This window comes from Pseudogracilibacillus sp. SE30717A, assembly GCF_037071985.1.
In the GTDB taxonomy this organism is placed as follows: domain Bacteria; phylum Bacillota; class Bacilli; order Bacillales; family Amphibacillaceae; genus Pseudogracilibacillus.
In genome coordinates this window covers 57672-115342 of sequence record NZ_JAXHDF010000004.1, presented here as the reverse complement: position 1 = coordinate 115342, position 57671 = coordinate 57672, and the positions used below count along the sequence as shown (strand labels likewise).

General features: G+C 35.3%; 50 protein-coding genes and 2 riboswitches (2 of these 52 cut by a window edge). Of the genes, 40 read left to right on the top strand and 10 right to left on the bottom strand.

Features of this window, described 5'->3' with window-relative positions:
• From SPD48_RS07570 to SPD48_RS07550, 5 genes are all read left to right on the top strand, one after another.
• Positions 1–129, top strand: partial view of a MarR family winged helix-turn-helix transcriptional regulator gene (locus SPD48_RS07570; protein WP_336257484.1) — the final stretch only. Its footprint begins 270 nt before the window's first position; only the last 129 of its 399 coding nucleotides appear in the window; its start codon lies beyond the left edge, outside the window; the stop codon is at positions 127–129.
• On the top strand, positions 130–471 hold the full coding sequence (locus SPD48_RS07565; RefSeq protein WP_336257483.1) for a DUF3147 family protein: 342 nt from the start codon (positions 130–132) through the stop codon (positions 469–471). It abuts the gene before it with no gap.
• Between the two features lie 181 nt (positions 472–652).
• The gene (locus tag SPD48_RS07560) at positions 653–1249 is read left to right on the top strand and encodes a hypothetical protein (RefSeq protein ID WP_336257482.1); all 597 of its coding nucleotides are present in this window, start codon (positions 653–655) and stop codon (positions 1247–1249) included.
• A gap of 384 nt (positions 1250–1633) precedes the next feature.
• Positions 1634–2404: a class I SAM-dependent methyltransferase gene (locus SPD48_RS07555; protein ID WP_336257481.1), complete on the top strand. Its 771-nt coding sequence runs from the start codon at positions 1634–1636 to the stop codon at positions 2402–2404.
• A 343-nt stretch (positions 2405–2747) separates the two neighbouring features.
• On the top strand, positions 2748–4460 hold the full coding sequence (locus SPD48_RS07550) for a sensor domain-containing protein (protein WP_336257480.1): 1713 nt from the start codon (positions 2748–2750) through the stop codon (positions 4458–4460).
• A gap of 51 nt (positions 4461–4511) precedes the next feature.
• Here SPD48_RS07550 and SPD48_RS07545 read toward each other — a convergent pair whose 3' ends face one another.
• Complete coding sequence (locus tag SPD48_RS07545; protein ID WP_336257479.1) at positions 4512–5402, bottom strand: LysR family transcriptional regulator; 891 nt, start codon at positions 5400–5402, stop codon at positions 4512–4514.
• A gap of 148 nt (positions 5403–5550) precedes the next feature.
• Between SPD48_RS07545 and SPD48_RS07540 the strand changes: the two genes are divergently transcribed.
• From SPD48_RS07540 to SPD48_RS07490, 10 genes are all read left to right on the top strand, one after another.
• The gene (locus tag SPD48_RS07540; protein ID WP_336257478.1) at positions 5551–7734 is read left to right on the top strand and encodes a malate synthase G; all 2184 of its coding nucleotides are present in this window, start codon (positions 5551–5553) and stop codon (positions 7732–7734) included.
• 823 nt (positions 7735–8557) lie between these two features.
• Positions 8558–9829: an isocitrate lyase gene (gene aceA, locus SPD48_RS07530; protein WP_336257477.1), complete on the top strand. Its 1272-nt coding sequence runs from the start codon at positions 8558–8560 to the stop codon at positions 9827–9829.
• A 298-nt stretch (positions 9830–10127) separates the two neighbouring features.
• The gene (locus SPD48_RS07525; RefSeq protein WP_336257476.1) at positions 10128–11321 is read left to right on the top strand and encodes a C40 family peptidase; all 1194 of its coding nucleotides are present in this window, start codon (positions 10128–10130) and stop codon (positions 11319–11321) included.
• Positions 11322–11614: 293 nt separating this feature from the next.
• Complete coding sequence (locus SPD48_RS07520; protein ID WP_336257475.1) at positions 11615–12727, top strand: murein hydrolase activator EnvC family protein; 1113 nt, start codon at positions 11615–11617, stop codon at positions 12725–12727.
• 166 nt (positions 12728–12893) lie between these two features.
• A riboswitch (cobalamin riboswitch) is annotated at positions 12894–13083 on the top strand.
• Between the two features lie 176 nt (positions 13084–13259).
• Positions 13260–17702 (top strand): DUF4430 domain-containing protein, encoded by a 4443-nt coding sequence (locus SPD48_RS07515; RefSeq protein ID WP_336257474.1) that lies wholly within the window; start codon positions 13260–13262, stop codon positions 17700–17702.
• 73 nt (positions 17703–17775) lie between these two features.
• Positions 17776–18612 (top strand): DUF4430 domain-containing protein, encoded by an 837-nt coding sequence (locus SPD48_RS07510; RefSeq protein WP_336257473.1) that lies wholly within the window; start codon positions 17776–17778, stop codon positions 18610–18612.
• Positions 18613–18692: 80 nt separating this feature from the next.
• A complete protein-coding gene (locus tag SPD48_RS07505; protein WP_336257472.1) occupies positions 18693–19571 on the top strand; it encodes an energy-coupling factor transporter transmembrane component T in 879 nt (292 codons plus the stop codon).
• Positions 19553–21235: an ABC transporter ATP-binding protein gene (locus SPD48_RS07500; protein WP_336257471.1), complete on the top strand. Its 1683-nt coding sequence runs from the start codon at positions 19553–19555 to the stop codon at positions 21233–21235. Before SPD48_RS07505 ends, SPD48_RS07500 begins: the two co-directional genes overlap by 19 nt.
• Positions 21211–21906 (top strand): ECF transporter S component, encoded by a 696-nt coding sequence (locus SPD48_RS07495; RefSeq protein ID WP_336257470.1) that lies wholly within the window; start codon positions 21211–21213, stop codon positions 21904–21906. Before SPD48_RS07500 ends, SPD48_RS07495 begins: the two co-directional genes overlap by 25 nt.
• A gap of 57 nt (positions 21907–21963) precedes the next feature.
• Positions 21964–22542 carry a nitroreductase family protein gene (locus SPD48_RS07490; protein WP_336257469.1) on the top strand — a complete coding sequence of 193 codons (579 nt, stop codon included), beginning with the start codon at positions 21964–21966 and terminating at the stop codon, positions 22540–22542.
• A gap of 111 nt (positions 22543–22653) precedes the next feature.
• Here the strand turns inward: SPD48_RS07490 and SPD48_RS07485 are convergent, their stop codons facing one another.
• On the bottom strand, positions 22654–22974 hold the full coding sequence (locus tag SPD48_RS07485; protein WP_336257468.1) for a MazG-like family protein: 321 nt from the start codon (positions 22972–22974) through the stop codon (positions 22654–22656).
• A 97-nt stretch (positions 22975–23071) separates the two neighbouring features.
• On the opposite strand from SPD48_RS07485, the gene SPD48_RS07480 reads away from it, so the two are divergent.
• Positions 23072–23653 (top strand): TIGR00730 family Rossman fold protein, encoded by a 582-nt coding sequence (locus SPD48_RS07480; RefSeq protein ID WP_336257467.1) that lies wholly within the window; start codon positions 23072–23074, stop codon positions 23651–23653.
• Positions 23654–24081: 428 nt separating this feature from the next.
• On the opposite strand, the gene crcB is transcribed toward SPD48_RS07480, so the two are convergent.
• Genes crcB through SPD48_RS07450 form a run of 6 tightly spaced genes read right to left on the bottom strand, consistent with a single transcriptional unit; the run spans position 24082 to position 27842 of the window.
• The gene (gene crcB / locus SPD48_RS07475) at positions 24082–24429 is read right to left on the bottom strand and encodes a fluoride efflux transporter CrcB (RefSeq protein ID WP_336257466.1); all 348 of its coding nucleotides are present in this window, start codon (positions 24427–24429) and stop codon (positions 24082–24084) included.
• Positions 24430–24816 (bottom strand): fluoride efflux transporter FluC, encoded by a 387-nt coding sequence (locus SPD48_RS07470; protein ID WP_336257465.1) that lies wholly within the window; start codon positions 24814–24816, stop codon positions 24430–24432.
• 12 nt (positions 24817–24828) lie between these two features.
• Positions 24829–25242: a Fur family transcriptional regulator gene (locus SPD48_RS07465; protein ID WP_336257464.1), complete on the bottom strand. Its 414-nt coding sequence runs from the start codon at positions 25240–25242 to the stop codon at positions 24829–24831.
• Positions 25242–26090, bottom strand: a complete 849-nt coding sequence (locus tag SPD48_RS07460; protein WP_336257463.1) for a metal ABC transporter permease — start codon at positions 26088–26090, stop codon at positions 25242–25244. Before SPD48_RS07460 ends, SPD48_RS07465 begins: the two co-directional genes overlap by 1 nt.
• 11 nt (positions 26091–26101) lie before the next feature.
• Positions 26102–26860: a metal ABC transporter ATP-binding protein gene (locus SPD48_RS07455; protein ID WP_336257462.1), complete on the bottom strand. Its 759-nt coding sequence runs from the start codon at positions 26858–26860 to the stop codon at positions 26102–26104.
• Positions 26861–26903: 43 nt separating this feature from the next.
• The gene (locus SPD48_RS07450; protein WP_336257461.1) at positions 26904–27842 is read right to left on the bottom strand and encodes a metal ABC transporter solute-binding protein, Zn/Mn family; all 939 of its coding nucleotides are present in this window, start codon (positions 27840–27842) and stop codon (positions 26904–26906) included.
• Positions 27843–28157: 315 nt separating this feature from the next.
• Between SPD48_RS07450 and SPD48_RS07445 the strand changes: the two genes are divergently transcribed.
• From SPD48_RS07445 to SPD48_RS07375, 15 genes are all read left to right on the top strand, one after another.
• Complete coding sequence (locus SPD48_RS07445; RefSeq protein WP_336257460.1) at positions 28158–29555, top strand: ABC transporter substrate-binding protein; 1398 nt, start codon at positions 28158–28160, stop codon at positions 29553–29555.
• A gap of 192 nt (positions 29556–29747) precedes the next feature.
• Complete coding sequence (locus tag SPD48_RS07440) at positions 29748–30647, top strand: carbohydrate ABC transporter permease (protein ID WP_336257459.1); 900 nt, start codon at positions 29748–29750, stop codon at positions 30645–30647.
• Between the two features lie 2 nt (positions 30648–30649).
• Positions 30650–31465, top strand: a complete 816-nt coding sequence (locus SPD48_RS07435; RefSeq protein ID WP_336257458.1) for a carbohydrate ABC transporter permease — start codon at positions 30650–30652, stop codon at positions 31463–31465.
• Between the two features lie 54 nt (positions 31466–31519).
• On the top strand, positions 31520–32527 hold the full coding sequence (locus tag SPD48_RS07430; protein ID WP_336257457.1) for a zinc-dependent alcohol dehydrogenase family protein: 1008 nt from the start codon (positions 31520–31522) through the stop codon (positions 32525–32527).
• Between the two features lie 413 nt (positions 32528–32940).
• Positions 32941–34440, top strand: a complete 1500-nt coding sequence (gene xylB / locus SPD48_RS07425) for a xylulokinase (protein WP_336257456.1) — start codon at positions 32941–32943, stop codon at positions 34438–34440.
• A gap of 268 nt (positions 34441–34708) precedes the next feature.
• Complete coding sequence (locus tag SPD48_RS07420; protein WP_336257455.1) at positions 34709–36856, top strand: BglG family transcription antiterminator; 2148 nt, start codon at positions 34709–34711, stop codon at positions 36854–36856.
• Positions 36853–38274 carry a PTS transporter subunit EIIC gene (locus tag SPD48_RS07415; RefSeq protein ID WP_336257454.1) on the top strand — a complete coding sequence of 474 codons (1422 nt, stop codon included), beginning with the start codon at positions 36853–36855 and terminating at the stop codon, positions 38272–38274. Before SPD48_RS07420 ends, SPD48_RS07415 begins: the two co-directional genes overlap by 4 nt.
• 183 nt (positions 38275–38457) lie before the next feature.
• On the top strand, positions 38458–38664 hold the full coding sequence (locus SPD48_RS07410) for a cation transporter (protein WP_336257453.1): 207 nt from the start codon (positions 38458–38460) through the stop codon (positions 38662–38664).
• 157 nt (positions 38665–38821) lie between these two features.
• Entirely contained in the window at positions 38822–40519 is a 1698-nt protein-coding gene (locus SPD48_RS07405; RefSeq protein ID WP_336257452.1) for a methylmalonyl-CoA mutase family protein, read from the top strand.
• Complete coding sequence (scpA, locus tag SPD48_RS07400) at positions 40519–42669, top strand: methylmalonyl-CoA mutase (RefSeq protein ID WP_336257451.1); 2151 nt, start codon at positions 40519–40521, stop codon at positions 42667–42669. Before SPD48_RS07405 ends, scpA begins: the two co-directional genes overlap by 1 nt.
• Positions 42666–43760, top strand: a complete 1095-nt coding sequence (gene meaB / locus SPD48_RS07395; RefSeq protein WP_336257450.1) for a methylmalonyl Co-A mutase-associated GTPase MeaB — start codon at positions 42666–42668, stop codon at positions 43758–43760. The genes scpA and meaB overlap by 4 nt, the downstream gene beginning before the upstream one ends.
• A 46-nt stretch (positions 43761–43806) precedes the next feature.
• Positions 43807–44376: a DJ-1/PfpI family protein gene (locus tag SPD48_RS07390; protein WP_336257449.1), complete on the top strand. Its 570-nt coding sequence runs from the start codon at positions 43807–43809 to the stop codon at positions 44374–44376.
• Between the two features lie 257 nt (positions 44377–44633).
• On the top strand, positions 44634–47033 hold the full coding sequence (locus SPD48_RS07385; protein ID WP_336257448.1) for a 3-hydroxyacyl-CoA dehydrogenase/enoyl-CoA hydratase family protein: 2400 nt from the start codon (positions 44634–44636) through the stop codon (positions 47031–47033).
• Positions 47034–47054: 21 nt separating this feature from the next.
• Complete coding sequence (locus tag SPD48_RS07380) at positions 47055–48230, top strand: acetyl-CoA C-acetyltransferase (RefSeq protein ID WP_336257447.1); 1176 nt, start codon at positions 47055–47057, stop codon at positions 48228–48230.
• Between the two features lie 55 nt (positions 48231–48285).
• Positions 48286–50064, top strand: coding sequence for an acyl-CoA dehydrogenase family protein (locus SPD48_RS07375; RefSeq protein ID WP_336257446.1), 1779 nt, complete (start codon positions 48286–48288; stop codon positions 50062–50064).
• A gap of 53 nt (positions 50065–50117) precedes the next feature.
• On the opposite strand, the gene SPD48_RS07370 is transcribed toward SPD48_RS07375, so the two are convergent.
• The gene (locus SPD48_RS07370) at positions 50118–50246 is read right to left on the bottom strand and encodes a hypothetical protein (protein WP_336257445.1); all 129 of its coding nucleotides are present in this window, start codon (positions 50244–50246) and stop codon (positions 50118–50120) included.
• A gap of 67 nt (positions 50247–50313) precedes the next feature.
• Positions 50314–50511 (bottom strand): hypothetical protein, encoded by a 198-nt coding sequence (locus SPD48_RS07365; protein ID WP_336257444.1) that lies wholly within the window; start codon positions 50509–50511, stop codon positions 50314–50316.
• Between the two features lie 300 nt (positions 50512–50811).
• Here SPD48_RS07365 and SPD48_RS07360 point away from each other — a divergent pair, with 300 nt between their 5' ends.
• The 9 genes from SPD48_RS07360 to sufC form a co-directional block, all read left to right on the top strand.
• Complete coding sequence (locus SPD48_RS07360; protein WP_336257443.1) at positions 50812–51594, top strand: nuclease-related domain-containing protein; 783 nt, start codon at positions 50812–50814, stop codon at positions 51592–51594.
• 597 nt (positions 51595–52191) lie between these two features.
• Positions 52192–52557 (top strand): arsenate reductase family protein, encoded by a 366-nt coding sequence (locus SPD48_RS07355; protein ID WP_336257442.1) that lies wholly within the window; start codon positions 52192–52194, stop codon positions 52555–52557.
• Positions 52558–52568: 11 nt separating this feature from the next.
• A complete protein-coding gene (gene gcvH, locus SPD48_RS07350; RefSeq protein WP_336257441.1) occupies positions 52569–52949 on the top strand; it encodes a glycine cleavage system protein GcvH in 381 nt (126 codons plus the stop codon).
• A gap of 90 nt (positions 52950–53039) precedes the next feature.
• Entirely contained in the window at positions 53040–53396 is a 357-nt protein-coding gene (locus tag SPD48_RS07345) for a topoisomerase (RefSeq protein ID WP_336257440.1), read from the top strand.
• A gap of 19 nt (positions 53397–53415) precedes the next feature.
• Positions 53416–53733, top strand: coding sequence for a thioredoxin family protein (locus SPD48_RS07340; RefSeq protein ID WP_336257439.1), 318 nt, complete (start codon positions 53416–53418; stop codon positions 53731–53733).
• Between the two features lie 75 nt (positions 53734–53808).
• Positions 53809–53923: riboswitch (SAM riboswitch) on the top strand.
• A 122-nt stretch (positions 53924–54045) separates the two neighbouring features.
• Positions 54046–55077, top strand: a complete 1032-nt coding sequence (locus SPD48_RS07335) for a methionine ABC transporter ATP-binding protein (RefSeq protein ID WP_336257438.1) — start codon at positions 54046–54048, stop codon at positions 55075–55077.
• Positions 55067–55732 carry a methionine ABC transporter permease gene (locus SPD48_RS07330; RefSeq protein WP_336257437.1) on the top strand — a complete coding sequence of 222 codons (666 nt, stop codon included), beginning with the start codon at positions 55067–55069 and terminating at the stop codon, positions 55730–55732. The genes SPD48_RS07335 and SPD48_RS07330 overlap by 11 nt, the downstream gene beginning before the upstream one ends.
• A gap of 14 nt (positions 55733–55746) precedes the next feature.
• On the top strand, positions 55747–56598 hold the full coding sequence (locus SPD48_RS07325) for a MetQ/NlpA family ABC transporter substrate-binding protein (protein ID WP_336257436.1): 852 nt from the start codon (positions 55747–55749) through the stop codon (positions 56596–56598).
• A gap of 313 nt (positions 56599–56911) precedes the next feature.
• Positions 56912–57671, top strand: the 5' portion of a protein-coding gene (sufC, locus tag SPD48_RS07320; protein WP_336257435.1) for a Fe-S cluster assembly ATPase SufC. The gene runs 29 nt beyond the window's last position; only the first 760 of its 789 coding nucleotides appear in the window; the start codon lies at positions 56912–56914; its stop codon lies off the right edge, out of view.

Sequence of the window (57671 nt, the reverse complement as noted above, 5' to 3'; positions counted from 1 at the left end):
GTAAAGATATTAAAGAAAAATACAGAATTAGATAAAGAAAAATTACAAGCAGCGCTTGATAAGTTATCGGATAAAGAAATAATACAAGTTGTCAAAGCCTTTCAATTATTAAGTGAGGTATCAAAATAAATGTATTTATTTATAAAAATTGTAAGCTCAGCAGCCATTATTGGCATAGTTACCGAATTAGCAAGAAGATTTCCAATATATGGAGGGATTATAGCAGCTTTACCTTTAATCAGCATTCTAAGTATAATTTGGCTAACTATACAAGGAGAATCCGCAAAGACTATTAATGAATTTACAGGTGGTGTGATTGCGGGTCTTCCAGCAACCATTATAATGCTGTTGATAATTTATATGGCATTTAAACATTCTTTGCATTTATCACTAGCAATTTTATTTGGAGTTATTGGCTGGGGTTTCTTTTTAATTATTCAAAAATATATAACCGAAATATTCTTCACCTAAAAAAGATAAAATACATATGAAACGGAACATTACACTTCAAGAATTTTTACAATTTCTCCATATCTCGATAAATAATAACAACTTGTTGTCGTTATTTCGTCGATTCTTTGTTTAGGAATTATTAAAAACTGCCTTTTTTACCTACGATTACTTTATTGTCCTAGAATGAAAGAAATTATATTTGAGGAATGCAATAATAATTACACTAGATAAAATGCAAGAAATATATATTCAACATGGATGGAAGCTATTAAATGATAGAATTAACCATTTAAAAGAAACAGATTACATCGATGTTTTTAACGAAAATGATTTTAATCTAGTAATTGAAAACTATGGGGAAAGAATTGAGAAATTTATTCCTAAAAAGTTTGAAAGCCACTTATTCATCGACGAATGGATTGAAGAAATAAAATATATTGTTATTCAATCATTATTAAAAGAATTATCCCATAAATTAACCGGAAAATTTCAGGATCATTTCAAAGAAGAAATTAACTTGGAACAAGTTGAGTACGAGATAACAGATGAGTTATTAGAAGTATATCGTAGGTTTAATAGAGGGATGATCGATTATAAAAGAAAAAAGTTTATCAACCCGATTGTAGATATTGTAGAAACGTTACCAATTGAGGAATTAGCAGATACGGCTGAAGCTTTGTTAAATATCACTTCTTTAAAAAGAAAAATGTCCAGATCATTAGAGACTGTTGGTGGTCCAATAGATGTTGCTCTTATTACTAAAGGTGATGGTTTTACATGGATTAAAAGAAAATAAGATTTTACGCTACAATGGATACTTTGCGAACAATACGTTATACAAAGGAATGTTATTTAGGAGATAGTCACTTGTAATTCAGACTTCAAAATATTATTGGATTTAACTAGTCTAGAATTATTATACAGAATAGATGGCGCTCTTATGCCTTTGGTGAAAAGCGAAGTATATTTCTGTAGCGACTATTTTAAACCTAATCATTCCTCAATAACTCTTTCTAACTTATGTTCTAACCTTCCTCTATCTTTTAATGTTTTTTGATTCTCCATAACATCTCTGATAAAACGTAAATGATTTCAACAATATACTTATGATATGATAATAGTATAATATATTCCAGAAAATGTAGATTCGTATTCAAAACAATTTATGAGGAGGATATTAATGGAGAATAAACAGGATGTTAAAAAGCAATTCGGTCGTAGTGCTTATTCTTATGTGAGTAGTGAGATACATAGTAAAGGCGGAGATTTAAAAATTCTAGTTGATATGGCTTATACTACTGGAGAGGAAGAGGTTCTCGATGTAGCTACTGGAGGCGGACATACAGCAAATACTTTCGCTCCACTTGTTCGACAAGTAACTGCAATGGATCTGACACCGGAAATGTTGATCGCTGCTGAGAAGTTTATCAAAGGAAACGGGCATGAGAACGTACAGTTTATTGAAGGGGACGCTGAAAAAATGCCTCTTTCTGACGACTCATTTGATATTGTTACTTGTCGGATTGCACCTCATCATTTTCCACATATAGAAGATTTTATTAGCGAAGTTTACCGGGTTTTAAAGCCGGGCGGCCAATTTTTATTAGATGATAATGTTGCACCCGAAGACGATGAACTTGATCGTTTTTATAATCAGATCGAAAAAATGAGAGATTATAGTCATTATCGAGCATGGAAAAAGACAGAGTGGATCAATATGTTAGAGCTAAATGGATTTGAAACACAAGTCTATTATCGGTTTGAAAAGCAATTTCAATTTGAAAATTGGTGTGACCGGATGAAATTATCGGATAAGGAAAAATCAACGTTAAATGAATTAATTCTCACATCTTCAGACAAAGCAAAACAACAATTCCGTATTCAAATCAAAAATGAGAAAATAGAATCTTTCTATGGTGAAGCTATTTTGTTAAAGGCAATAAAACGGTAATAAAAAATATCTTCGTTGTTGCCATTAACATTTATAACGATTTTAGATTAGAAGTCTTTTTAGAAAATGGTCTATTTAACAGATGATGTATTCAGCTTCGTACGAGACTGTTGTGGTACTTAAGTCGTAAGATTAGGAAATTTAATTTAGAATTGTGACATCCCATCTTCCGAATAATTAGCTGATTGTCTAATTGTCATTATATAGTACATAGTATCACTAAATTACACTGTACTTCCTCATTTACTTTGACTACGTATAATTTTTATGGTAAAAAAGTAGTAGGTCTTTAATGTGTGGTTTCCTGTATTTAATACATACTAATCGCTAAAGAGGTGCGAAAATGTCCATTGCTAACCTAGAGGATTTTAATTTTCCTTCAGACGAGATTTCCAGTGAGATGGCAAATATTGCGTTAAATAACATACAACAGGGGATTATGATTACAAATAAGCATAATCAGATTATTTATCTCAACCAAAAATTTGAAGATATTACTGGCTATACTTTTAACGAGTTAAAGGGGAAAACTCCTAAAAAACTACAATCTGGTATTCAAGAATTTTCATTTTATGAAAAAATGAAGAAAGTAGTCATTCAAACTGGGAAATGGGAAGGCGAGTTATGGAATCGCACAAAAAGCGGGGAAGTTGTATTGCAGTCAATGACAATTATTGCAATAAAAAATGAGAATAATGAAATTGTGAATTTTATTGGTATTTTTTCAGATATATTAAATAATCGTACAATCCAAAAAGAATATTTGCATCATGTAACGTATTATGATCTTTTAACTTCATTACCTAATCGTTTTTTATTTGAAAAGCGGGTAGTTGCTTCATTAAAACAGTCCAGTCAATCAAAAAAACCTTTTGCCATTATTTATTTTCAATTAGAAAATTTCACTGAAATCAATCAACAACATGGCTTTTTGTTTGGTGATATATTACTAAAACGAACAGCTACAAGATTAAATAATATAACATCGGATACAAACTTAGTTACAAGATGGAGCGGAACAGAGTTTGCATGGATCATTGAGAATTTTGATAGTTTAGAAGTAATTAAAGATGAAATTTCCAAGTTTGCTGACAAAATTGGTGAACGAATCCTTGTAAACGGAATTGAAGTGAACTTGGAAGCGCGTTTTGGGGTAAGTATTTACCCTAAAGATGGTGAGACTGTCTCTAGTCTTTTATCTAAAGCGAATGCTGCGATGAATAGAGCGAGAAAAGACAAATCAGTAATTCAATTTTACGAAGCAAATATGGGGAAGCCAAGTAATTTTTTTATTATGGAGCTCGAATTAAAAAGGGCGATTAAAGAAGAACAGTTTGAGTTATATTATCAACCTTTGATCTCTGTTGAAACGAATAAATTAGTTGGTTTTGAAGCGTTAATTAGATGGAACCATCCTACTGAAGGATTAATCTCACCGGTGAAGTTCATCCCACTTGCTGAACAGTCTGGATTAATTATTGAAATAGGAAACTTAGTCTTCAGGAAAGCATGTATTCAGCTGAGTGATTGGAAGAAAAGAGGATTTACTGATATAAAAATTAGTGTGAATTTATCAATGAATCAATTTAAGGACCAATACTTAGTTGAAAATATTATGAATATAATTGAAGAAACAGGTGTTTCTGCAAATGATATTGGAATTGAGCTGACTGAAAGTTCGTTAATCGATAATATGGAAGAAACAACTTTAAAGCTTCACCAATTAAAACATTTAGGATTTTATATTGCAGTGGATGATTTCGGTACAGGTTACTCTTCTTTAGGTTATTTGATTGATTTTCCGATTAATCGTATTAAAATTGACCGTTCCTTTATAAAAGCAATGTCTCACAATCAAAAAATTAAAGCCATTGTTTCGGCCATAAATACAATGGCGAAAACGATGGAAATAGAAGTAGTTGCTGAAGGAATCGAGACGAAGGACCAACTTAAGTTAGTTCAAAAGCTTAATTGTAATTTGGTTCAAGGATATTTATTTGATCGTCCATTATCTGCCCTTGAAGCGGAACAAAAATGGCTTATAAATAATATATAAAGATAATCTACCGAGGTTGCTATTTTCCCTCGGTAGTTTTTTTGTCGACTATTATTCTTTTAAAATGGAATTTTTTGCAATAGCAATAAATTCTCGTACAGAAAAAGGTATATGTTCATTTCTTTTCCAAATCATTCCTAATTCCAAATGAATCTCTGGATGTTTGAATGGAATTGCTTTAATATGCGTCTCCTTTATTTGTCCACAAATTCGAGCAGGAAGTAAGGCGATACCGAGCTTTGCTTCAACCATTTCAAGTATAAAGTCCTTCTGTGAACTTTCGCATACAATATTTGGGTAGAATCCTGCTCCTGTACAAGTGTCAAGGATGCTGTCATATAATGAGAAGTCTTGTCTATACATAATAAAAGCTTCCTTTTCAAGATCTGTTATATGAACCGAATTTGATTCACAGAGTGAATGGTCGTTGCTAACTAATACCATTAGTGGATCTTTTATTAATTCAATAGATTCTACGTTTCTTTTATTTAGTGGATTACTACATACAAAGCCTATATCCAAACTGCCCTCCATGATCCCGTGTTTTATTTTTTTAGAGCCTACCTCTATTAATGAAACTTTGATATGGGGATATGTATCAATATATTGACTAATAAGATTTGAACAAAATGCTGCCCCAATAATTGGTGGGATCCCAATTCTGATTTCTCCTTTTTTTAACGAAAAGACATCATCCATTTCAGAAGTTAAATTTTCATAAGCATGTATTACATTTTTAGCATTTTGCTGTAATGCCTTACCAGCATCCGTCAAAGCAAGCTGACGGAACGATCGGTCGAATAATGGCACACCTAACTCTTCCTCCATTCCTTTAATAGTTTTACTTAAAGTTGGTTGTGAAATATGTAAGGCTGCTGCAGCTTTTGTAAAGTTTAAGTGTTTAGCTACCTCAAGAAAATATTCTAAATGTCTAATATCCACTTACAACATCCTTTCTTTACATCTATTTTTAATGTGTTGCACATCAGCTATAACTAAATGGAATAGTAGGTATTCTAATTATGTATTGTTATTATACTATAAACTGTTATATAATAGTTTTCAACAATTAATTCGAGGAGGAAATATAATGACGAGCTATGTACAGGTTGGTAATATTAAGGTTGCCGAAGTTTTATATAATTTTGTTAACAGAGAAGCACTTCCAGAGACTGGACTTGATATAGAACAGTTTTGGCGGGATTTTGAAAAACTTCTAGAGGATTTTTCTCCAAGAAATAGAGAGTTACTTGCAAAACGTCAACATTTACAAGATCAAATTAATGAATGGCATAAAGAAAATAAGGAATATACACAAGAAGAATATACTACATTTCTTGAGGATATCGGCTATTTAGAACCGTTAGTAGATGACTTTAAAGTAAATTTAGAAAATGTCGATGACGAAATTGCGCAAATTGCAGGACCACAGCTTGTTGTCCCGATTAATAATCCAAGATACGCGATCAACGCAGCTAATTCAAGATGGGGTTCCTTATATGATGCTTTTTATGGAACGGATGTTATTAGTGAAGAAAATGGGGCGGATAAAACAGGTGGGTATAACCCGGTACGTGGGAACAAAGTAATTGAAAAAAGTAGAGAGTTTCTTGATGCGAGTATACCACTTGTATCAGCTTCTCATAAGGAAGCATCAAACTATTCAATCGAAAACGGAAAGCTTGTTGTAACGCTTCAAAATGGTAAAACTGTTGGACTAGAGAATGAAACACAATTCGTTGGTTTTCAAGGAAATGAATCTGATCCCTCTTCTATACTATGTAAAAATAATGGATTGCATATTGATATTCAAATTGATCGTAATCACCCAATCGGTAAAACAGATGGCGCTGGGATTAAAGATATTATTTTAGAATCGGCTATTACAAGTATTATGGACTGTGAAGATTCTGTAGCGGCTGTAGATGCGGAGGACAAAGTTGATGTATATCGCAATTGGAAAGGTCTCATCCGCGGCGAATTATCAACAAGCTTTGAAAAAAATGGTGAAAAAGTTGAACGAACATTTAATGATGATCGTGTTTATAAGACGCCCGATGGAAATGAACTGAGAATATCTGGGCGTGTCCTTATGTTAGTAAGAAATGTTGGTCATTTGATGACGAATAGTGCCGTACTATTAGAGGATGATTCGGAAGCATATGAAGGAATTTTAGACGGTGTTTTTACGAGTTTAATAGCTAAACATAATTTGATGGGGAAAGGTAAGTTTATTAATTCGAAAAAAGGATCTGTCTATATTGTAAAGCCTAAAATGCATGGATCTGAAGAAGTGGCTTTTTCAGATAAATTATTTGAAAGAATTGAAGAAATGCTTGATCTTGATCGCAACACGTTAAAGATGGGAGTAATGGATGAAGAGCGCCGTACAAGTTTGAATCTGAAAAATTGTATTCACGCTACAAAAGAACGGGCTATCTTTATTAATACAGGATGGTTGGATCGTACTGGAGATGAAATTCATACATCGATGGAAAGTGGTCCTGTGTCTAGGACAGCAGATATGAGGGGGATGAACTGGTTCCATTCCTATGAGAAAAGTAATGTTCAAGAAGGTCTTCGGGCTGGTTTTCAGTATGAAGCACAGATTGGAAAAGGAATGTGGGCAAAACCGGATAATATGTTAGAAATGTTCGATGAGAAAATTGGTCATGTTAAAGCAGGTGCTAATACTGCTTGGGTTCCTTCGCCTACGGCTGCTACATTGCATGCGTTACATTACCATGAAGTAAATGTTAGGGAAGTACAAAATACTTTACTGCAAGGAGAGACGTCAACAAATTATCGCGATGATATTTTGCAAATTCCGGTGGAAACAAATCCATCGTGGACAGAAGAAGAAGTTAGAGAAGAAGTTGAAAATAACGCACAAAAAATGCTCGGTTATGTTGTTCGTTGGGTAGAGCAAGGGATTGGTTGCTCGAAAGTTCCGGATATAAATGATATTGGTATGATGGAAGATCGGGCAACATTACGTATCTCAAGTCAAATTATTACAAACTGGTTACACCACGGCATTGTTACGGAAGATGGGGTAATGGAAATATTAAAACGAATGGCAAAAGTAGTGGATGAGCAAAATGCCGGAGATGAAGACTATCATAATATGGCCCCGAATTTTGAAGAGTCGGTAGCTTTCCAGGCAGCATGTGATCTTGTATTCAAAGGGACAGACCAGCCTAACGGATATACAGAGCCTATCTTACATAGACGTAGGCTCGAGTTTAAGAGAAAAATTAGTGTAACAAATTAATTAAGTTGATAGAGGGAGAGCCAGCATTCAAATCGGGTGCTGGTTCTTCGTTTAGAAATAACTAAATAGTTAAAACCTCTATGAATGATTCTGGGTTTAAAAAGCTAGCTGCGTGTATTTAATATAAACAACAAAAAAGATTTAAAAAACACTTGCTTTTTTAAAAAAACACTTTATACTGTATTATAACAGGTAAAGAAATATACATACTGTTATATAATTGGAGGTGACAGACATGAGGAAAAAACATGACAAAGCTACTTGTCCTGAATGTGGTAAAAATATCTCCACGAAAAGCTATACATTAGAGTGTGACTACTGTTTGTCTAAAGCTGAAGAGTAAAAAAATAAAAGTATTGTTATGTACCAAAGTTTAATTTGTATTATCTGTATTATAACAAATGTTTTTCGTAAAGATTGAGGCTGGGACATAAATAAAACTAGCAACTGAATAGGCGAACAATATGTTTGTTTAGCGTAGGAAATATACGTAGACTCCTACGGGAACAGCGACAGGGGAACGCAGACTAAGTACGCCACGTCCTGTGGCAACGTCTGCACTAGTACATCCTGTACGTCGGAAGATCCCTGTAGCGACTTGAAACAAGGAGCTACAAAAGCTAAGGCCGTGCCCGTGTTTAGGAGACACAGTGAAAGCAAGTGGTAGCGTTGCTTGAACAGATGTCGCTCTTATGCCTGTGGTGAAAGCGAAGTATATTTCCGAAGCCTTTCATACTTCTAGTATCGTTCGTCTTTACTTTAATAAAAATTTGTCTCAGTTTCCTTTAAATAAATAAGTTATTTACTCAAGGAGGAAAAGTATATGTTAAACGAAAGAGCAGCAGCACTTCAAAATGAATGGGAAACAAATCCAAGGTGGGAAGGTATTAAGCGTCCATATACAGCAGAAGATGTTATTCGTCTACGTGGCTCGCTTGACATGAATCATACATTAGCTGAAAGAGGTTCAAAAAAATTATGGGACCTTTTAAATACGGAAGACTTTATTAATTCATTAGGAGCATTAACAGGTAATCAGGCAGTTCAACAAGTAAAAGCCGGATTAAAAGCAATTTATTTGAGTGGCTGGCAAGTTGCGGCAGATGCGAATATGGCAGGGGAAATGTATCCGGATCAGAGTTTATATCCAGTAAACAGTGTGCCACAAGTTGTACGCCGAATTAACAACGCATTACAACGTGCAGACCAAGTTGAATATTCAGAAGGAAATGTCACTCGTGATTGGTTTGCTCCGATTGTTGCAGATGCTGAAGCAGGATTTGGTGGACATCTGAATGTATTTGAATTAATGAAATCAATGATCGAAGCTGGAGCTTCCGGAGTTCACTTTGAAGACCAGTTAGCTTCTGAGAAAAAATGTGGTCATTTAGGCGGTAAAGTATTAATTCCGACACAAACAGCTGTTAAGAACTTAATTGCTGCACGATTCGCCTCTGACGTCATGGGGACACCAACCATTATTATGGCTAGAACAGATGCAAACGCAGCAGATTTAATTACAAGTGATGTGGATGAATATGATGCTCCATTCTTAACAGGTGAGCGGACGGTCGAAGGCTTTTATCGCACGAAAGCTGGATTAGATCAAGCGATTGCTCGTGGACTCGCATACGCTCCATATGCAGATCTAATCTGGTGTGAAACGGCAGAACCAGATTTGGAAGAAGCTCGTCGTTTTGCAGAAGCGATTCATGAAAAATATCCAAACCAAATGTTAGCATATAACTGCTCACCTTCCTTTAACTGGAAGATTCATATGTCAGATGAAGAAGCAGCAAATTTCCAAAGAGAAATAGCTAATATGGGATATAAATTCCAGTTTGTAACATTAGCTGGATTCCACTCACTGAACCATAGTATGTTTACTCTAGCAAACCAATATAAAGATGAAGGCATGGGAGCATACTCTAGATTACAGCAAGCGGAATTTGCAAGTGAAAAAGATGGTTATACAGCTACACGCCACCAGAGAGAAGTTGGAACAGGTTACTTTGATGAAGTAGCTCAAGTGATTGCTGGAGGAGAGTCTTCAACAGTAGCATTAGCTGGATCAACAGAAGCAGAACAGTTTTAATTCATAATTAGTAAAAAGCTATCTCAATATATTTGGGATAGTTTTTTTATCGTCTAAGAAAAATAAGTGCAATTTGTCATAAAAAGTAATGTAACGTCAATATAATCTTTTGAAACATAACTGTAACATTATTAAAATATGCTTGTCATTTTGTAGTGTTATACTAATATTCGACTAAAAGATTAATAGATTACATAATATATACTAATTTTTTATGACATTACATTGTTCGTGATATTTTGCGCGTTTAGACATAGAGAAAAAATGTAAAGGTCATAGGGGAAGCGGGGAATAATAGTTGAGGAAAACAGCACTTGCAATTGGAACTGTTGCGATCGTAACACTTGGTAGTACTTTTTTTAGTAATGTAACACATGCTGAAACATTACAAAGTGTGCAGAACCAACAAGAACAAGTTAAAGCAAAACTATCAAAAGCAGAAGCTGATATCGCTGATATTTTATATGAAATTAAAGACATTAATGAAGAAATTGCAAAATTACAATATGCTTTAGAAGAAAACAAGAAGCAAATTGATAAAACAGAAGAACAGATTAGTGGTTTAGAAGACGAAATTGATGAATTAAATGAAAAGATTGAACAACGAAATGAAATTTTGAAAACAAGAATTGCTTCTTATCAAGATAATGGAGGTAAAATTAATTATCTAGATGTTATCTTAGGTGCAGAAGGATTTAATGAGTTTATTAGCCGTGTGTCAGCTGTTACTACAATAACAAATGCTGATATGGAGCTATTAGAAGAAAACGAAAAAGATAAAGCAGCTGTAGAAGAAAAGCTTATCGAGCAAGAGGAACTTGCTGCTCAATTAGAAGAACAGAATGAAACAATTGAAATCCAAAAAGAGCAACAAAATGCAAGTAAGAAGAAATTAAAAGAAAAAGAAGAAAAACTTAAAAAAGATAAAGCTAAGTTGGAATCTGAAAGTAGTGATCTAGCTGCACTTGAAGCGGAAATCCGTGCAAGTATCATTACACCTGCTACACCACAGGTAGCTGCAGAAACAACAAGTTCTGGATCGAATAGTAATTCAACAAATGCAAGCAGCTCAAGTAGCTCAAATGCAAGTAATTCAAAGGCATCCACACAAAACACTACATCTGTACCATATACAGGTGGAGGAGGTTCTGCTATTGCAGCAGGGCGATCAGTAATTGGAACCCCTTATGTTTGGGGCGGTTCTAGTACAAGTGGGTTTGACTGTTCAGGCTTTGTACAGTGGGCTTATAATCAAGAAGGTGTATCGTTACCACGAACTGCAAGTGCTATGGCAAGTGCAGGTAAAGGAGTATCTTACAGCGAAGCAAAACCTGGAGACCTAGTCATATTCAGAGGTGGCGGTCATGTTGGTATTTACCTCGGTGGTGGTAAATTCTTAGGTGCTCAAAATAGTACAGGTGTTGCAATTGCTGACATGAACAGCGGTTACTGGAAAAATAATTTTGACGGTATTGTTAGAAGAGTAAAATAAATAGTTTAATTAAGACGCATCGTTAGATAAACTGACGGTGCGTTTTTTAATGCAATTTAAAATATTTGTCGCTTGTTATAAATATGAAAGATGAATTATTTTCTTATATTAAATACTTTAATTGTTGTATTGCCGATATTTGTAATAATTAAACCTAATTTGTGGTTAAAATGTAATTTTAATAAAATCTTTCTGTTATGTTGGAATGCTATACTTTGATTTGGAAACAAATTAATAGATAAGTAAATAGATTCTTTAAAAATAGATACATAGACTAAAGGGAGAGAGAAAGTTTGAAGAAAGTTATAGCTGTTACTGGGGTTGTGCTTCTAACCTATGCATTTGCAATGGGACCTATTGATGTACATGCAGAAAAAAATTTGTCGGAAATTCAAAAAGAAAGAAAGGAGATAAAAGAAGATCTAACAGAAGCAGAAAAAGAAGTTGCGGACATATTAATTGAAATAGAAGAAAAATCGAAAGAGATCATTGAATTGGATAAGACTTTAGAAGCAAATACTCAAGCGAAAACAGAAGTCCAAGAAGAAATGGATGAAGTTAATAAAGAGATTCAGGCTTTAGAAGATAAAATAGAAGAAAGATTTACTATATTACAAGACCGTGCAAAATCGTATCAAAAAACTGGCGGGAATATGGGGTATTTGGAAGTTCTTTTTGGAGCGGAAGATTTTAATGATTTTATTAGTAGAGTAAATGCAGTTACTGCAATTACAGATTCGGATGCTAACTTAATAAAAGAGCAAGAGGAAGATAAGAGGAAAGTAGAAATGAAGTTAGAAGAGCTAGAAGAACTTGAAAAAGAATTAATAGAAATTGAAAAGTTAGTAACAGAACAAAAAGAGCATGCAGTTCAAATGAAAGAAGAATTAGAAGATAAAAATAATGAATTAAATAAATTAGTTCATGATTTGGAACTGAAAGATGAAGAGTTAAACAAATTGGAAAATAAATTTTTAATGGCGTCTGCTCCTGCATCGGGTGGTTCTTTTAATTCTGCAGATGGTAATGGGATTTTAGGTTGGCCAACTGAAGGTGGGTACATCTCAAGTCATATGGGAAAACGTTGGGGTAAAATGCATAAAGGAATAGATATTGCTCGTACGGACCGTAGTACAAGCCCACCAATATTTGCAGCTGAAAGTGGCACGGTAGAAACAGCTGGTACATTAAATGGGTATGGAAATACAGTGATAATAAACCATGGAAATGGAATGAAAACTCTTTACGGTCATATGTCTTCGCTTACTGTCAGCTCAGGGCAGAAAATATCAAGAGGGGAACAAATTGGAGTAATGGGTGCTACAGGAAGATCAACAGGTATACATCTTCATTTTGAGGTTCATATCAATGGATCTATTCAAAACCCAATAAGCTATTTAAACTAAGAAAGCTTGTCAGGCATTTGGTCTGACAAGTTTTTTTAGTATGGAGGCAAGAAGGAAAAGAAGGAAAAGTTTCTGCTAAAAAGCTACTTATTTGAATACCTGAGCAAAAGGAAGGATTGTAAATTGTAAAATATTGTTTTATACTTATAACTAGTGTACTAAAAAAATTAATAGTTTGTGTTTTGGTTTTTTTGCATAAAGCAAAAAATTAAAAAGGAATCAGGTGAAAATCCTGAACGGACCGGCCACTGTAAATGGGAAGCTGCCCTTATAATGCCACTGGTTAAAAAACTGGGAAGGTAAGAGGTAAGCAAAGATCCATAAGTCAGGAGACTTGCCAAAGCATATATGCACTACACCTTCCAGGATAAAGGTTTGCATAAGAGCGGAATTTTCCTACTGTATTTACATGCATATATAGAATTTTCTATCAAACTCTTACCTTTTTCTGGAGGTAGGAGTTTTTTTGTTGAGCGAATGGTATTTTAAACTAAAGAAATAAACTAATAAATTTGATAAGGGGAGAGGAAACTTGAAAGTCATTCATAGAAAGTCGCAACGATGGTTATCGATATTTCTAGTATTTATATTATTCTTTGCATCTGTACCTACTTCAGCAGGAGCAACGAAAGACATTGATGCAAATGAAATCAATCAATTTGAAGTTGAAAATCAAGTAGAATTAAAGAATGAGGAAGAAGTAAATGTAGAAGCTGACCAATCTAATGAAGATATTAAAGAAGAAAAAGAAGACAATAGTGATGAAGAAAAAGACAAAGGTCTAGAATCCACAAAAGATAATAATTCTAAAAAGAGTGAAGAGAAAAATAAAGAAGAGTCGAACGATAATAATCTATCTAATGAAGATAAAGTAAAAGTTAAAAAAGAAGCTATAGAAGAAAACGATTCAAAGGATGAAGCAGAAAAGGAAGAGGACTTAGAAGATCGTAGTGCCGAAATTAAAGAAAAAGTTGAAATATCCGTTCAACATGCAACAGAATATTATAAAGACAACCCTCCAAATTATAAAAGTTATAAAGGATCGCATAGTGACTATTGGACCTATGCTGCATTGTGGGGAGCAGGACTAAAAAATTTAAGAAATGATATCCCTTGGGAATCTGAGGAATCTGCACCATGGGCACGACATACATACTGGTCACAAGGAAAAGATTCTAAAGTAACGAATTCAAACGAAGCTGCAGGAATTATAATTGGATCAATTCTACTAGAAAAAAATCCATATAGATTTGGCAATAGTAATGTCGTTGACGATTTAATAGCAAAGCAAAATAAAGAAAATGGTAATTTCTCTACGCTTTGGGGAGACCCTTGGGCAATGATCGCGCTTGATTTAATGGATGCAAAGTATGACAAAGAGAAGTTAATCAATTTCCTTTTATCTAAGCAATCAACTACAGGAATGTTTGGAGATGCAGATGCAACAGGATGGATTTTAACTGCATTAGCTCCATATTATAATGAACGACAAGATGTGAAAAATGCTATAAATGCAACTGTAGAATATATACATGAATATTATCAAAATAATAATGACGTTCCTGGACAAATGTTTGCAGCAAATTCTAACTCAACTGCTTCCATTATTATGGGGTTAGCAGCTAATGGGGAAAATCTATACAGTACAAAATGGACCACAGAAGAAGGTAATATTGTTGAACAATTCATCGATAATTATCAGCAAAAAAACGGATCTTTTTGGTGGCAAAAAGAACAAGCTGGGGCAATTGCAATGTCAACGGATCAATCTGTACTTGCTTTATCGACTGTTATACAAGGTGAGTCGATTTTTGTTCAATTAAAAGGTCACAGTCAAGGACTTAAAAAGAATACGACTGTTTCAGTCCGGGTTGAAGGAATAAATGAGACTAGTTATCCAGAACAAGACGTTCAAGTAGAAACATTTGCTGACAAACCAACTGCGTTAGAGGCAACTAAACAAGCTTTAAATGATGCAAGTATCCCTTTTGAAGACAGACATGGATACATTTCGAGCATTAAGGGAGACGAAGAAGCTTCTTTTGATGGTTGGGATGGTTGGCAATATATGGTTAATGATGTTTATCCCGATGTATATGCAGATGATTACGAAATAAAAGAAGGAGATAAAATTGTTTGGTTTTATGGAAATGTAGGTGATATTTACCAAGGAGTAGATGTTGCAGATGAAATCGAAAAACTAACATTAATTCCTGCAATCACTATTTCTTCAGAAATCTATGAAGATGAGGAAATCGAAGTTGAGGTTACTTCTACATATAATGTTTATGCAGAAGATTATAGTTTAGTAAAGGAAAACGAGAGAACAACGATCAAAGATGCCATTGTACATTTTAACGGGAAAACATACGCTACTGATGAAAATGGTATTGCAAAAATTCCAGCTGAAGATGTCAAAATAGGTGAATATGAACTGCAAGTAACGAAAGATATAGAAAACAGTTATCCGCGATTATTAAGACAATCGAAAAAGATTATAGTAAAAGAAAAACCAGACCCCAAAATAGATATAGATGGGTTTACAGATGGAGAAATAGTAAATCATTCTACAATAAACTTTTCCGTCTCAGCTAGAGATTATAAAAATAATGATATTGACCCTGTAGTTACATTAAATGAACAAAAAGTCACACCAGATAAAAATGGTACTTTTACAGTTGATTTAAATAAAGGCGAAAACATAGTAGAGATTATTGCTCGTGATGGGACTCGTGAAGTAAAAAAGGTATTTAAGATTACATTTGATCAACAAGAAGAGCAACAAAATCAGTTCATGGTAACACAATCGATTGTCATTTCCGGTAAAGAGATACCATTACCTGCTACGGAATTAGAAGTATACGAAGAGGATAATGTAATAGATGTATTAAAACGTGCTGCAAAAGAGCATAACATCCCAATTGAAGTGAAAGATTTAGGTTGGGGAGAATATGTAGCTAGTATTGCTAATGTTGCAGAGTTTGACCGTGGTGAACAAAGCGGTTGGATGTTTAGAGTAAATGGTAAATTCTCAGATGTCGGAGCAAGTGATGTTTATATAATTCCTGGTGATAAAATAGAATGGCTTTACACGTTGGATTATGGTAAAGACATAGGAGCAACAGAATTTGAACCAATTCGGGAACAAATGGAACCTATCATTGAAATCGATCATCTGCCTTCTGATTCACTTGTTAGAGATTCTAAACACACGATTAGAATTAGAGCGAACAGTTACTTTGGCACACCTCTGATACCAGTTGTAAAGTTAAATGGAAAAACAGTTGAGCGACAATCAGTGTCTAAACTTTCTCAAACAGATGTATCTAATGGTGAATCGGATGAACCATTTGTCTATCAATTAGAGTTTATTGAGGGTACAAATAGTATTGAAATAGAAGCAACGGATGCAGGAAAAAGAAAAACAGTTGAAAGATATGAATACACGTATATTCCACAAGATAAAGAGATAGAAAAAACGAATCCTCGATTAAACATAGAAGGGGTAAAAAATAATTCAATCGTTTATACACCGTCATTACGTTTGACCGTCTCTGCAGAAGACTATATGTTCAACCCATTAAGGCCATTAATCGAATTAAATGGGAAACAGATAGAGCAAAAGAAAGATGGTCAGTACGAAATTGAGTTAAAAAAAGGTGCAAACAAGATCGTAATTAGAGCGATAGATGAAGATGGTAGAGAAACGACTAAATCTTTTCTAGTAACATATATGGCTAATGACGAAGATAAGGCATATAAAGAACATGTTGAAAAAGCTATTAAAGAAGTAAGCAAACATATTCTTTCAAATGGGATTACAACAGAATGGCAAGCAATCGGTCTTGATAGAGCAGGTTATGCTGATCAACCACAATTTAAAGCATATCATGGTATTTTTGAACAAAATCTACAAGAACAAGTAATCGATAAATTAGGAACTGGAAGACTATTAATTACGGATGTAGAACGTTTAGCAATTGCTTCATTCGCAGTAGGAAAAGACCCGACAAATATCAATGGATTAAACCTTATTGAGAAAATATACAATAGTGAGGATGCAAGGGATGGAAGTAATAGCTTAACATTTCAAGGAAACAATGGAATTTTGTTTGCTCTAATTGCACTAGACACTAAAAACTTTGATATACCTAAAAATGCAACATGGACACGGGAGAAGTTGATTGAAGAGCTTTTACAAAATCAACGAGATGATGGGGCATGGAGCCTAACAGCAACCTCTTCAAAACAAGAAAACGCAAGCTTTGATATAACGGCTATGGCATTAACTGCTTTAGCACCATACAATAATAGTGATTATCCAGAAGTGCAAGAAGCAATTAGAAGAGCTGTAGACTTTTTATCAACCAGTCAAGACGAATCCGGAGGTTTCTCTGACGATTTTGTTGGTGGTGTTTCTAGTGAAACAACTGCTCAAGTTATCATTGGTTTAACAGCAAACGGTATTGATCCACGTAGTGATCAATTTACAAAGCAAGACATTAATTTATTAGATCATTTACTTAAGTTTCAAGCAAAAGATGGAGGTTTTACACATCTATTAGGGGACGAAAATTCAAACCCAATGGCTTCAGAGCAGGGTCTGCAAGCATTAGTTGCTTATAAGATGTTCGTGAATAATGAGGGTCGTCTGTATGATTTTTCAATAGAACCAGAAAAAAAAGAAGAAATTGATCCGGGGATTAAACAGCCGGAAAATCAAGGGCCTGATGGACAGGAATCAAACGGTGATGAAACTACCACTGGAAAAGAAAAAGGCGAACTAGAAAATGCACAAACTGATATTGATAATCAAAATTCACAAATGAATCAACAAAAAGCAGGTGAGGAGTCTAAGGCCTTACCAAAAACCGCAACTACTATGTTTAATATAATTCTCATTGGAACTATTCTAATCTTATTAGGTATAGGGATTTATATGATACGTAGAAAGCAAAATATCGATAGAAGTTAATAGAAAGTAGATCTAAAAGCCGTTTTTTAACGGCTTTTTAAGCCTATATAAATTAAATAAAGGAGGATTTCCCATGCGATTTAGGCGATTATATACTTCCATTTTAATAGCTGTTTTATCCATATTTATTTTTACAGCATGTGGCTCAACATTGGAAAAGCCAACAGGTATAGAGGACACTGAAAATAAACAGATAGAAACCAAAAATGACTATGAATTAGTAGATTTGGATGTAGATGAAAAAATAGAAAAAAGTAAAAAATCTGATCAGACAAAAAAACATGAAGAAGAGAAATCAACAGTAGAAAAAGAGAGTAATTATAATAAAGAAACAAAAATAACACAAAAGGAAAAAGACTCGCAACGTTCAAACAAACCAAATGATACAAAATCAAATCAAGAAAAAAATACGAAGTCAAAAGAAAATTCAAATCAAACTAAATCTTCTAAGTCTAGTAACTCAAATTCGGATAATTCAACATCATCAAAGGGAACAGAAAAAAATCAAACAACAAAATCTCCCGAACAAAAAGAGAAAAAACAGAAAGAAACGAAAAGTACTGTTACACAATCCATTGTAATTTCGTCAGATGAAGTGCCCTTATCAGCTACAAAAACTGAGATAAACGGTGAAGAGACTGTATTGGATGTACTAATTAAAATTACTAAAGAAAAAGGAATTCAGATGGATTATAGAGGTGGAGGTTCAACTGCTTATATTGAAGGAATAGCTAATGTATATGAATTCGATCGAGGACAAGGAAGTGGATGGATGTACCGGATAAACGGTGTTTTTCCAGATCGAGGGGCGGGAGCGATTAACGTTCAAGATGGTGATGTAATTGAATGGTTGTATACGACTGATCTGGGGAAGGATCTAGGAGCTAACTTACAACCTTTTCGAAGATGACAAAATATTACCCGACCTTATGCTACATACTGGTCGGGTCTGTATCTTAACTAATTGATTCAAATAAAGTAGGTGTACTTATGGGCAATGGATTTAATAGCTTTCATCCATATGTTATTTTTTTCTACTATGTTGAAGTTGGATTTTTATCTATGTATTTTCGGCACCCATTATTTCTAGGTACGATCGTGTTAATTCTTGCTTTGGTAAATATCACTCATGATGGTGGAAAAACATTAAAAAAATGGTTACCAATTTACATTTTAATGACTACAGTTATTATCATTCTAAATCCTTTTTTAGTCTCACGTGGAACAAATATTCTTTTTTATTTTCGTGGTAAACAGGTTACAGTAGAGGCGACCATGTATGGGTTAGTCATGTCATTGTCTATATTAGCTATTTTAATTATGTTCCTCTCTTTTAATTTAATCTTAAATGGGAACAAGTTTTTATATATATTTTCTCGAATACTACCAAGAACAGCTTTCTTAACGATGATTGCGATTCGATATGTTCCTTTACTACGAGATCGTTTAGAAGAAATAACTACCGTACAACGTGTAAGACAAATGACAATTTCTTCTGGAACGTTAAAAGAAAGAGTTAAAAGTGGAATGCTTATTATCCAAGTATTATTCACCTGGTCATTAGAAGAAGCGATTCAAACAGCTGATTCCATGAAAGCAAGGGGATATGGAATTGGTGAAAAAACTTCCTATACTCGATATATGATGCAAAAACGAGATTGGATTTGGCTCATTATTATCGTTTTTTTATTTATTATATGTGTTGCTGGGGGGGGATTAGGTTATGGGAAGATCGTTATTTACCCTCAACTAGGAACTCTTCATCTATATCCAATCGATTGGTTGATATATTGTTGCACATTTATTATTATTGCTTTTCCACTTATTGTTGAAGGGAGAGAATATATACTATGGAAATATTTAAAGTGAATAATTTATCTTTTCGTTACCCTGAAACAACTAGTGACGTTATTAGTAATCTATCGTTTAGAGTTCATGAAGGTGAATTTATCGTTATTTGTGGACCAAGTGGATGTGGAAAAACGACGCTACTACGTCTCTTAAAAAAATCACTTACACCAGTGGGACATAAAGAAGGAGATATTATTTATTTGGGAAAACAGTTTGATGAGTGGGACGAACGTACGTTAACAGAAGATGTAGGATTTGTTTTCCAAGATCCAGATACGCAAATAGTCATGGATGAAGTGATGCAAGAAATTGTATTCAGTATGGAAAATTTAGGATATTCAAATTTGGAGATGCGCAAACGTGTTGCAGAATTAGTGCATTTTTTTGGTTTGGAAGAATTACTTAGTAAGAAGTTGTCTGAACTTTCGGGTGGTCAAAAACAAATTTTGAATATTGTTTCGGTACTTTTATTAAAACCTAAAGTTCTTTTACTTGATGAACCTACTTCCCAACTTGATCCAGTAGCATCGAAGGATTTAATTGCCTTTTTAGAAAGATTAAATCAAGAAATAGGCATGACAATTATCCTTGTAGAACATCGATTAGAAGATTTATTTTCAGTTTCAGACCGTACAATAATGATGGATCAAGGGACCATTAGTTATATAGGGGATAACCGTAACGTTATCTATAACGTGTATCAGCATAAAGACGAACGATTTTTGTCATATATCCCATCGTTTATCCGTTTTTATATAGAAATGAGCAAACCTTTACAATTAGAACAAATCCCGCTTACCGTAAAAGAATGTAGAAATTGGCTCACTACGTTAGGTAGAGTAGTAGAACAGGAAACTAGACGGGAACAGGCGTTGAAAGCCAATGGGATAACTCCTCCACTTTTTACAATGAAAAATGTTTATTTTCAATATGAAAAGAACAGACCAATGATAATAAATAATCTTTCTTTGGAAATACATCAGGGGGAATACATTGCCTTAATAGGTGGAAATGGTTCGGGGAAGACAACTTTATTAAAATTGTTATTACGAATGATAAAAGCTCAACGTGGAAAAATCACTTATTTGGGGAAAACTTTGAATAAAACGAAGGAAAATGAATTGTATCGTAACATTGCCTTTTTACCTCAAAATCCCCGCGCCTTTTTTATCCAAGACTCAGTTGGAAAAGAAATGGAGGAAGTAACTAAAAAGTTTAATATAGAAGATGGCGAAATGAAAATAAAGGAAATGTTAGAACGACTTCATATTTCCTATCTATATGATCGCCACCCTTATGATTGTTCTGGTGGAGAAATGCAAAAGGCGGCATTGGCGTCGATGCTGATTAGAGAACCAGATATATTGTTTATCGATGAACCAACCAAAGGTCTTGATCCCGTTTCGAAAAAGCGTATTGGAGAAATCATTAACAAATTACATAAAGATGGTTTAACAATAGTGATGGTTACACATGATATCGAATTTGCGGCAAAGCATGCGGAAAGATGCGCAATAATGTTCAATGGCCAAATAACGGTTAGTGGAACGGCGAATACATTATTTAAAGGAAATTATTTCTATACGACGACAATGAATAGAGTAACAAGAAATACGACCTTCCCAGAAGTTATAACATTCGAGGAGGCTATGGATACATGTCCAAATCACGTAAATACTTGATCGTCATCTCGATTGGAATGTTTCTACTCCTATTCTCCTCGATTGCTTTATTGAAGTATAACGCTTATCTATTAGTAAGTTTTATTTTGATTGCTTTAATGATGGTTCCATTTTTTATACGATTTGAAGTGAAAAAAATTACCGGTAGAGAAATTGTTATTCTTGCAATATTAGCAGCTTTTGCCGCGGTTGTAAGGGTCCCATTTGCTGGCATTCCAAGTGTTCAACCGACTTCTTTTGTCATTATTATAACTGGTCTTGTATTTGGAGCTGAATCCGGATTTATTGTAGGAGCCATCGCTGCCATTGTATCAAATGTTTTTTTGGGACAAGGTCCATGGACACCTTGGCAAATGTATGCTTGGGGAATGATGGGAATGAGTGCCGGTTTATTCAGGAATATTTGGTGGATGAAATACGTATGGGGAAAAAGCATTTTTGGTTTTGTTTGGGGATATTTATTTGGTTGGTTTATGAACCTGTGGATTATTGTAAGTAACATTGAAAATTTTACTTGGGAATTATTTGTAAGTATTTATGCGGCGAGTATTTATTTTGATTTAGCCCATGGACTTTCAAATGTATTTTTTTTAGTTTTGTTTAGTACAAGCTGGGTGAAAATAATGAATCGGTTTAAAAGGAAATATGGACTACTAAATCAAGATAGTTGATTACTTAAATAAACTTTCATATTATATTTAGGTACACAAAAAACAAGGAGTTGTCTTATGGATATTTCAACTTTCAGACAAGCAAATCATACAATTGATTCAATTTACTTAAATCGATGGTCTCCTCGAGGATTTTCTAACCGGGAAGTAGAAGAAGAGAAAATATACAGCATTTTTGAAGCAGCTCGTTGGGCACCATCTGCTGCAAACTGGCAACCATGGAGATTTGTATATGCACAAACAGAGGAAGATCGAAACAAATTTCTATCATTTATTTATGAAGGAAATATAGAATGGTGTAAAAATGCACCTGTTCTCGTTGCAATAATTTCAAAGACAACGAGAAATGAAGAGGGAGCTCCTAATGTGACACACGCTTTTGATACGGGAGCAGCTTGGGGATATTTGTCACTTGAAGCCTCTAGACAAGGACTCATTACTCATGGAATGGGCGGTTTTGATCGCGTTAAAGCAAAAGAAGTTTTAAATATACCAGAAGAATATGAAGTTCAGGCTTTGTTTGCATTAGGATATCATGATCCGGATGCAAAGTTATCAGATCAACATAGAGAACGCGAAGTTCCTTCAGGGCGAAATCCAGTTAGCTCTTTTCTTTTTGAAGGAACATTTAAATAAAATAGTCACTCGGAAAATAGCGAGGAAAGAGGGTTAAAAAGTACCCTCTTTCATTGCTATCATTAGTGTCAATACTATATTTTCTATCCTTTTTTCTTGTGAAAATAGTATTTATTCATGAGAGTAACGATTTGAGAGTTTCTCTTTATGGGAATTAAATACTTCTTCTAAAGAAATATTATATTTATTGGCAATTACAATGACGTTACCTAACACATCTCCTAACTCTTCTACTAAAGCTTCTCTATTTTTCATATAGGATTCCGTTTTTTCGTCTGGGCGATCCCTCCCAATCTCAAGTGCTCTTATAGCACGTGCTACTTCGCCAGTTTCTTCAGCTAAAAATCCAATACGAATAAAGATGTCTAGTTCAGACCAGCCTCTATTTTCATAATAATCATGTACCCATTGTTGAAATTCAGTTACGTCCATTTCTTACCACTCCTAACATTTGACTACCATAAAGTTTAACAAATTATGAAGACTTCTGTATAATATAAACGCTAAATCCGATAAGGGGGACTTCTTTATGAAAAGTATAGCTGTATTTTGTGGTTCCAGTGCTGGAGCATCTAATGTATATATAGAAACTGCGAGAAAATTTGGTGAAGAACTAGTCAAGCGTGATATTACACTTGTTTATGGTGGAGCAAGTGTTGGGGTAATGGGAGCTGTTGCGGATACCGTCTTGGAAGAAGGTGGACAAGTCATTGGGATAATGCCTAGTTTTTTAGAGCAGAGAGAAATATCTCATAAGAGATTATCAGAATTGATAGTTGTCGATTCTATGCATGAGAGAAAGGCTAAGATGGCAGAGCTGGCAGACGGATTTGTCGCTTTACCAGGTGGACCGGGCACATTAGAAGAATTCTTTGAAATTTTTACATGGGCTCAATTAGGCCTTCATCAAAAACCTTGTGGTCTTCTAAACATTAATCATTACTTTGATCCACTCGTTGAACTTTTTAATCACATGACAAAAGAACAATTTTTACACGAAAAGTACCGTTCTATGGCACTTGTAGATATTGAACCAAATCGATTACTAGATAAATTTGATTCTTATGAAGCCCCAACCGTAAAAACGTATCTTAATGAACAACAGACTTAAAAGCAAAATGAGGCTGGGACAAAACAAAATATTATATATGAAACACGAACAATATTTCAAGTTAGCGAAAGAAATATACGGAGACACTGTGAAAGCAAGCGATAGTGCGGCTTGAACAGGTGTTTTTGATGGGACGAACTTTGTGCAGTCCCAGATGTCGCTCTTATGCCAGTGGTGAAAGCGGAGTATATTTCTGTAGCGACTGTTATAAACGTAATCATTTCAATAACTCTTTCTAGCTTATGTCCCTACCTCGTTTTCAACTTCTTCGCTCTTCAAAAATATTTTATGTGCTTTCATTAAAATTCCAACATATCACTTTCACTCCGTACCATAATTAGGTTATCTAATAAAATTAGCGAAACGTAAATATTCAACAAACCGGCCACCTCCTCGATCAGTGCCGGGCTGCATGAAGACATAAACCATCAAAAGCTAAGAATAATACCTACTATGATGATAGATACAACAAATGAGCTGACTACATAATATGTAGCGGTGCGGAATTTTTCAGCTTGTATCAGTTGAATTGTTTCACTTCCAAACGTTGAAAATGTTGTATAGGCACCACAGAAGCCAACACCGATCGCTAGCCATACTTCCTCAGAAAGCGAATGAACTAAAAAAAGTTTTAAAATAATTGCGAGAAGGATGGACCCACTAACATTAGCAATCCACGTACCGATAAAATGTTTATTCAATTTATTTGCAATCCAAAATCGCAGCATGCTTCCTAAAAAACCACCAATAGCTACAAGGAGAAGGTGAAACACCATTTACATCTCCTCCTTTGCAAATTTCTGAGCACTTCTATAACCAAGAAAGCTACAGAATAATCCACCGAAAATGGTAACAAGCAGATAAATAATTGCTAAAAACAAAGTTGTTTGAAATAGATGTACAACTTCAACCGTGATGGTTGAAAAAGTTGTATAAGAGCCAATCAAACCAGTAGTTAAAGCAGACCCAATAAGAGGGTGCATCCTTACCTTAATTGCCGGATGGAACATAATAAAAGGTAACAGGAAAGCGCCGGTAAGATTAACTGTTAATGTAGCCCATGGAAAAGTAGAAAAGCCATCAGATAGAAATAACAAAGAAAGTATATATCGCAAACAGGAGCCAATAACTCCTCCGATCCCGACAGCCAGATATGTTTTCACGTTAAATGACCTCTATGCAGGCTGGCATGTCGGACAAAACCCATACACTTCAAATTTATGTCCGTCAATTTTATAGGTTGATAGTAAGTGAGCGACATCATCCATTGGGCATATATTAATTTTTTTTGTTTTTCCACATGTATTGCAAATAAAGTGGTGGTGATGGTGGCTACCACAATTCATACGGAAATGCTTTTCGGCGTTTAATTCTGTAGATTCTAAAATTCCTAAGTCATGATAAAGATGGAGATTTCGATAAACTGTATCAAAGCTAATGCCGGGATAAATGGATTCCATATACTGATATAAGTCTTTTGCTGTATAATATTTATCTTCTTGAGCAAAAAAATTTAAAATATCTTCTCGACGCTTCGTCATTTTATGTCCATGTTCTTGTAATAAAGTGATTGCTTCTTGCTTATTCATTATTCATCCACTTCCTTCTGAAAATGAAATGTAAGTCGTTTATATGCTAATGAAATAATTAGAATGATAATTGCCATCACTACAATCGTACCACCTGGAGGGATGCTTAAATAATATCCACTTATTAATCCAGTAACTACTGCAATTTCAGCAAATAAAATCGAAAAGAAAATAAGCTGTTTGAAACTGACTGCGATTCGCATTGCACTTGCTACTGGTAAAGTCATTAAGGCTGATACGAGTAAAACACCTACGATCCGGATGGAGGCAGCTATCACAAGAGCAGTTAAAATAATAAATAAAAAATGAATACGGCCAGAGTGTATTCCTGTAACTGTAGCGTGTTCCTCATCAAAAGATAACGTTAAAAGTTCTTTATAGAAAATAAAAATCGATATGATAATAAAAATAGAAATAATTAGAATAGATAAAAAGTCATTTTTACTCACTGCCGAAACAGATCCAAATAAAAAGTTGAATAAATCCGTGTTAAATCCGTTAGCTAATGAAATAAAAATTACACTTAACCCAACCCCACCACTTAATATAATAGGAATTCCGATTTCTTGATAAGCCGTATAAACAGAACGCAATTTTTCAATTAATATAGCTCCTAAAACTGAAAAACCCATTCCGCTATACAAAGGACTTAATGGTAATAAAAGCTGTTTTTCAATAAATAAACCAAACGCTATTCCAGCTAACGTGACATGAGATAAAGCGTCAGCCAGCAAGGAAAGTCTTCTCACAACGAGAAAGGCTCCAAGTAATGGGGCGATGATCCCGATAAGAAGCCCGGTTAAAAATGTATGACGTAAAAAGTCAAATTCAATTATATCTGCTAACATAGGAGCCTCCTCTAGTCATGATCATGTACAATGACTTGCACAGGATGACCGTAAATTTCAGACAAATACTCTGCAGATAATGCGGTATATTCTTCTGATTTTCCATGAAAATGTAACGTCTGATTCAAACAGACAATATTTGTAGCATATTCCGTCATCGCACCAGTATCATGTGTAACAAGTAACATAGTTATATTTTGTTTTGTGTTCAATTCATGAAGTAATTCATAAAACTTTTGGACATATTGATAGTCAATTCCGACAGTAGGTTCATCTAAAATAAGCAGCTCAGGCTCACTGACAAGTGCTCTTGCTATGAAGACACGTTGCTGCTGTCCACCGGATAAATCACCGATATTTTGATACGCATATTTACCCATATCAACTTGATCAATAGCTTGCAATATTTTTTCTTTATCCTTTTTTTTCATGAACCGAAAATAACCTACTTTGGCTGTTAAACCCATGGCGACTACTTCAAATACGGTAGCAGGAAATCCTTTATTAAATGTATTTGCTTTTTGAGAAACAAATCCAATCCGGTTCCAATCTTTAAATGAATCAATAGGTTGATCTAACAAAAAAATGGAGCCTTTACTAGGTTTTAGCAGGCCTAATATTAATTTAATTAACGTTGTTTTCCCGCCTCCATTCGGACCGACGAGACCCATAAACATTCCTCGTTGAATATTCATATTAACATTTTTTAAAGCTATCTTATCCCCAAAAGAGTAAGAAATATTTTCTAATCGAATGATGGAGTCGGACATGACTTCACCTCTTTCTATATTAGTTACCCAGCTACTATAAAATTTATTGAGTAGCTTCATCTAAAACTCGTAAATTGCCTTCCATTAAGGTTATATAGTCTTCGTGATTCTCGATATCCTCTTCTGTAAGAGTTTCTAAGTTATGAATGGTTAATTTTTTTGCGTTTATATATTCTTGTATAATCGTAGCTAGCTTATTCGAACCTGTTTGTTCAAATATAACATACTGAAGATTATTCTGCTCAGCCAGTTTTGCAATTTTCGTCAGTTCTTTTTGGGATGGTTCATCACTAGATGAAATCCCGCTAATTGGGATTTGCTCTATGCCATATTTTTCTTCCCAGTATCCATAAGCTGCATGTGTAACGATAACTTTTTTATTTTCTTTTGACTGTAAGATTGCTGTATATTCTTCATCAAGTTTTATCATATTTTCTTTTAATCCAGTAAAATTCTCTTCGAATTGTGTTTCTCTTTCTGGATTTAGTTCAACCAATGTATCTTTAATAATCTTACCTACTTCAATCATGCGAATTGGATCTAACCAGATATGCGGATCTAAATCTTCGTGATTGTGACCATGATCATCGTCTCCGTGAGCCTCATGATGATCATCTGTACCTTCTATAAATAATTCTTTATGCTCCCCTATCTCAAGCAGCAACACATCTTGGGATTCAAGCGCCTTAGAAGTACTTTCAGCAAAGCCTTCCATTCCTTCTCCTAAAAAAATAAACGCATCTCCTTTAGCAATTTGCGTGACTTCTTTTGTAGTCGGTTCAAATGTATGTGCATCCACTCCTGGCGGGTAAATTGACTTAACAGTAGCCTCTTCTCCAGCAATTACTTGTGTAACATATTGTAATGGATAAATAGATGTGTATATTACTAACTGATCATTTGAAGCATTTTCTTTATTTGTACTACATGCTGTAAGCAAAAATAATATAAATAGACTAATGAATAAGACACTTCTTTTCAAAATAATTCCTCCTAAAATAGACTGTTTTTAAGTATATCGTAATGATTACGATTTGTAAAAGTATATGAAAGATCTATACGAAAAGTTTCATATATTTAAAACAATACAAGATAGAAAAAGAGTCCTATATTGCACGCATTCACTTTATTAACCTAATAAGTAAACGTAAGTAAAAAACATTTGAAAAAGTAAAAATGATTAAGTTTGTCATGTTTTATATGTGACAAAGTTATGTCATCTAAGTGATTTCATAATGTTTTTCTTTGTTATAATGATTCAAGAAAGCGCAAACAAACTACAGTAGGGGGAAAAAGAATGAATAAAAGAATAGGTTTTTTGGTATCGATCCTAATCATTTTTATACTAGCCTTAATGGGATGTGGTTCTTCTAATGATACGAATAAGAACGAAGAAAAAGTTGATGAAGCAGCAAATACGTCTAGTGATGGAACTGTTTTAACTGTAGCAACGGTAAACAACCCAGACATGAAAATCATGCAAGAATTAACGAAGGAATATTTTGAAAAAGATACAGGATATAAAGTTGAATTTGTTGTCCTACCGGAAAATGACCTGCGTAAAAAAGTAACAGAAGATGTTGCACTTGGAGCTGGAGCGTTTGATATTGTAACTATTAGTACGTATGATACACCAATTTGGGCTCAAAATGGATGGATTGAGCCACTAAGTCCACAAATGAATGCACTTAGTGATGAAGAAAAAGAAGCTTATGATCTAGAAGATATTTTTCCAACGATGAGGGACGCGTTAACGTTTGAAGAAAATTTATATGCATTACCTTTCTACGGTGAAAGCACGATGCTTTATTATAATACAGAAATATTTGAAGAAGCAGGAGTGGAAATGCCTCTCCATCCAACTTGGGAAGAAGTTGGTGAGATCGCAAGAACGATTAAAGAAGAAACAGGTACACCTGGTATTGTTTTGCGAGGACTTCCAGGTTGGGGTGAAATGATGGCACCTTTAACTACAGTAATTAATGCATTTGGGGGTTCTTACTATGATGAAGAGTGGAATGCACAACTTGATAGTCAAAATACAGTAAATGCGATTAATTTCTATGTTGATCTGTTAAATGATGCAGGACAACCAGGTGCCACAAGTACAGGATTTACAGAAGCATTAACTGTTATGTCTACTGGTAAAGCAGCCATGTGGTATGACGCGACAGTTGCAGCAGGATTTTTAAACAATCCTGATGATTCCGATGTAGTTGGAAAAATTGGTTATGCGTTTGCTCCTACTCAAGTGAAAGAAGAAAACACTGGTGGACTTTACGCTTGGACCTTAGCTATAGAATCCGCAAGTAAAAATAAAGAAGCAGCATTCGAATTCATTAAATGGTCAACAAGTAAAGAGTATATCGAGTTAGTAGGAGAAGAAAAAGGCTGGGTAGTTGCCCCTTCTGGTACACGTATTTCAACTTATGAAAATCCAAACTATCAAGAGGCAGCTCCTTTCGCAGAAATGGTATTAGAAAGTATTCAAAGTGTTGATTATGATAATCCAGCAGTTGATCCTGTACCATATGTTGGTGCACAATATGTAGCTATTCCTGAATTCCAATCACTCGGAACAGAAGTAAGTCAACAAATTGCTGCGGCGATTGCAGGAGATAAATCTGTAGAAGACGCAATGAAAGAAGCACAAAAATTAGCTGAAGATGCGGCAGTAGAAGGTGGATATAAGTAATATTATTTAACTTATAATCCGGTAGCAACAAAAGCTAATTTGATTATTCAATAGAATCGTTTATTAACACGATAAATTATTGTTAATTTAAAAAATCGTTGATAAGGTGAGCCCTAATGTTGGCTAGGAGCCTAAAGGAAAGCGAGCCTTTCAACGGTTTTTATATTTTAAGAACTTAAAGGAGGGATGAGTGTGAAAGCAGCCACACAACAGAGAAAAAACTTGAATCAGCCTCCTATCAAAAGGTTGATCTTACCAAGCGCTATATTTCTTATTATAATGACACAGATTCCGTTTCTGATCACAATATATTATAGTTTTCAAGATTGGAATATAATGCGACCTGATAAAGGGATACAATTTACGGGGCTATCAAATTTTAAAAAAGTATTAACCGATCCCGGATTCTACCAAGTATTAAAAAATACAGCTGTATTAACATTAGCAGTTCTTATTATTTGTTTCATATTAGGATTTGCTTTGGCCTTATTAATGAATCGACATTTCTTAGGAAAAGGTCTAGTTAGAACGATGTTCATTACACCTTTTTTTGTCATGCCAACTGTATCGGCGATTATTTGGAAGACACTAGTTTATAATCCTAACTTTGGATTTTCATCTTATTTCGCCGAAGTATTTGGTAAAGCACCAATAGATTGGTTATCCCAACATCCTCTTTTATCAATTATTTTAATTGTTTCATGGATGTGGACCCCATTTTTTATGCTTATTTTACTTGCTGGATTACAATCTCTTCCTAGTGAATTAATTGAAGCAGCACAACTTGATGGGGCCAATAAAATTCAACAATTTATTAACGTGACTATCCCACATTTAGTTAGATATATAGAAGTTGTCGTTCTTTTAGGGTTAATGTTTATTTTACAAGTGTTTGGGGAGATTTATGTAACGACTTCTGGAGGGCCAGGTTTTGCTTCTACTAATTTATCATTCTTCGTTTATCGAACCGGGTTTCAAAACTGGGATATTGGTAAAGCATCAGCGGTTGGTGTGATTACAGTAATTTTAACTATTATTATGATGATGTTCATGATAAAAGTATTACGTCGCATGTTTAGGGAGGAACAATAATAATGAAAAAAATTGTATCAATTGGACTTACATTTATTACCTATATAGCGGCAATCATTTATTTTTTCCCAGTGTTGTGGATTTTTATAACAGGCTTTAAGACTGAAAGTGAAGCAATCAATATACCACCTAGCTTATTCTTTAAGCCGACACTGGAAAACTTTCAGATGGTATGGAATATGGGAGTAGGAGATTTCTTTATTAATTCGGCAATTATAACTCTATTATCTACTTTAATTGCACTTTTATTAGGGGTTCCCGCAGCATTTGCACTTGCTATGTATCGAGTAAAAAGAAAAGAAGATATTTTATTTTGGGTGATTTCAACACGCTTTTTGCCTATCGCAGGAATAATTATTCCGCTTTATTTAGTGTTTAAAAGTGTTAATTTGCTAGATTCGTTAGTAGCTCTAATCTTACTTTATGCTGGTATGAATGTCCCACTAATTATTTGGATGATGCGTTCTTTCTTTAATGATGTATCTTATGAAATTATTGAAGCTACACAAATTGATGGAGCGACCGGTATTCAGTCATTCTTTAAGGTAGTATTACCTCTTGTTAGACCAGGACTTATTTCAACTGCACTTTTATCGATGGTATTTGCTTGGAATGAATTTTTCTTTGCAGTTAGTTTAAGTTATACAAATGCAGCAACCTTACCCGTATATATGTCGTCGTATATGACACAAGAAGGATTATTCTGGGCAAAAATGTGTGCAGCTGCATCAATTTCCATCTTACCAGTAATCATCTTGGGATGGTTTACACAAAAACAATTAGTTAGAGGACTAACAATGGGAGCAGTAAAAGGGTAAATGCTTAGAAAATAAGCACAAAAGTTAAAAATAATAAAATGGGGTGTAGATTAAATGAAAGCTTTAGTTATAGAAAAACCGTATACAGCAGTAGTTAAAGAAGTACCGTATCCAAATCCAGGACCAGATGAGGTTACGATAAAAGTTAAAAATATTGGTATTTGCGGAACCGATATTCATATATACCAAGGAGAGTTTCTTTCTCCATATCCGATCATACCTGGTCATGAATTTTCAGGCATAATTCACGAAGTTGGGGAAAACGTAAAGGATTTTAAGAAGGGTGAACGAGTGACAGCAGATCCTTCCTTATTCTGTGGTCAATGTAAATATTGCCTGACGAATCGAGGTAACCAATGTGAAGATTGGGGCGCATTAGGAAATACAACTGATGGTAGCATGGCAGAATACGTGAAAGTTCCAAGTAGAAATGTTGTAAAAATTCCAGACTCCATGTCATTTAAAGAAGCAGCTTTTATTGAGCCGATGGCATGTGTTGTTCATGGAATGAATCGTTTAGATCTTTCTGTAGGAGATCGAGTAATTATTTTCGGGGCCGGCGCAATGGGGCAACAGCTCGTTCAAGCGGTGAAAATGGCTGGAGCTTCAGAACTTGTCGTTGTTGATGTTTCTCAAGAAAAGTTAAATAAGGCTCTTGAGTGGGGTGCGACAAAAGGCGTATTAAGCGAACATATTGAAACTGAAATAAGCTCGGAAAAGTATCCAGATGGTTTCGATGTTGTTATAGATGCTACCGGCATTCCAAAAGTAATTGAACAAGCATTCAATTATATTGGTGCAACCGGGAAGTATTTACAATTCGGTGTGACAGCACCAGATGCAAAGGTAGCCATTGAACCATTTAAAATTTACAATAAAGATTGGACAATTATCGGATCAATGGCAATTAACTATACCTTTTTACCCGCCTTTCATTGGGTGAAAGAAGGTCGAATTGATGTAGAGCATTTAATCTCAAAAGAAATCACACTTGAGGAAGCAGTTGACTTTTTAAAAGGGCCGAGAGACCCTAATGATTTTAAAGTTCAAATTAAATTATAAAATGAGTCAATTTCATAATAGATTACTTCTAGAATAAAACCGAACAACAAGCAAAAGTATATTGTTATCGTTCGTTTTTACATCCTATAAAATTTTGGCTGGAACGGCAGGTGGTCGACTCCTGCGGGAGAAGAGGCCTAGATAAGACCCTGCCCCGGCAAGGGGTATGCAGACGTTGCCCGCAAAGGGCGATTTTAGTCTGCCTTCCTTAAAAACCCGAGGAGGCTTATCAGTCGCACTTGTGCCCTCAGGGTGAAAGCGACCACCTGGAGTGAAAGCCTTTTGCTCAAGCAATATAGTTCGGTTTTTGAAGCGCTATATTGATTTATGAAATTGATTCAAATACGTAAATGTTGAAAGTCACAATACTGTGTGGCTTTTTCTTTTATAATTATTTATTGGGAGGAAAAATAATGGCAAATAGATTGTTGGTGGGAATAGATATTGGAACACAAGGAACAAAAGCACTCGTAATAGATGAACATGGTAATGCTGTTGCAGCAGGGCATTGTAGTTATGATTTTTTTGTTCCACAAGTTGGATGGGCTGAACAAGACCCGGAGCAGTGGTGGAATGCTGTTATAAACTCACTAAAACAAATCTGGAACCAAGGTATAAATCCAGAGCAAATTAAAGGAATTGGTGTATCTGGTCAAATGCATAGTCTAGTCCTATTAGATGAAGACAAACAGGAGTTAGGGAATTCAATATTATGGAATGATGTGCGAACTCAAGAAGAATGTATAGAAATCGAGCAAATAATAGGTAAAGAAAAATCAAAATCTATTACACGGAATGCTATTTTACCTGGATTTACCGCACCTAAGATACAGTGGATTAAGAAAAACGAGCCAAAACGATATAATAAAATTTGTCATGTCATGTTACCTAAGGATTATATCGTTTATAAACTTAGTGGAATCTTTTCAACTGATGTATCAGATGCTAGTGGTACATCTCTTTTTGATGTAGAAAAGCGGAAGTGGTCAAAAGAAATAATAGAAGCACTGGATATTCCTATTGAATGGTTACCAGAAGTGCACGAAAGTAATACGGTCGTTGGTGGAGTAGTTAAGCAAGCAGCAAATATTACTGGATTAATAGAGGGAACTCCAGTAACCGCAGGAGCTGGTGATAATGCAGCAGCAGCACTTGGAAACGGTATTTATGAAGAGGGCTCCGGTGTAATAAGTGTAGGGACATCTGGCACTGTTTTTGCTCCACTGAAAAAATTGCCTCCACTTAAAGAGGATCAAGCGTTACATACATTACATTTATTTTGTCATTGTCTTCCTAATACTTGGCATGCAATGGGGGTCACATTGTCAGCAGGCATGTCATTAAATTGGTTTAAGAGTACGTTTTCAGAAGATACGTATGATGAATTACTTGAAGATATTCATAAAATCGAAGCAGGCTCTGAAGGGCTCATATTTCTACCATACCTAAACGGGGAACGTACACCACATAATGATCCACATGCAAGAGGAGTTTTCTTTGGAATGAACTATAACCATACTCGTGATCATTTCACTAGAGCTGTGATTGAAGGTGTGTCTTATAGTTTAAAAGATTGTTATGAATTAATAAAACAATGTAATGTTACAATAGACACATTATATGTTACTGGTGGAGCGAGTAAAAATCTAAATTGGAGACAAATTCTAGCAGATATATTAGGTCAAAAGGTTCATGCTTTTAAAGAAAGAGAAGGACCTGCTTTCGGAGCAGCATTATTAGCAGGATTAGGTGTAGGTATATGGGATAGTCCAGAAGATTTTCCGAACTTTTTTGACAAAGGGGAAGAGACAAAAGAAAATATAAATAATGTAAAGCTTTATACAGAGGGTTATCAAATTTATAAGGAGCTTTATACAAAGTTAAAAGATACTTTTATAAAATCAACTAGTTAAGTGTTAAGTTGAGTTGTCAAAATGAAAGGCGGCGACTCCCGTGGGATAAGCAGGAGTCTTGAGACCTTAAGCGGTAATTTAATAACGGTCTACTAAAAGCTTCCTTTGTTGACAACGTCGGCATACCATTTGTCGGGTCAAGGGGCCTCGAGACATGTCCAATGGAAAGCGTTCGCCTGTAGTGAAAGGCAACGTAGAATAACAGTTTGTATATTTCAAATATCAACCATATAGATAGGTGGAAAAACTATACGAGGGGGGAGAAGGGTTGGAAGAATCAATTATTTTAAGTTCACGTCAAAAAGAATTATTACGAACATTATTAAATAGCAATATGCCAGTTACCTATAAGTATCTAGCCGAAAACTTTAAATTAAGTACAAGAACGATTCAACGAGAAATTAAATCCCTTACATTAACTCTAGATCAACTTAACATTAAGATTACGAGAAAAATTGGTTCTGGACTTATTTTGCAAGGTTCTGAAGAAAATATAAAAAAATTAAAAGCTCAAATTAAACAGGCCAAAATAATGTCTGCCTATACTCCCGAAGAACGACAAGAAGGGATTACCTATGAGCTGTTACTTGCAAACACACCGCTTAAACAAGAGTTTTTTAGTAAAAAATATGGGGTGTCTATAGCGACCATAGCGTATGACTTAGATAAAATTTGTATATGGTTAGAAGCGGGCGGAGTTACAATTCACCGTGCACCAGGTATTGGCGTATATATCAAAGGAACAGAACAGCAACGGAGAACATTATTATCTCGCTTACTTCATAAGGATATTACTTTTGAAGATTGGCTTGAACTGTTTCATGAAAAAAAATCTGTTGAATCATTATATGGAAAATTAGGATCAGTAATTAGAAATAGATTACTAAAATTTGTCCAAACAGATAAAATATTAGATGTTGATCGTGTTTTAAGTGAAGTGTTGCATGAACAATCGGAATTTATTTTAACGGATAGAAATTATGTAAACTTAATGATTCATATTATGCTTGCGATGGAACGAATCCAAAGTGGAAAAGTAATTGAAAATACGAATTTAGGTAAATGGGAACCATTTGATATGGAAACCCTTTCTCTGGCAAAGAAAGTAGTAAATCGCTTGGAACAAGTGTCATCCTTAAAATTCCCGGAAATTGAAGTGAAATATATTTCACTACATTTAGCTGGTGCAAAAGCTACTAAAAAACAAGATAATCGAAATGAGGAAAATGAAGAGTTTATTTGGATAGAACTTACACAAAGCTTTATAAGGTCTGTCGAGTTTTATTTAGACGAATCTTTTGAAGGAGATCAACTTTTGTTTGACGGACTAGTATCACATTTCGTTCCAGTTTTTAATCGATTAAAATATGGATTGCAAATTCATAATCCAATGTTAGAAAAAATAAAAGAAAAATATCCAGAAGTTTTTTTAGCCTGTTTAAAAGCATGTGAACTTTTAACGGAAAAAACAGGATATCCAATTCCAGAAGATGAAGTTGGTTATTTGGCTATGCATATTGGTGCTTCTTTACTCCGAATTGAAGAAGGGGTTAAGCAAAAATATAAAGCTATCGTTGTATGTGCAAGTGGTCTTGGCACTTCCATGTATTTAGCGACAAAAATTCGTTCAGAGATCCCAAACATTGAAGTTGAAGCAGTAGTTTCAGTAAATGAACTTTCCGATTGGTTAAAAGATGAAAATGAAATAGAAATTATTATTTCGACGGTTAATTTGCCCTATGTTAATGAAGAAAAAATGGTAGTAGTAAGTCCTTTCTTGAAGAAAGAAGATATTGCTAAAATAAGAAATACGGTGATAAACCAAACACATATAAAGATAGAAAAGCCACCTATTATTCAAGAGAAAGATAATATAATAGAGACCTCATCATTACTTTCTCTTGCAAAATATGGAGAAGGTTTAATTCAAATAGTGGAAAATTTTAAATTATTTACAAAGGTGGAGTTAAGTTCTGATAGTATTAAGAGTGTTGTTTCCTTACTGGGTAAAGTGAAAGAAATTACAGATCAAAGTATGTTGACAGAAGATTTAAAGCAGCGCGAGGAGTTAGGAGGTTTTGCTTTAAATGGTTTAGCAATGATTCATACAAAAACGGCAGGAGTCGTCTGTCCAATTGTCGCAGTTTTTCGTACTAAATATCCTGTTTCTTGGAAAAGTGACGATGGAAAAATGCAAGATATTCAGACGATTTTATTATTGGTTGTTCCAGTTGATTCACCAGTCGAACATATGGAACTGATTAGCGAAATACCTGCAGCCTTTATCGACGACTCTTTTATAAAAGAAATCACGACAGGTAATGAAGATAGGGTGAGAGCTGTATTGGAAGAAGTTTTAGCGAAAGCTTTCGAATTAAAAATAACTCGCTCTGTAAAGGGGTTACATAGCAAATGAGAAAGTTTACTCAATTATTGAGTGCGATGGTGTACCAAAATATTGTCATCATAGTAGCGATAGGTATTATCCGAGCTGTTTTTGGTGACTATGGCTGGTGGTTTAACGAGACGGTTATTGAAATTGTTGATCCAGTTTATCATACATTATTGCCAGTCTTAATTGGATATACTGGAGGGAAAATCATTGGGGGTCAACGAGGAGCTGCCGTTGCCGCTATTGCAGTTTTCGGATTAACGCTTTCTAGCTCTTTACCAGTAATACTTGGTGCAATGATTGTTGGACCATTTGCAGGTTGGATTATTAAGAAGATCGATGAAATAATAATTAAAAAACTACCTGGTGTAGGCTATGAACTATTAATTGGCAATTTACTAGCTGCTATAGTCGCGGTTATTTTAACAATTATAAGCTTTGTTTATATTGGTAATATGTTTTCAATTGTAATTGATATTGGAACAGATTTACTAGAATATATTATTTATTCTAGTTCGCTTCCCCTGGCAGCATTAATTATTGAACCTGCAAAAGTACTCTTTTTTAATAATATTATAAATTTCGGTATGTTAGCCCCTCTTGGTATCCAGCAAGCAAATGAGATTGGTAAATCTATTTTTTTCTTATTAGAATCAAATCCTGGACCAGGTTTAGGAATTTTACTTGCTTACTGGATACGAACGAAAGCAGAGCAGCGAAAAGGTGCAAAAATTGCCACATCCATTCATTTTTTAGGTGGAATACATGAGGTATATTTTCCCTATGTTTTAATGAAGCCTAGATTAGTTATCGCACTTATTTTAGGTGGAATGGTTGGTATAATTACATTCCAATGGTTTGATGTTGGACTTGTTTCTATTTCATCTCCAGGCAGTATTTTTCTTCTAATTGGATTAGCTCCAAAGGAAGATATGATTTTTGTCTTTTTAGGTGTGTTTTTTTCAGCATTTACGTCATTTATAATCAGTATTTTATTATTAAGGACTGTCTCCGAAACCCCAACAGTAGAAGATACACAAGAAACAATTGCTGAATTTTATCAATTGGCTAAAAATGAGCAATTACCGAAAAGAAAAAAGACCAAAATTGTTCAAACTAAATTGACGGAGAAACGAACTAAAGAAAGGGAGCTCGTTGAACCAGTTACGAATGTAAAGGAAATTTATTTTGTTTGTGAAGCAGGTATTGGATCAAGTGCTATGGGTGCAGCAATGCTTAGGAAGAAGTTACAACAAGCTAATTTGCATATTTCTGTTGAAAACTCTTCGATGAATGAAGTGCCTGAATCCGCAGACTTAATTATTTGCCATGAACGACTTCTACCGGATATCAAAAATATGTTACCTAATAAAAGATATTATCCATTACGTACCTTCACAGATATGAATGTGTATGATAAACTGGTTGAAAAATTACAGTGATTTTAATATAGGAAATAAGTTTATCTTTATTGACATGTTTATATTCAGTAATATAGTTTTATAAATTCAGTTTGTGGTATTTTTAATATAATAATATAAATTTTTTTTGTGAAAAAATATCAATGGATAAGGAGTGTCTGATGAATAATACTATTAGATAATGATTGAAAAGGAGAGAGCATCATGGACGTAATAGTAGAGGTCAAAGGGATGAGCTGTAATCATTGTGAAAAAACAGTAAAGGACACACTAGACAATATTAATGGAGTGCAACACGTTAATGTTCATTTACCCAGCGGAAAAGTAGAAGTGAAATATGACCAGACAGTTATTGACTTAGATACAATTTGTAAGAAAATTGAAGAACAAGGATATGAAGTTGCCAGATGAAAAAATTCAAAATGTTGGAAATATAATCTAGAAGGCTCGTTTAATCGGATGAATGAAATAAACGGGCCTGTTAAGTGTGTTTAAAAAAGGAAAGCTAGAATGGAATGACAATTAAGGGAATGATATACTAAATTAAGAAGATAGGAGTGAAGATGAAATGGTTACTAAAATGACAGCAACTTCTTTTGAAACATTTAATGATGAAAAATGGAAAGAAGTGGCCGAAAAATCTTTGCGAGGACTACCGTTTGAAAAACTCATTACTAAAACAATAGAAGAAATAGATTTGAAGCCTCTTTATACAAAAGAGCAATTCGAAAAAGATTTTCGTACGAATGACCAAATGCTCCATTCCGTAAGAAAAGGTATTGAATCGCCAGATTGGACAATTGCTCAATGTTCTTATGTTGTTGATGGAAAGACATATGTATCGGAACTAAAAGAATCGATAGAAAGAGGCAATGAAGCGATTGTTTATGATGGCTCCCGGAAATTAACATTTAAAGAAGCCGAGTTACAAGAGTTAGCCAATCTTATTCAACTTTATCCTCTCTATGCGTTTAATGTATCGGAAGAAGATTCCTTTATGAAATTGTTCGATCAGATTAATGAAGCTGATAGAAAAAATGTCAAAGGAGTTTTTACCGGAAAGGCAATCCTTCCAGAAGGATTTCATTTACTTCGAACTTCTTATGCAAATATGATACCACTGCATCAACAAGGTGCCGATATTATTACAGAATTAGCTGTCACATTGTCTATTGCAGCCGAAAAAGCTGAACAATATAATTCTTTCGTTTCGTTTTCCAATCAGTTTTTTGTTCGGTTTGCAATTGACACACAATTCTTTTTGGAGATTGCAAAATTGAGAGCATTTCGTGTCTTATGGCAAACGTTCGCAGAAGCATACGGTTATACGAAATTTAGTAAAATACCGATTTTGTCGGAGACTTCTTTACGTACATATTCTAAATTAGATCCATATGTTAATTTACTTCGTGCAGGAAATGAAGCTTTTTCAGCAGTTCTTGGTGGTACAGACGTATTGACTGTTCACCCTCACAATATTTTAACGAATCCAACTCCTGCATCTGTCCGCTATGCACGCAATATTCAACTCGTAATTAAAGAAGAGACATTTGTTCAATATGTTCTAGACCCTTCTGGAGGCTCTTATTACATTGATACATTAACAAATCAAATGATTGATAAAGCATGGGAACTTTTTAAAACGATTGAGGAACAGGGTGGATATTCCGCATATGTTGCAAATGGCGAATTAAATAAAAAGCTAGATCAGTTATACAAACAGAGAATGGACCAAATAAGCCGACGAGAAAAGTCGTTGATCGGAACAAATATATATGCAGATCTAACTACCTCTTTCGAGAAAGAGGAAAAAATAGTTCATGTCGAACGCAGGTTAGCAGAACCATATGAAAAGTTACGTGAATTCTTTGAGCATAGTCAACCAAAAACAGTATTATTGACATTTGGAAAGTTAAAAGATTTTAAAGCACGTGCAGATTTTGTTTTAGGTTATTTAGCAACTGCTGGTATTAAAACAGAACAAAGCCCACCGTTTTCAACTGTCGAGGAAGCGAGAGATTGGATGAAACAACATAATTTCGATTATGCTGTTATTTGTACACCGCCTAAAGAGACGAAAGTCATTATGGATGAGTTCATTCAAGATTTTCCGAATGAAAAATGGATAGATATAGCTGGAAAATTTGATGCGAAACAAGAAGCGGAATGGAAGAAGGCGGGAGTATCTGGTTTCATTTATCAAGGACAAAACCAGCTTGAAAAATTAACTAAACTGCAAACACATTGGGAAGAGGTGAAGAAATAATGAAGAAACCAGACTTTTCTCAAATAGAGCCAAAAAGGCTAGACGATAATAAAGACTTGTCATCCACAGACTCAGTGGAAACAAATGAAGGTATTCATATACAATATGTATATCAAAAAGAGGATATTGAGGATGTAAATCATCTAAATGACTACCCTGGGGTTGCACCTAATACAAGAGGACCATATCCGACAATGTATGTTACTCGCCCATGGACAGTTAGACAATACGCTGGATTTTCAACGGCAGAAGAAAGTAATGCTTTTTATCGCCGAAATTTAGCGATGGGACAAAAAGGGTTATCTGTAGCATTTGACCTTGCTACCCATAGAGGGTACGACTCAGATCATGAAAGAGTTCATGGAGACGTAGGGAAAGCAGGAGTTGCAATAGATTCTGTGGAAGACATGAAAATATTATTTGAGGGAATTCCGCTCGATGAGATGTCTGTCTCTATGACAATGAATGGAGCAGTACTTCCTGTAATGGCTTTTTATATTATCGCTGCTGAAGAACAGGGTATATTTCCGGAGCAACTTGCAGGGACAATTCAAAACGACATATTAAAAGAATACATGGTTCGTAATACATATATTTTTCCACCGGAAATGTCCATGAAAATTATTGCAGATATTTTTGAATATACATCAAAATATATGCCGAAATTTAACTCGATTTCGATATCAGGTTATCATATGCAGGAGGCAGGCGCTACAGCTGATTTAGAACTAGCATATACGTTAGCAGATGGATTGGAGTATGTCCGAACAGGTTTAAAAGCTGGAATTGATATTGATTCATTTGCCCCTAGATTATCTTTTTTCTGGGCAATTGGGAAAAATTATTTTATGGAAGTAGCGAAAATGAGAGCGGCTCGTAGAATATGGGCTCAGATGATGAAAACATTTGAACCAAAAAACTCAAAATCACTCGCGCTTCGAACACATTCCCAAACTTCAGGCTGGAGCTTAACAGAACAAGATCCATTTAATAATGTAACGAGAACGTTAATTGAAGCTAACGCGGCTGCAATGGGACATACACAAAGCCTACACACGAATGCATTAGATGAGGCAATTGCTTTACCGACTGATTTCTCAGCTCGAATTGCTCGTAATACGCAGTTATTTCTTCAAGAAGAAACACTTATGACAAACGTGGCAGATCCTTGGGGTGGTTCGTATTATGTTGAAAAACTTACGGATGACTTAATGAAAAAGGCTTGGGATCTCATTGAAGAAATTGAAGAGCTTGGTGGCATGGCTAAAGCAATTGAAACAGGGCTTCCGAAATTAAAAATTGAAGAAGCCGCTGCAAAAAGGCAAGCACAGATCGATTCAAAAACAGAAATCATTATTGGAATGAATAAGTATCAATTAGATAAAGAAGAACCAATTGATATTTTAGATATAGATAATACTGTTGTACGTGAAAAGCAAATTGAACGGATTGAAAAAGTAAAAGCCGTAAGAGATGAAGCAGAAGTGAAAAGACAGTTAGCTCGGTTAACAAAAGCTGCTGAAACAGGAAATGAAAACTTGCTCGCTTGTACAGTTGATGCAGCGCGAGCTAGAGCGACAATTGGAGAAATTTCTGATGCAATTGAAAAAGTGTCTGGAAGGCATAAGGCGGTGATTCAATCTGTGAGTGGTGTTTATAGTTCGAATTTTTCAGATCAGGAAGAAATTGAAGAAGTTAAACGGATGACGGAAGAATTTTTGGAAAATGAAGGACGACGACCGCGGATTTTAATTGCTAAAATGGGTCAGGATGGACATGACAGAGGGGCGAAGGTAGTTGCATCTTCTTATGCAGATTTAGGGTTTGATGTAGATATTGGACCTTTATTCCAAACTCCTGCAGAGTCAGCAGCACAAGCAGTAGAAAATGATGTGCATGTGATTGGAGTTAGTTCTTTAGCAGCGGGTCATAAAACACTGGTCCCGCAATTAAAAGAAGAATTACGTAAATTAGGTCGTGACGATATTTTAATTATTGTTGGAGGGGTAATCCCGGCACAAGATTATGAACATTTACGAAAAAGTGGTGCAGTCGGTATTTTTGGACCAGGTACAGTCATTCCGGTTGCTGCTCAAAAAATTATTGAAGAAATTTATAAGAGCCTCGGATATGAGGAAGTGAAAGAATGACCTCAGGCAATAAAGAACAAAAAGATTCTGCTCTCCATGTAATGGGAGGGATTAATAGTTCACATGATGGTACCAAAAAAACAAAGAGACGTAAGTTTGTAAAGAAAAAGAATACGATCAACATTGATTTATTGTCTAAAAAAGTGTTGGAAGGTTCCCGACTGGAATTAGCTCAAGCAATTACGTTGATAGAATCGATCCGTTCCCAAGATCAGCAATATGCGCAGGATTTATTGCAAAAAACTCTCCCTCATACTGGAAAAAGTATCCGAATTGGGATAAGTGGTGTGCCTGGAGCGGGTAAGAGTACGTTCATTGAGACGTTTGGATTGATGTTGTGTGAACTTGGTTATAAAGTTGCTGTTTTGGCCATCGACCCCAGTTCTACTGTTACGGGAGGAAGTATATTGGGAGACAAAACGAGAATGCAAAACCTCTCTGGTCATCCAAATGCATACATCAGGCCCTCCCCAACATCGGGTACGTTAGGGGGCGTTCATCGAAAAACACGTGAAACAATGCTACTATGCGAAGCGGCAGGATATGACATTATATTAGTTGAAACAGTAGGTGTAGGTCAAAGTGAGACAGCTGTAAGAAATATGGTTGATTTTTTCATGCTGTTAGCTTTAACAGGTGCAGGGGATGATCTGCAAGGAATGAAAAAAGGAATCATGGAAATTACAGACTTAATTATCGTACATAAGGCAGACGGGGATAATCTTCGGTTGGCGAAACGAACGGTACGGGAATATAAACAAATACTGCATTATTTACAACCATCAACACCTGGCTGGCACTCAACAGCTGTTCCAGTTTCTTCGATAAAGAAAACTGGTCATGATAGTGTATGGGAATTAATTACGGAGTTTAAAGAGACCATGCAAAAAAGTAATTACTGGGAAAAAAGAAGACAGGAACAATCGAAAAGCTGGTTTCATGATATGATACACAATCAATTAGTGGAGCATTTCTTCAGTCAGAAAGGAAAAAAAGCAGAAGTGGCTGAATTGGAGAAAAGTATCATGAATGGGGAGCTGACCATCACATCCGCGGTAGATAAGTTGTTTCGTCAGAATAATAATAGTTAATAAAACATAGAAAAGATAATGTAGGTGCAAAATTTTTAATTGGGAGATGAGTAAGATTAAAAATGTAATAGTAGTTCTTCACCCAAAATTTGCCGAATTTCAAATAGGACATACATTATTTTTACTGAAAAAAGTAGGAAATGCTAACATAATTACAGCGACGATAGACGGAAATCCTGTTGAGAGCATTGGTGGGTTAAACGTTCATGCGGATGTTTCTTTAGAGCAATTAAAGATCGACCAAGCAAGTTTATTCCTTATACCAGGTGGAGATGGAATACAAGAAGTTATAAACGAGAAGAAAATGAGTGAGATACTTGTAAAAGCGTTTGATTCCAATATACCAATTGCTGCTAGCTGTGGAGCAACTGTATTAGTTGCAAAAGCTGGGATATTAAAGAAGAAAAAATTCACATGTGCAATGAAAACATATGAACATCATCGTTCTCTATTTGAACATGCAACGTATACAGGAACGAATGTACAAGTAGACGATTCTATTATTACAGCTAAAGCAACGGCTTGTGCTGAATTAGCAATAACAATTGGTGATTTACTAAATATGTTTAAAGATGATAACCAACGAGAAAAACTGAATTCTTTTTTAAAAGAATAAAAGCGCTAAATGACTGAATAAGAATCGAGTCAATGATCAATTAGCAGAACGACTCGATTCTTATTTTATAAATGATGATTCTAAAACAGTTTTATAAATAAGCCCCAGTTACAGAAAAGCCAATTTTTTGAAAAAATAGTTATGATAACGTTGCCAAAATGAAAAGTTTGGTCTATGATAGATACAGAAACACTTTTTTTATTTACTCAATAGTGAATGAGGATTCATTCAAACAATGATGTTAGGAGGATTATGTAATGAGTCGTGTTATTAAACGTGCTGCAGTTCTAGGATCAGGAGTGATGGGTTCGGGGATTGCTGCTCATTTAGCGAATGTTGGAATTCCTACTTTAATGCTAGATGTTGTTCCTAAAGAGGTAACTGAGAATGAGAGTAAGCAAGGCTTAACTTTAAATGATAAAGCTGTACGTAATCGAATTGCTCATACAAATAAACAAGCCTTATTAAAACAAAAGCCTTCTCCAATAACATCCAAAAAAAGTCTCGATTTAATAGAAGTCGGAAATATGGAAGATGATATGGAGAAACTGGCAGATGTGGACTGGATTGTTGAGGTAGTCGTTGAGAATTTGGAAATTAAAAAACAGGTCTTTTCAAGAGTGGATCAGTATAGAAAAGAAGGTACAATCATCACTTCCAACACATCTGGGATATCAGTCGAAAAAATGATTGAAGATTGCTCAGAAGATATGAAGAAACACTTTCTGGGGACTCACTTCTTTAATCCACCAAGATATTTAAAACTGTTGGAAATCATACCGACAAAGCACACGGATTCAGAAATAGTTTCATTTATGAAGCAGTTTAGTGAAAATACACTCGGAAAAGGTGTTGTAGAAGCGAAAGATACACCAAACTTTATTGCAAATCGAATTGGTACATACGGTTTGCAAATTACCGTGCATGAGATGTTAAAGGCAGGGCTTTCGATCGGAGAAGTTGATTCGATAACGGGCCCACTAATCGGGAGACCGAAAAGTGCAACATTCCGCACATTAGATGTTGTTGGACTGGATACTTTTATCCAAGTAGCCAAAACAGTCTATGATCAAGTGGACGGAGAAGAAAAAACAGTATTTGAGATCCCGAATTTTATGAAACAAATGAATGAAAAAGGGTGGATCGGTCAGAAAGCAAAACAGGGCTTTTATTTGAAACAAAAAGGAAAAGATGGAAGCGTAATCTTAGAACTTAATCCTGAGACAATGGAATATGAAGATAGGAAAAAATTAAAGTCCCCTACAGTTGAAATGGCTAAACAGCAAAAAGGCACTAAAAATAAAATGAAAGTATTGATTTCTCAAGCTGGTGATAAGGCAAGTGATTTTTCTTGGAATGTGTTCAAGCGAACATTGCTTTATTCGGCGGAATTACTTGGTGAAATAGCAGACGATATTACCCAAATTGACAATGCGATGAAATGGGGATTCGGCTGGAAAATGGGACCGTTTGAAACATGGGATGCAATTGGTGTTACCAAATCCGTAGAACGTATGAAATCAGAAGGAGAAGCAATCCCGGCATGGATCGAACAATTCCTTGAAGATGGAAATGAAACATTTTACAAAAAAGAGAATGGCAACGTCTATTACTATGATGAGGGTGCCTATGAACAAATTGAGTTTAATAAGAAAGAATTTAATATTAAACGACTAAAAGATACGAAAGGCGTTATCAAAAAGAATACCGGTGCTAGTTTAATAGATTTAGGAGATGGGGTAGCTTTACTCGAATTTACATCTCCCAACAATTCTATTGGTTTAGATGTTATGCAAATGGTAAATGAGTCTATCGATGAAGTGGAAAAAAATTATGAAGGGTTAGTCATCGGAAATCAAGGAACGAATTTCTGTGTCGGAGCAAACTTAGCTTTAATGCTAATGGAAGCTCAAGATGATAACTTCTTTGAATTAGATATGGTCGTTCGACAGTTTCAGAATATGACTTTGAGAATTAAATATGCGGATAAACCTGTCGTATCTGCACCATTTAATATGACATTAGGTGGAGGAGCAGAAGTTACGCTACCTGCTGCATCTGTGCAAGCATCCCAAGAAGCGTATATAGGATTAGTTGAAGTAGGTGTCGGATTAATCCCAGGTGGAGGGGGTACGAAGGAACTTTACTTAAAAATGCTTCGCGGAATGCCAGAAGGAGTGAAGTTTGATTTAGCGCAAGTGGCAAATACAGTATTTGAACGAGTTGCTACAGCAAAGGTATCTACTTCCGCAGTTGAGGCAAGGGAACTTGGCTACTTAAATAATTTCGACGGAATCAGTGTAAATCCAGACCATCTACTTCATGACGCAAAACAACGTGTTTTAGCATTATCTCAGTTAGGATATCAAGCACCGAAACGTGAGAAAATTCCTGTCGTAGGAGACGCTGGTTATGCTGCAATGTTATTAGGAGCAAAGCAGTTACAATTGAGTGGTTATGCATCTGAACATGATATGAAAATAGCCGAAAAATTAGCTTACGTCTTATCAGGGGGCAGAATTAAAGAAGGCACATTGATCGATGAACAAGTAATGCTTGATCTTGAAAGAGAAGCATTTTTAAGTCTCATCGGGGAACCAAAAACCCAGATGCGAATGCAACATATGTTATTAAAAGGAAAACCATTACGTAACTAAGAAATAGAGGGAGGAATAGTAGTGAGGGAAGCAGTCATTGTTGCAGGAGCAAGAACTCCTGTCGGAAGAGCAAAAAGAGGAACGCTTGCAAATACACGGCCAGACGATTTGGCTGCACTAACGGTAAAAGAAACATTAAAACGTGCAGATAATTACGATGGAAATATTGACGATATTATTTTTGGAACAGCAATGCCTGAAGCGGAACAAGGAATGAACTTAGCGAACAATATTGCAGGACTTGCTGGTCTAAAAAAAGAAACACCGGCCATTACAGTGAATCGCTATTGTTCATCGGGATTACAAACTATTGCCTACGGTGCTGAACGAATTATGTTGGGACACAGTGATACGATTCTAGCAGGTGGGGCTGAGTCAATGAGTCTAGTTCCAATGCCGGGACATGTTGTCAAACCAAATTCTAGATTAGTGGAACAAGCACCAGAATATTATATGTCAATGGGGCACACAGCGGAAGAAGTAGCGAATCGATATGGAATTTCCCGTGAAGAACAGGATGCTTTCGCTGTAGAAAGTCACAAACGTGCAGAGAAAGCCATTAAAGAGGGAAAGTTTAAAGATGAAATTGTACCTGTGGAAGTGATTGAACATTTTGTTGGTAAAAATAATAAAATCGAAGAACGTTCGATTACATTTGATACGGATGAAGGAGTACGCCCTGGCACGACAATGGAGGTACTGGCTAAATTACGACCAGCATTTTCCGTAACAGGATCTGTGACAGCAGGAAATTCATCCCAAATGAGTGATGGAGCGGCTTCGGTATTATTGATGGATCGTGAAAAAGCAATTGCAGAAGGTTTAACGCCGCTCTTAAAATTCCGTGCTTTTGCAGTCGCAGGAGTGGAACCGGAAGTAATGGGAATTGGACCGGTAGAGGCAGTGCCTAAAGCGCTAAAACTTGCGGGACTCGAACTATCTGATATTGGTATATTTGAGTTGAATGAGGCATTTGCGTCACAATCTGTTCAAGTTATTAATACGCTAGGACTTGATCTGGAAAAGGTGAACGTAAACGGCGGAGCCATTGCGCTTGGTCACCCACTTGGTATGACAGGGACCAAATTAACATTATCTATCATGCACGAGATGAAACGAAGAAACGAACAGTTTGGCGTTGTGACAATGTGTATTGGTGGAGGAATGGGTGCAGCTGGAGTATTTGAACTGTTATAAAAAGGGGAAAAGTAATTTTTCCCCTTCATATTTAAAATAGAAAGGATGTATTCCAATGACAGAAGAAAAATTATTTAAAGGTGGAGCTTTTTTAATAGAAGATTTAGAAGGAACAGATGTTATTACACCAGAAGACTTTACAGATGAGCATAAAATGATCGCGCAAACAACGGAAGATTTTGTTGAAAAAGAGGTTTTACCATTAGTAGATAATTTAGAAAATCACGAATTCGAACATTCGGTAAAGCTTTTAGAAAAAGCCGGAGAACTCGGTCTGTTAAGCGCAGATATTCCAGAAGAATATGGCGGATTAAATTTGGATCGAATTAGTTCTTCACTCATTACAGAAAAGTTTTCCCGTGCAGGTGGATTTTCCGTAACTCACGGAGCACACGTTGGGATCGGAACATTACCAATTGTGTTTTTTGGTAACCATGAACAAAAAGAAAAGTATTTACCAAAACTTGCTACAGGTGAATTAATTGCTGCGTATGCGTTAACGGAACCTGGTTCAGGATCTGACGCATTAGGTGCTAAAACAACAGCTAAATTAAATGAAGCGGGAACTCATTATGTGTTAAATGGAGAAAAACAGTGGATAACTAACTCGGATTTCGCAGACGTTTTTGTCGTCTATGCAAAAGTTAATGGGGAAGATTTTACTGCGTTTATTGTGGAAAGAGATTATCCGGGTGTATCTGTTGGGCCGGAAGAGAAGAAAATGGGGATTAAGAGCTCCTCAACTCGTACGCTAGTTTTAGAAGATGCAGAAGTTCCGGTAGAAAATTTACTTGGAGAACAGGGCCGTGGTCATATAATTGCGTTTAATATTTTAAACGTCGGTCGATATAAACTGGCTATTGGTGGAGTTGGCGGAGCTAAACGTGGTATCGAGTTAGCTACAGAATATGTGAATGAGCGTAAGCAATTCGGTCGTTCGATTTCAAGTTTTAGTTTAACACAAGAGAAACTTGGTACAATGGGTGCCCATTTATACGCAAATGAAAGCGCAGTATACCGTACGGTCGGTCTTTTCGAACAACGAATGAGCTCCTTAACGGAAGAGCAATTAAAAGATGGACGTGAGATTGCCAAAGCAATTGCAGAATATCAAATTGAATGTTCCATGAATAAATATATGTGTACAGAACTACTTGATTATGTAGCAGATGAAGCGGTACAAATGCACGGTGGATACGGATTTATGCAGGAATATGAAGTGGAAAGAATGTACCGTGATTCACGTATTAACCGAATTTTCGAAGGAACCAATGAAATCAACCGCCTACTTGTACCAGGAACTTTATTGAAAAAAGCACTAAAGGGTGAACTACCTTTACTAGAAAAAGCTCAAGGATTACAAGAAGAGCTGCTAATGATGATGCCTGAAGAAATTGGGACTGAACCATTGGAGCAAGAAAAGTATTTAGTGAAAAATGCGAAGAAAATCGTATTATTAGGCGCGGGGCTTGCTGCACAAAAATTCATGCAAGCAATCGAGAGCGAGCAAGAAATATTAGCGAATTTAGCTGATATGACTGCAGAAGTTTATAATATGGAATCTGCAATTTTACGTACTGAAAAAGCTATTAACAAAACAGGCTTAGATAAGAACAAACAAAAATTGCTTTATACGGAAGTTTATGTCCAAGAAGCATTCAACCGTATAGAAGCTGATGCGAAAGAAATTCTTATTGCTGTAGAAGAGGGTGACAATCTCCGTATGATGTTATCATCTTTACGTAAATTAACACGACACACGCCAATCAATGTCATTGCGAAAAAACGCGAGATTGCCGCACAGATTATTGAAGCGGAAAAATATGTACTGTAAATAGTGAGCGCCCCCCCGAAACGGTGCTGCACCCCAAAAGTTAATTTTTAACGTTAACTTTTGGATGCAGCACCAAACCAAGGGGGTTTTTCTCTGTTTGAATGATTAGGCTTGTTTGCTGAATTGCTGATCGCTGATAAAGTCACCTCTGCCGCCGATAAAATTGCTCCGACCGCCGACAACAGAGGCTACCCCGCCGTTATCCAGGTACAACCCGCCGATAAAGATATTAGCGCCGTTATATTTAATCTACCGCCGATAAATCATTTGTTCCGCCGTTAAAATTGCACAACTGCCGATATTAGAGGCCACCTCGCCGTTATCCAGGTACAACCCGCCGATAAAGATATTAGCGCCGTTATATTTGTCCATCGTCGATAAGTCAATTTGCTCCGCCGTTAAAATTGCACTACCTCCGATATCGTCCTCCACCCCGCCGTTATCCAAGTACAACCCGCCGATAAAACTGATAGCACCGTTATATTTAATCCACCGCCGATAAATCCATTTATTTCGCCGTTAAAACTGCACTACCGCTGATATTGGCCTCCAAACTACCGATATCTCGTACTAAAGCATAAAAATGGATGAAATCTACTATCTATAGTGTGATCCAGTCCTAAAATGCAATAATTATATAGACAAATTTATATTTTAATGCCCAGCTAATTACGAATTATACAATTTTACCAATTTGATCATGTAGACCAATTCGTTTATTTTTAATTTAAAAGGAGAGTTAGTTTTATGCATATAATAGAATTAGAGGACGATATTATGTTAAATAAATTAATCGCTTTGGATGGAAGAACGCCAACAGAACACCAAGAAAAAGTGAATGTTCATAGCGATCTTATTAAGGAAATGACAAAGAAAAAAGGAGAACGGACTGTTCATTTTCTACTCCGTTTTATAAATAAAGAAATGGTGAAAATTATACATTCTACAAGACTACCAGATGAAAATGGATTCTTCCAATTAGATACACTTCTGTTAACACGTTTTTTTGCTCTTATTCTAGAAGTGAAAAATTGGTATGGGACTTTACTTTTTGATCGTTCGGGACAAGTGATCAGAATTGGAGATAGTCAGATTGAAGAAGGATTTCCCAACCCAATTCCCCAGTTGTATCTGCAAAGATTTAGACTTCAAAAATGGTTTTCAAATTTGGGGGTAAACAGTCTACCAATTGTTGGTTTCATAGTAATAAGCTTTCCTAGTACTATCCTTAAAACAGAAACACCATCGATCGACATTCCAAAGGAAATTATCCGCTCTGAACAGTTACTTGTAAAAATTAATCAACTATTTGATCATTATACCGAAAAGGTTATTACTCCAAAGTCAATTGGTGATATATCAAAAAAAATTATTCAAGAACATACACCTAGGGATGAGGACGTTTTATCCAAATATGGAATCACAGCTAATGAATTAAGAAAAGGCGTAATTTGTATCCAATGTTCGGTAAATACCATGATGAAAAGGCATAAATACTGGAGATGTAATAGCTGCGGCTTTCAATCTTAGACTGTATATTTGGATGCTTTAAATGATTATAGGTTGCTTATAGGAAATAAAGTGAAAAACGAAGATATAAGAAAATATTTATTAATTGATTCTCCATATGTTATTAAAAGATTAATGTTAAAAGCCGGCTTCAAATATGAAGGTATAAAAAAAGGGAGAGTGTATAATTTGGATATGCTGTCTAGCAACTCGTTGATATCGCAAGGCAACACCCGCTGATATTAGAGGTCACTCCGCCGTTATCCAAGTACAACCCGCCGATAAAACCATTATCGCCGTTATATTTTGTCCATCGCTGATAAATCATTTGCTCCGCCGTTAAAATCGCTCCGACCACCGATATTTGAGGTCACCACGCCGTTATCTAAATGCATCCCGCCGATAAAGTTATTAGCGCCGTTATATTTAGTCCACCGCCGTTAAAATCGCTCCGACCGCCGATATTAGAAGCTACTTCGCCGTTATCCAAATGCAATTCGCCGAAAAATTATTAGCGCTGTCAATTAGCATAAAAAGTTATAATCGGTGAGCTCAGGACTGATTAATCGCTATATATTTGTTATAATCATCATAAATCTCAAATTATGGAGGTGCACAATGACTCTTACGATGTACTGGTATCCGAATTGCGGATCTTGTAAAAAAGCAAAAAAGTGGTTAGACGATCATGATCTTACATATAATTTAATACATATTGTAGAAAATCCACCGAGTGAAAAAGAGTTGTTAGATATGATTGAAAAAAGTAAACTCCCTGCACGGAGGTTCTTTAATACGAGTGGAAAAGTATACCGAGAAGAAAATATGAAAGATAAAATAAAAGATGCGACTATCGAAGAGATGGTAGGCTATCTCGCATCGAATGGAATGTTGATTAAACGACCGATTGTAACAGAAGGTGAGAAGGTAACAGTTGGTTTTAAAGAAGAAGAGTTTGAAGCTAATTGGTTAGAAACTAAATAGGAGGTATTAGGATGAGTTTACCAACGGATTTACTTTATTCGAAAGAGCATGAATGGGTAAGAAGAGAAGGAAGCGATGTTAGGATTGGAATTACTGACTTTGCGCAGGACGAATTAGGGGATATCGTATTTGTTGAACTTCCAGAAGTAGGCGATACGATTGAAGTGAATGAGCCTTTTGGAAGTGTTGAATCTGTAAAGACAGTTTCAGAATTGTATGCGCCAATCAGTGGTACCGTCGTAGAAGTTAACGCGGACTTGGAAGATAATCCAGAGTATGTCAATGAATCGCCTTATGAACAAGCATGGATGATCGTTATTGAACCGTCTGCTGATGAAGAACTAGATGAACTACTTTCCTCTGAAGAATATAATGCCTATATTTCCGAATAATAAAATAGCTACTCGCACCCACAATAAAACAGGGTGCAGTAGCTTTTTATAAGGACTAACGATGTCTACCTTGAAATTGGGGGAAAAGCATTGGGTAATTTACATGATAAAAAAGTTATTATTGTTGAAGGTTTGTCAGACAAACTGCATGTACAGAAAATAATTAGAGAAGAAATTGATATCATTTGTACACATGGAACATTTGGTGTGGAAAAGTTTGATGAAATGTTGTATGAATATGATCTAGATTATCGTGATGTATATATTTTTGTTGATGCGGATGAATCGGGAATAAAGTTAAGAAGACAATTAACAGTTGAATTACCCAATGCTATTCAGATGTATATCCCGGAAGAATATCAACAAGTAGAATTAACTCCTGAAAATATCATTGCAAATGAACTTGTTAAACATAATTTTCAAATAGATCCATTCTATTTGATGTGAAAAGAAACTGGTGATTCTCTTGCAAGCAATAACTGCAGAACAATTAGAAGAAAAAGATGATTATTTATTATTTATTCATACTCCTTTTTGTGGAACATGTCATGTAGCACGAACCTTTTTAGAAAAAATTGAAACAAATCATCAGCAAACTATTTTTTATGAGATGAATGCGTCATTATATCCTGAGTTTATGCAGAAATATAAGGTGGAAAGTGTACCTTGCTTGTTTATTATGAAAGATAATGAAGTAAAGGAAAAGGTATATACTTTCTATTCTATTTCAAATATATATCACTATGTATGGACTTACGCATCAGATCTTTTTCGACTAGAATAAACGTATTGTTTGACATCTAATTAGATTTAATGTTATATTGGCAAGTGTTATCGATAATAATAAAATATCTATTAACTCTTATGAAGAGCGATGGAGGGACTGGCCCTGTGAACTCGCGGCAACCTTCAATTTTAATTCCAAAATTGAAAGGTGCTAAATCCTGCAAAGCAAATGCTTTGATAGATGAGAGAATGTGAAGATAGATTTGTAAGTCTTTCTGTTCTCTTACGGAAGGACTTTTTTATTTGTATTTGAGTTGCAGGATGAATCACAGTTTTCCCCCAATTCAATCGTGTTAAAGGAGGTCTCATCATGATTTCAATACAAAATTTAAAGAAAGTTTTTACACTAGATAAAAAACCAATTACAGCAGTAGATTCCTTATCTCTAGAAATAAAAGAAGGCGAAATCTTTGGTGTAATAGGGTATAGTGGCGCGGGGAAAAGTACACTAGTACGGTTACTTAATCGCTTGGAAGAGCCTTCAGATGGATCCATTATTATTGATGGTAAAGAGATGACAAAATTAAAAGGCAGAAATTTAAGACAGGCTCGCCAAGAAATCGGGATGATTTTCCAACATTTTAATCTTTTATGGTCACGAACAACAGAAGAGAACATTGCTTTTCCACTAGAAATAGCTGGAGTTCCGAAAACAGAACGAACTAAAAGAGTTCAAGAACTGATCGATTTAGTCGGTCTTACTGGCAGAGAAAAAGCTTATCCATCTCAATTAAGTGGAGGACAAAAGCAAAGAGTAGGGATTGCTCGTGCGCTTGCTAACGATCCGAAAGTTCTCCTCTGCGATGAAGCGACTTCAGCACTGGATCCAGAAACTACGAATTCTATCCTTGATTTGCTAGTCGATATTAATAAAAAACTTGGTCTTACCATTATTTTAATAACGCATGAGATGCATGTGATTCGCAAAATATGTAATCGGGTAGCAGTTATGGAAAAAGGAAAAATTGTAGAGACAGGAAATGTTTTGGATGTATTTTCTCAACCTGAACAAGCTGTAACGAAAAAATTTGTGGAACAAGTCATGGCAAATCCAGATGTTGAAGAGAGTGTTGATAATATCCTAGAACATGTAGAGAAACGTGGCAAAGTACTACGTCTCCATTTTTTAGGAACATTTGCAAATGAAGCTTTAATAAGTGAAGTGTCAAAAAAGTTTTCTATTGATACGAATATAATCCAAGGGAAAATCACACAAACACAAAATGGCATATTGGGCATTTTAATTGTTCAAATGGTAGGAAATAAAGACGAAATCAATGAAGCTATTAATTTCATTAAAAAAGCCTCAGTGGAAGTAGAGGTGATTCGAGATGACACTTGATTTTGCTAATTTAGATTGGGACAAACTCATGACAGCGACGTATGAAACGTTTTATATGACGTTAATAGCGCTAACTGGAACATTTATTTTAGGCGTGTTACTTGGATTACTATTATATCTCACTGCCAAAGACGGTCTTTGGGAAAATAAAGTAATTAATTTTATCACAGCTACTCTTGTCAATGTGTTTCGTGCAGTCCCATTTATAATCTTGATCTTACTTTTGTTCCCATTTACGTACTTTTTAATTGGGACGATAAGAGGGCCGAATGCAGCGTTGCCAGCTTTAATTATTGGTGCTGCTCCATTCTATGGAAGATTAGTGGAGATTGCTCTAAAAGAAATAGACAAAGGTGTTATTGAGGCAGCACAATCTATGGGAGCTAGTACACGTTCAATTATATTTAAGGTTTTGCTTCCCGAGTCGATGCCCGCATTAATTTCAGGTATAACTGTTACGGCAATTGCACTTATCGGTTATACGGCGATGGCAGGTGCAATTGGTGCAGGAGGACTTGGAAGTTATGCATATTATGCTGGTTTCCAGCGTAGAGCCTTTGATATTGTGTTTATTTGTTCCGTTATTATTGTACTTATAGTATTTATATTCCAGTTTATTGGTGACTTCACGTCAAAAAAACTAGACAAAAGATAAAGGGGATTTATTAAATGAAAAAACTACTTGCATTATTTTCCGTTCTACTAATTTTAGTATTAGCAGCTTGTGGTGGCGGAAATACAGACAAAGCTGAAGAAGCAACAAATGATGATAAAGCAGAAACAGATCAAGAAGTAACTATTAAGATAGGAGCTTCCAGTATCCCACATGCGGAAATTTTAGAAAAAGCACAACCGATTTTAGCTGAAAAAGGAATAACGCTTGAGATTGAGCCATATGAGGATTATATTTTACCAAATGATGATTTAGCTAATGGTGAATTAGATGCAAACTACTTCCAGCATATACCTTATCTAGAACAAACAATTGAGGATACAGGATATGAATTAACACATATTGGTGGTATTCATATAGAACCGATAGGAATTTATTCAAAATCAATTACAGATATTGAAAATATTCCTGAAGGGACAGAAGTTATTTTAAGTAATTCAGTTTCCGATCATGGTCGTATTTTAGGCTTATTTCAAGAAGCAGGGCTAATTAAGTTAGCAGATGATGTTGTAGTGGATAAAGCAACGATTGATGATATTGTAGAAAATTCGAAAGACCTAACGTTCACACCAGATTATGAGCCTGCCTTCTTACCAGAATTGTATGAGACGGAAGAAGATGCACTAGTCGTAATTAATACAAACTATGCAATTGGTGCCGGTCTTGACCCACAAAAAGATTCTATATATAGGGAAGAAGACGATTCACCATATGTTAACGTAATTGCAGTTAGAACGGAAGATGAAAATAACGAAGCATTAAAAACATTAGTTGAAGTACTACACTCAGAAGAAATTCAAAACTTTATTCTTGAGAAATATGAAGGTGCGGTTGTACCTGTAAACTAAAAGACAGGATGCTGATCTCTTTTCAACAAGGGATCAGCTTTTTTTCGATCAATCTTATTTTACAAATCGGCAATTTTATTTTACTATTAAATAAGAACGATTATTATTAATATAGTGGTAAATGAGAATGGGAATGGAAAAAATAAGTAATTTGTTATGAAACACATTTATTTGAAAAACTATATAACTCGTTACTTACTTTACCATTATATTTGATAATTATTTTTTAATCAGCTAAGATTGAGTTGAGAATAGGTTGATGATTGGCTAATGACCAATTTCAAATATATTACAAGTATGTGGAGGTATCAATATGTCAGAGTATACATTAGAAATTAAGGATCTTCATGTTTCAATTGAAGGTAATGAGATATTAAAAGGGATTACCCTAACAATAAAAAGTGGTGAGTTCCACGCAGTGATGGGACCAAATGGTACTGGGAAATCAACACTTGCTGCAGCTATTATGGGACACCCTAAGTTTGAAGTAACAAAAGGGTCTATTACTCTTAATGGCGAAGACGTACTTGAAATGGAAGTAGATGAACGTGCACGTGCAGGTCTGTTTTTAGGAATGCAGTACCCAAGTGAAATTAGTGGAGTAACAACGTCAGATTTTTTACGTTCTTCCATTAATGCACGTCGAGAAGAAGGAGACGAAATTTCTTTAATGAAATTTATTAAAGAAATGGATAGTGCTTTAGATGATCTTGAAATTGACCAAAACATGGCTCAACGTTATCTTAACGAAGGATTCTCAGGTGGAGAAAAGAAACGAAACGAGATCCTTCAACTAATGATGTTAAAACCAGGCATTGCTATCCTAGATGAAATTGACTCTGGTCTTGATATTGATGCTTTGAAAATTGTTTCTGACGGAGTGAACAAAGTACGTGAAGAAACAGGATTGGGTTGCTTAATTATTACCCACTACCAACGCTTATTAAACTATATTAAACCTGATTTTGTTCATATTGTTATGCAAGGTAAAGTTGTTAAGTCTGGTGGGCCAGAACTTGCAGAACGATTAGAAGCAGAAGGGTACGAATGGGTTAAAGAAGAACTAGGTATTG

What these genes read in the sequence shown, in the direction of transcription:
- SPD48_RS07550 (WP_336257480.1), top strand. Translation starts at nt 2,748, where the DNA reads ATGTCCATTGCTAACCTAGAGGATTTTAATTTTCCTTCAGACGAGATT.
- crcB (WP_336257466.1), bottom strand. Translation starts at nt 24,429, where the DNA reads ATGGTGTTTCACCTTCTCCTTGTAGCTATTGGTGGTTTTTTAGGAAGC.
- SPD48_RS07465 (WP_336257464.1), bottom strand. Translation starts at nt 25,242, where the DNA reads ATGAATAAGCAAGAAGCAATCACTTTATTACAAGAACATGGACATAAA.
- SPD48_RS07510 (WP_336257473.1), top strand. Translation starts at nt 17,776, where the DNA reads ATGCGATTTAGGCGATTATATACTTCCATTTTAATAGCTGTTTTATCC.
- SPD48_RS07495 (WP_336257470.1), top strand. Translation starts at nt 21,211, where the DNA reads ATGTCCAAATCACGTAAATACTTGATCGTCATCTCGATTGGAATGTTT.
- meaB (WP_336257450.1), top strand. Translation starts at nt 42,666, where the DNA reads ATGACCTCAGGCAATAAAGAACAAAAAGATTCTGCTCTCCATGTAATG.
- SPD48_RS07335 (WP_336257438.1), top strand. Translation starts at nt 54,046, where the DNA reads ATGATTTCAATACAAAATTTAAAGAAAGTTTTTACACTAGATAAAAAA.
- SPD48_RS07480 (WP_336257467.1), top strand. Translation starts at nt 23,072, where the DNA reads ATGAAAAGTATAGCTGTATTTTGTGGTTCCAGTGCTGGAGCATCTAAT.
- SPD48_RS07540 (WP_336257478.1), top strand. Translation starts at nt 5,551, where the DNA reads ATGACGAGCTATGTACAGGTTGGTAATATTAAGGTTGCCGAAGTTTTA.
- SPD48_RS07430 (WP_336257457.1), top strand. Translation starts at nt 31,520, where the DNA reads ATGAAAGCTTTAGTTATAGAAAAACCGTATACAGCAGTAGTTAAAGAA.
- aceA (WP_336257477.1), top strand. Translation starts at nt 8,558, where the DNA reads ATGTTAAACGAAAGAGCAGCAGCACTTCAAAATGAATGGGAAACAAAT.
- SPD48_RS07460 (WP_336257463.1), bottom strand. Translation starts at nt 26,090, where the DNA reads ATGTTAGCAGATATAATTGAATTTGACTTTTTACGTCATACATTTTTA.
- SPD48_RS07455 (WP_336257462.1), bottom strand. Translation starts at nt 26,860, where the DNA reads ATGTCCGACTCCATCATTCGATTAGAAAATATTTCTTACTCTTTTGGG.
- SPD48_RS07355 (WP_336257442.1), top strand. Translation starts at nt 52,192, where the DNA reads ATGACTCTTACGATGTACTGGTATCCGAATTGCGGATCTTGTAAAAAA.
- SPD48_RS07555 (WP_336257481.1), top strand. Translation starts at nt 1,634, where the DNA reads ATGGAGAATAAACAGGATGTTAAAAAGCAATTCGGTCGTAGTGCTTAT.
- SPD48_RS07505 (WP_336257472.1), top strand. Translation starts at nt 18,693, where the DNA reads ATGGGCAATGGATTTAATAGCTTTCATCCATATGTTATTTTTTTCTAC.
- SPD48_RS07435 (WP_336257458.1), top strand. Translation starts at nt 30,650, where the DNA reads ATGAAAAAAATTGTATCAATTGGACTTACATTTATTACCTATATAGCG.
- SPD48_RS07375 (WP_336257446.1), top strand. Translation starts at nt 48,286, where the DNA reads ATGACAGAAGAAAAATTATTTAAAGGTGGAGCTTTTTTAATAGAAGAT.
- SPD48_RS07390 (WP_336257449.1), top strand. Translation starts at nt 43,807, where the DNA reads ATGAGTAAGATTAAAAATGTAATAGTAGTTCTTCACCCAAAATTTGCC.
- SPD48_RS07385 (WP_336257448.1), top strand. Translation starts at nt 44,634, where the DNA reads ATGAGTCGTGTTATTAAACGTGCTGCAGTTCTAGGATCAGGAGTGATG.
- SPD48_RS07500 (WP_336257471.1), top strand. Translation starts at nt 19,553, where the DNA reads ATGGAAATATTTAAAGTGAATAATTTATCTTTTCGTTACCCTGAAACA.
- xylB (WP_336257456.1), top strand. Translation starts at nt 32,941, where the DNA reads ATGGCAAATAGATTGTTGGTGGGAATAGATATTGGAACACAAGGAACA.
- SPD48_RS07360 (WP_336257443.1), top strand. Translation starts at nt 50,812, where the DNA reads ATGCATATAATAGAATTAGAGGACGATATTATGTTAAATAAATTAATC.
- gcvH (WP_336257441.1), top strand. Translation starts at nt 52,569, where the DNA reads ATGAGTTTACCAACGGATTTACTTTATTCGAAAGAGCATGAATGGGTA.
- SPD48_RS07410 (WP_336257453.1), top strand. Translation starts at nt 38,458, where the DNA reads ATGGACGTAATAGTAGAGGTCAAAGGGATGAGCTGTAATCATTGTGAA.
- scpA (WP_336257451.1), top strand. Translation starts at nt 40,519, where the DNA reads ATGAAGAAACCAGACTTTTCTCAAATAGAGCCAAAAAGGCTAGACGAT.
- SPD48_RS07330 (WP_336257437.1), top strand. Translation starts at nt 55,067, where the DNA reads ATGACACTTGATTTTGCTAATTTAGATTGGGACAAACTCATGACAGCG.
- SPD48_RS07325 (WP_336257436.1), top strand. Translation starts at nt 55,747, where the DNA reads ATGAAAAAACTACTTGCATTATTTTCCGTTCTACTAATTTTAGTATTA.
- SPD48_RS07485 (WP_336257468.1), bottom strand. Translation starts at nt 22,974, where the DNA reads ATGGACGTAACTGAATTTCAACAATGGGTACATGATTATTATGAAAAT.
- SPD48_RS07490 (WP_336257469.1), top strand. Translation starts at nt 21,964, where the DNA reads ATGGATATTTCAACTTTCAGACAAGCAAATCATACAATTGATTCAATT.
- SPD48_RS07415 (WP_336257454.1), top strand. Translation starts at nt 36,853, where the DNA reads ATGAGAAAGTTTACTCAATTATTGAGTGCGATGGTGTACCAAAATATT.
- SPD48_RS07565 (WP_336257483.1), top strand. Translation starts at nt 130, where the DNA reads ATGTATTTATTTATAAAAATTGTAAGCTCAGCAGCCATTATTGGCATA.
- SPD48_RS07445 (WP_336257460.1), top strand. Translation starts at nt 28,158, where the DNA reads ATGAATAAAAGAATAGGTTTTTTGGTATCGATCCTAATCATTTTTATA.
- SPD48_RS07405 (WP_336257452.1), top strand. Translation starts at nt 38,822, where the DNA reads ATGGTTACTAAAATGACAGCAACTTCTTTTGAAACATTTAATGATGAA.